Annotated in this window: 53 protein-coding genes and 1 rRNA gene (1 of these 54 running past the window's edge); 22 read left to right on the top strand and 32 right to left on the bottom strand. The window is 71.6% G+C overall.

Going from position 1 to position 56,804, the window contains the following annotated elements:
- Both alc and allB read right to left on the bottom strand, forming a co-directional pair.
- A protein-coding gene (gene alc, locus AC07EG_RS36300) for an allantoicase (protein ID WP_478257819.1) crosses the window boundary here: on the bottom strand, positions 1 to 906 show its 5' portion. 93 nt of this gene lie to the left of the window's left edge; 906 of the gene's 999 nt are visible here — the first part of the coding sequence; it begins with the start codon at positions 904 to 906; its stop codon lies beyond the left edge, outside the window.
- Positions 907 to 918: 12 nt separating this feature from the next.
- Positions 919 to 2,241, bottom strand: a complete 1,323-nt coding sequence (gene allB / locus AC07EG_RS36295; protein WP_478257793.1) for an allantoinase AllB — start codon at positions 2,239 to 2,241, stop codon at positions 919 to 921.
- Positions 2,242 to 2,340: 99 nt separating this feature from the next.
- On the opposite strand from allB, the gene AC07EG_RS36290 reads away from it, so the two are divergent.
- The 7 genes from AC07EG_RS36290 to AC07EG_RS36260 all read left to right on the top strand — a co-directional run bounded on the left by AC07EG_RS36290 (position 2,341) and on the right by AC07EG_RS36260 (position 6,608).
- On the top strand, positions 2,341 to 2,586 hold the full coding sequence (locus AC07EG_RS36290) for a hypothetical protein (protein ID WP_478257792.1): 246 nt from the start codon (positions 2,341 to 2,343) through the stop codon (positions 2,584 to 2,586).
- A complete protein-coding gene (locus tag AC07EG_RS36285) occupies positions 2,587 to 2,970 on the top strand; it encodes a helix-turn-helix domain-containing protein (RefSeq protein ID WP_478257791.1) in 384 nt (127 codons plus the stop codon).
- A 61-nt stretch (positions 2,971 to 3,031) separates the two neighbouring features.
- A complete protein-coding gene (gene uraD, locus AC07EG_RS36280; RefSeq protein WP_478257790.1) occupies positions 3,032 to 3,523 on the top strand; it encodes a 2-oxo-4-hydroxy-4-carboxy-5-ureidoimidazoline decarboxylase in 492 nt (163 codons plus the stop codon).
- Positions 3,520 to 3,834, top strand: a complete 315-nt coding sequence (gene uraH / locus AC07EG_RS36275; protein ID WP_478257789.1) for a hydroxyisourate hydrolase — start codon at positions 3,520 to 3,522, stop codon at positions 3,832 to 3,834. The genes uraD and uraH overlap by 4 nt, the downstream gene beginning before the upstream one ends.
- A gap of 3 nt (positions 3,835 to 3,837) precedes the next feature.
- The gene (gene pucL, locus AC07EG_RS36270; RefSeq protein ID WP_478257788.1) at positions 3,838 to 4,710 is read left to right on the top strand and encodes a factor-independent urate hydroxylase; all 873 of its coding nucleotides are present in this window, start codon (positions 3,838 to 3,840) and stop codon (positions 4,708 to 4,710) included.
- Positions 4,707 to 6,011 carry a nucleobase:cation symporter-2 family protein gene (locus tag AC07EG_RS36265; protein ID WP_478257787.1) on the top strand — a complete coding sequence of 435 codons (1,305 nt, stop codon included), beginning with the start codon at positions 4,707 to 4,709 and terminating at the stop codon, positions 6,009 to 6,011. Before pucL ends, AC07EG_RS36265 begins: the two co-directional genes overlap by 4 nt.
- A 15-nt stretch (positions 6,012 to 6,026) precedes the next feature.
- The gene (locus AC07EG_RS36260) at positions 6,027 to 6,608 is read left to right on the top strand and encodes a TetR/AcrR family transcriptional regulator (RefSeq protein ID WP_478257786.1); all 582 of its coding nucleotides are present in this window, start codon (positions 6,027 to 6,029) and stop codon (positions 6,606 to 6,608) included.
- 226 nt (positions 6,609 to 6,834) lie between these two features.
- On the opposite strand, the gene AC07EG_RS36255 is transcribed toward AC07EG_RS36260, so the two are convergent.
- The 4 genes from AC07EG_RS36255 to AC07EG_RS36240 are packed head-to-tail and all read right to left on the bottom strand — an operon-like array spanning position 6,835 to position 11,748.
- The gene (locus tag AC07EG_RS36255) at positions 6,835 to 9,057 is read right to left on the bottom strand and encodes a xanthine dehydrogenase family protein molybdopterin-binding subunit (RefSeq protein ID WP_478257785.1); all 2,223 of its coding nucleotides are present in this window, start codon (positions 9,055 to 9,057) and stop codon (positions 6,835 to 6,837) included.
- Positions 9,054 to 10,409, bottom strand: a complete 1,356-nt coding sequence (locus AC07EG_RS36250; protein ID WP_478257784.1) for an 8-oxoguanine deaminase — start codon at positions 10,407 to 10,409, stop codon at positions 9,054 to 9,056. The genes AC07EG_RS36255 and AC07EG_RS36250 overlap by 4 nt, the downstream gene beginning before the upstream one ends.
- Complete coding sequence (locus AC07EG_RS36245; protein WP_478257783.1) at positions 10,406 to 10,876, bottom strand: (2Fe-2S)-binding protein; 471 nt, start codon at positions 10,874 to 10,876, stop codon at positions 10,406 to 10,408. The genes AC07EG_RS36250 and AC07EG_RS36245 overlap by 4 nt, the downstream gene beginning before the upstream one ends.
- Complete coding sequence (locus AC07EG_RS36240) at positions 10,861 to 11,748, bottom strand: FAD binding domain-containing protein (protein ID WP_478257782.1); 888 nt, start codon at positions 11,746 to 11,748, stop codon at positions 10,861 to 10,863. Before AC07EG_RS36240 ends, AC07EG_RS36245 begins: the two co-directional genes overlap by 16 nt.
- A gap of 123 nt (positions 11,749 to 11,871) precedes the next feature.
- Here AC07EG_RS36240 and AC07EG_RS36235 point away from each other — a divergent pair, with 123 nt between their 5' ends.
- On the top strand, positions 11,872 to 13,305 hold the full coding sequence (locus AC07EG_RS36235) for a helix-turn-helix domain-containing protein (protein WP_478257781.1): 1,434 nt from the start codon (positions 11,872 to 11,874) through the stop codon (positions 13,303 to 13,305).
- Here AC07EG_RS36235 and AC07EG_RS36230 read toward each other — a convergent pair.
- Both AC07EG_RS36230 and aceB read right to left on the bottom strand, forming a co-directional pair.
- Entirely contained in the window at positions 13,295 to 14,503 is a 1,209-nt protein-coding gene (locus AC07EG_RS36230) for a DUF6986 family protein (protein WP_478257780.1), read from the bottom strand. The genes AC07EG_RS36235 and AC07EG_RS36230 overlap by 11 nt on opposite strands.
- A 4-nt stretch (positions 14,504 to 14,507) precedes the next feature.
- Positions 14,508 to 16,085, bottom strand: a complete 1,578-nt coding sequence (aceB, locus tag AC07EG_RS36225; protein ID WP_478257779.1) for a malate synthase A — start codon at positions 16,083 to 16,085, stop codon at positions 14,508 to 14,510.
- A 54-nt stretch (positions 16,086 to 16,139) separates the two neighbouring features.
- Between aceB and AC07EG_RS36220 the strand changes: the two genes are divergently transcribed.
- Entirely contained in the window at positions 16,140 to 16,901 is a 762-nt protein-coding gene (locus tag AC07EG_RS36220) for an IclR family transcriptional regulator (RefSeq protein WP_478257778.1), read from the top strand.
- Between the two features lie 47 nt (positions 16,902 to 16,948).
- Here the strand turns inward: AC07EG_RS36220 and ftsY are convergent, their stop codons facing one another.
- Positions 16,949 to 18,280, bottom strand: a complete 1,332-nt coding sequence (gene ftsY, locus AC07EG_RS36215; protein WP_478257777.1) for a signal recognition particle-docking protein FtsY — start codon at positions 18,278 to 18,280, stop codon at positions 16,949 to 16,951.
- Between the two features lie 142 nt (positions 18,281 to 18,422).
- On the opposite strand from ftsY, the gene AC07EG_RS36210 reads away from it, so the two are divergent.
- A complete protein-coding gene (locus tag AC07EG_RS36210; protein WP_478257776.1) occupies positions 18,423 to 19,634 on the top strand; it encodes an anhydro-N-acetylmuramic acid kinase in 1,212 nt (403 codons plus the stop codon).
- 9 nt (positions 19,635 to 19,643) lie between these two features.
- Positions 19,644 to 21,209, top strand: a complete 1,566-nt coding sequence (locus tag AC07EG_RS36205) for a sodium:solute symporter (protein WP_478257775.1) — start codon at positions 19,644 to 19,646, stop codon at positions 21,207 to 21,209.
- Positions 21,210 to 21,262: 53 nt separating this feature from the next.
- On the opposite strand, the gene AC07EG_RS36200 is transcribed toward AC07EG_RS36205, so the two are convergent.
- Positions 21,263 to 22,054, bottom strand: coding sequence for a DUF3239 domain-containing protein (locus AC07EG_RS36200; protein WP_478257774.1), 792 nt, complete (start codon positions 22,052 to 22,054; stop codon positions 21,263 to 21,265).
- 146 nt (positions 22,055 to 22,200) lie between these two features.
- Between AC07EG_RS36200 and AC07EG_RS36195 the strand changes: the two genes are divergently transcribed.
- From AC07EG_RS36195 to AC07EG_RS36185, 3 genes are all read left to right on the top strand, one after another.
- Entirely contained in the window at positions 22,201 to 22,512 is a 312-nt protein-coding gene (locus AC07EG_RS36195) for a hypothetical protein (RefSeq protein WP_478257773.1), read from the top strand.
- Positions 22,512 to 24,239, top strand: a complete 1,728-nt coding sequence (locus AC07EG_RS36190) for an alpha/beta hydrolase (RefSeq protein WP_478257772.1) — start codon at positions 22,512 to 22,514, stop codon at positions 24,237 to 24,239. The genes AC07EG_RS36195 and AC07EG_RS36190 overlap by 1 nt, the downstream gene beginning before the upstream one ends.
- An 86-nt stretch (positions 24,240 to 24,325) precedes the next feature.
- Complete coding sequence (locus AC07EG_RS36185) at positions 24,326 to 24,808, top strand: LppA family lipoprotein (protein ID WP_478257771.1); 483 nt, start codon at positions 24,326 to 24,328, stop codon at positions 24,806 to 24,808.
- Here the strand turns inward: AC07EG_RS36185 and AC07EG_RS36180 are convergent.
- The 3 genes from AC07EG_RS36180 to AC07EG_RS36170 form a co-directional block, all read right to left on the bottom strand.
- Positions 24,805 to 25,185: a VOC family protein gene (locus AC07EG_RS36180; protein WP_478257770.1), complete on the bottom strand. Its 381-nt coding sequence runs from the start codon at positions 25,183 to 25,185 to the stop codon at positions 24,805 to 24,807. The two genes, AC07EG_RS36185 and AC07EG_RS36180, sit on opposite strands and share 4 nt — an antisense overlap.
- A 43-nt stretch (positions 25,186 to 25,228) precedes the next feature.
- Entirely contained in the window at positions 25,229 to 28,993 is a 3,765-nt protein-coding gene (smc, locus tag AC07EG_RS36175) for a chromosome segregation protein SMC (RefSeq protein WP_478257769.1), read from the bottom strand.
- A gap of 88 nt (positions 28,994 to 29,081) precedes the next feature.
- A complete protein-coding gene (locus AC07EG_RS36170; protein ID WP_478257768.1) occupies positions 29,082 to 29,369 on the bottom strand; it encodes an acylphosphatase in 288 nt (95 codons plus the stop codon).
- Positions 29,370 to 29,529: 160 nt separating this feature from the next.
- Between AC07EG_RS36170 and AC07EG_RS36165 the strand changes: the two genes are divergently transcribed.
- On the top strand, positions 29,530 to 30,099 hold the full coding sequence (locus AC07EG_RS36165; RefSeq protein ID WP_478257767.1) for a hypothetical protein: 570 nt from the start codon (positions 29,530 to 29,532) through the stop codon (positions 30,097 to 30,099).
- A gap of 403 nt (positions 30,100 to 30,502) precedes the next feature.
- Here the strand turns inward: AC07EG_RS36165 and AC07EG_RS36160 are convergent, their stop codons facing one another.
- The 6 genes from AC07EG_RS36160 to kdpF are packed head-to-tail and all read right to left on the bottom strand — an operon-like array spanning position 30,503 to position 38,050.
- Entirely contained in the window at positions 30,503 to 31,186 is a 684-nt protein-coding gene (locus AC07EG_RS36160) for a response regulator (RefSeq protein ID WP_478257766.1), read from the bottom strand.
- Positions 31,183 to 33,696: a sensor histidine kinase gene (locus AC07EG_RS36155; RefSeq protein ID WP_478257765.1), complete on the bottom strand. Its 2,514-nt coding sequence runs from the start codon at positions 33,694 to 33,696 to the stop codon at positions 31,183 to 31,185. The genes AC07EG_RS36160 and AC07EG_RS36155 overlap by 4 nt, the downstream gene beginning before the upstream one ends.
- Before the next feature lie 16 nt (positions 33,697 to 33,712).
- A complete protein-coding gene (locus AC07EG_RS36150; RefSeq protein ID WP_478257764.1) occupies positions 33,713 to 34,288 on the bottom strand; it encodes a potassium-transporting ATPase subunit C in 576 nt (191 codons plus the stop codon).
- A 5-nt stretch (positions 34,289 to 34,293) separates the two neighbouring features.
- Positions 34,294 to 36,303 (bottom strand): potassium-transporting ATPase subunit KdpB, encoded by a 2,010-nt coding sequence (gene kdpB / locus AC07EG_RS36145; protein ID WP_478257763.1) that lies wholly within the window; start codon positions 36,301 to 36,303, stop codon positions 34,294 to 34,296.
- Positions 36,300 to 37,961: a potassium-transporting ATPase subunit KdpA gene (gene kdpA / locus AC07EG_RS36140; protein ID WP_478257762.1), complete on the bottom strand. Its 1,662-nt coding sequence runs from the start codon at positions 37,959 to 37,961 to the stop codon at positions 36,300 to 36,302. Before kdpA ends, kdpB begins: the two co-directional genes overlap by 4 nt.
- Positions 37,961 to 38,050, bottom strand: a complete 90-nt coding sequence (kdpF, locus tag AC07EG_RS36135) for a K(+)-transporting ATPase subunit F (protein WP_478257761.1) — start codon at positions 38,048 to 38,050, stop codon at positions 37,961 to 37,963. Before kdpF ends, kdpA begins: the two co-directional genes overlap by 1 nt.
- A gap of 342 nt (positions 38,051 to 38,392) precedes the next feature.
- Here kdpF and asnB point away from each other — a divergent pair, with 342 nt between their 5' ends.
- From asnB to AC07EG_RS36120, 3 genes are all read left to right on the top strand, one after another.
- The gene (asnB, locus tag AC07EG_RS36130) at positions 38,393 to 40,231 is read left to right on the top strand and encodes an asparagine synthase (glutamine-hydrolyzing) (RefSeq protein ID WP_478257760.1); all 1,839 of its coding nucleotides are present in this window, start codon (positions 38,393 to 38,395) and stop codon (positions 40,229 to 40,231) included.
- Between the two features lie 95 nt (positions 40,232 to 40,326).
- Positions 40,327 to 41,631: an ROK family protein gene (locus tag AC07EG_RS36125; RefSeq protein WP_478257759.1), complete on the top strand. Its 1,305-nt coding sequence runs from the start codon at positions 40,327 to 40,329 to the stop codon at positions 41,629 to 41,631.
- Between the two features lie 257 nt (positions 41,632 to 41,888).
- Positions 41,889 to 42,404, top strand: coding sequence for a YflT domain-containing protein (locus AC07EG_RS36120; protein WP_478257758.1), 516 nt, complete (start codon positions 41,889 to 41,891; stop codon positions 42,402 to 42,404).
- Between the two features lie 67 nt (positions 42,405 to 42,471).
- Here AC07EG_RS36120 and AC07EG_RS36115 read toward each other — a convergent pair whose 3' ends face one another.
- From AC07EG_RS36115 to rsmD, 10 genes are all read right to left on the bottom strand, one after another.
- Positions 42,472 to 43,659 (bottom strand): DUF1700 domain-containing protein, encoded by a 1,188-nt coding sequence (locus AC07EG_RS36115; protein ID WP_478257757.1) that lies wholly within the window; start codon positions 43,657 to 43,659, stop codon positions 42,472 to 42,474.
- Positions 43,656 to 43,979, bottom strand: coding sequence for a PadR family transcriptional regulator (locus tag AC07EG_RS36110; protein WP_478257756.1), 324 nt, complete (start codon positions 43,977 to 43,979; stop codon positions 43,656 to 43,658). The genes AC07EG_RS36115 and AC07EG_RS36110 overlap by 4 nt, the downstream gene beginning before the upstream one ends.
- A gap of 88 nt (positions 43,980 to 44,067) precedes the next feature.
- Complete coding sequence (gene mutM / locus AC07EG_RS36105; protein ID WP_478257755.1) at positions 44,068 to 44,934, bottom strand: bifunctional DNA-formamidopyrimidine glycosylase/DNA-(apurinic or apyrimidinic site) lyase; 867 nt, start codon at positions 44,932 to 44,934, stop codon at positions 44,068 to 44,070.
- Positions 44,918 to 45,664 (bottom strand): ribonuclease III, encoded by a 747-nt coding sequence (gene rnc / locus AC07EG_RS36100; protein ID WP_478257754.1) that lies wholly within the window; start codon positions 45,662 to 45,664, stop codon positions 44,918 to 44,920. Before rnc ends, mutM begins: the two co-directional genes overlap by 17 nt.
- 16 nt (positions 45,665 to 45,680) lie before the next feature.
- Positions 45,681 to 45,863, bottom strand: a complete 183-nt coding sequence (rpmF, locus tag AC07EG_RS36095) for a 50S ribosomal protein L32 (RefSeq protein ID WP_478257753.1) — start codon at positions 45,861 to 45,863, stop codon at positions 45,681 to 45,683.
- A gap of 69 nt (positions 45,864 to 45,932) precedes the next feature.
- Positions 45,933 to 46,526, bottom strand: coding sequence for a YceD family protein (locus AC07EG_RS36090; protein ID WP_478257752.1), 594 nt, complete (start codon positions 46,524 to 46,526; stop codon positions 45,933 to 45,935).
- Positions 46,527 to 46,612: 86 nt separating this feature from the next.
- Positions 46,613 to 47,329, bottom strand: a complete 717-nt coding sequence (locus AC07EG_RS36085) for a flotillin family protein (RefSeq protein ID WP_478257751.1) — start codon at positions 47,327 to 47,329, stop codon at positions 46,613 to 46,615.
- 123 nt (positions 47,330 to 47,452) lie between these two features.
- A complete protein-coding gene (locus AC07EG_RS36080; protein WP_478257750.1) occupies positions 47,453 to 47,854 on the bottom strand; it encodes a guanyl-specific ribonuclease in 402 nt (133 codons plus the stop codon).
- A 78-nt stretch (positions 47,855 to 47,932) separates the two neighbouring features.
- Positions 47,933 to 48,415 (bottom strand): pantetheine-phosphate adenylyltransferase, encoded by a 483-nt coding sequence (gene coaD / locus AC07EG_RS36075; protein WP_478257749.1) that lies wholly within the window; start codon positions 48,413 to 48,415, stop codon positions 47,933 to 47,935.
- Positions 48,416 to 48,425: 10 nt separating this feature from the next.
- Positions 48,426 to 48,986 (bottom strand): 16S rRNA (guanine(966)-N(2))-methyltransferase RsmD, encoded by a 561-nt coding sequence (gene rsmD / locus AC07EG_RS36070; protein ID WP_478257748.1) that lies wholly within the window; start codon positions 48,984 to 48,986, stop codon positions 48,426 to 48,428.
- 120 nt (positions 48,987 to 49,106) lie between these two features.
- Here rsmD and AC07EG_RS36065 point away from each other — a divergent pair, with 120 nt between their 5' ends.
- Positions 49,107 to 51,236: a HelD family protein gene (locus AC07EG_RS36065; protein ID WP_478257747.1), complete on the top strand. Its 2,130-nt coding sequence runs from the start codon at positions 49,107 to 49,109 to the stop codon at positions 51,234 to 51,236.
- A gap of 36 nt (positions 51,237 to 51,272) precedes the next feature.
- Positions 51,273 to 52,268 carry an LLM class flavin-dependent oxidoreductase gene (locus AC07EG_RS36060; RefSeq protein ID WP_478257746.1) on the top strand — a complete coding sequence of 332 codons (996 nt, stop codon included), beginning with the start codon at positions 51,273 to 51,275 and terminating at the stop codon, positions 52,266 to 52,268.
- Here AC07EG_RS36060 and AC07EG_RS36055 read toward each other — a convergent pair.
- Positions 52,249 to 53,232, bottom strand: a complete 984-nt coding sequence (locus AC07EG_RS36055) for an RCC1 domain-containing protein (RefSeq protein ID WP_478257745.1) — start codon at positions 53,230 to 53,232, stop codon at positions 52,249 to 52,251. The two genes, AC07EG_RS36060 and AC07EG_RS36055, sit on opposite strands and share 20 nt — an antisense overlap.
- Before the next feature lie 412 nt (positions 53,233 to 53,644).
- Between AC07EG_RS36055 and AC07EG_RS36050 the strand changes: the two genes are divergently transcribed.
- Positions 53,645 to 54,274: a DUF6801 domain-containing protein gene (locus AC07EG_RS36050; protein WP_478257744.1), complete on the top strand. Its 630-nt coding sequence runs from the start codon at positions 53,645 to 53,647 to the stop codon at positions 54,272 to 54,274.
- Positions 54,275 to 54,358: 84 nt separating this feature from the next.
- Positions 54,359 to 55,708: a DUF6801 domain-containing protein gene (locus AC07EG_RS36045; RefSeq protein ID WP_478257743.1), complete on the top strand. Its 1,350-nt coding sequence runs from the start codon at positions 54,359 to 54,361 to the stop codon at positions 55,706 to 55,708.
- Positions 55,709 to 55,772: 64 nt separating this feature from the next.
- On the opposite strand, the gene AC07EG_RS36040 is transcribed toward AC07EG_RS36045, so the two are convergent.
- Together AC07EG_RS36040 and rrf are read right to left on the bottom strand one after the other, a co-directional pair.
- Positions 55,773 to 56,405 (bottom strand): hypothetical protein, encoded by a 633-nt coding sequence (locus tag AC07EG_RS36040; RefSeq protein WP_478257742.1) that lies wholly within the window; start codon positions 56,403 to 56,405, stop codon positions 55,773 to 55,775.
- Between the two features lie 307 nt (positions 56,406 to 56,712).
- A 5S ribosomal RNA gene (rrf, locus tag AC07EG_RS36035) occupies positions 56,713 to 56,804 on the bottom strand; the annotation flags it as partial.

Raw genomic sequence — 56,804 nt, 5'->3', positions numbered from 1 at the left:
GTCCAGGCGCAGGTGCGAGATCGCGCGGGCGCCCGGCAGGGGGAAGCGGTGACGCGTGTCCGGCTGCAACCGGGTCTTCGGCAGCACCTCGAACCACTGCTCGCCGTCGGGTGAACCGCTCAGCGACGCCCAGCCGGGAGCGTTGCCCTTGAAGTGGGTGGTGTCCAGCTCCGCCAGCCGCGGCACGCCCTCCCCCGCCAGTTCGAGCGAAACCCAGTCGTTGCCGTCGTCGCGGCGGCGGGCGGTTTCCCAGCCCTCCCCCATCACCGCGGCGAACCCCGGCGCGATCAGGTTGCTCGGCGACGAATAGAACATGTTGCTGCAACCGGTCACCCTGGCGCCGTGCTCCAGCGCCGCCAGGTCCAGCGAACCGGGGTCCAGCAGCGCCGGATCGGCCACCGGCCGCCCGTGCACCCGGAACCGCGCCACCCCGCCGTCGGGGTAGATGGTCAGGCGCGCGTGGGTGTAGCGCTCCCCGGACCCCGATTCGAAGAAGTTCTCCGAATCGCCCTCCAGCGGGGAGCGCGGCACGACGGTGTCCCAGTCCAGCTCCGCCAGTTCCGCCGGGCTCGGATAGCCCTCGACGGCCACCGCCTCCACCGAGGCGAACGGCGGGTAGTTGCCGGTGAAGAACGCGGTGTCCACCACCACGCCGGTGATCCGGCCCGGCAGGCCGAGCCGCACCACGGCCTGGTCGGCCCCGTCCTCCCGGCGCCGCCGGGTCTCCCAGCCGTCGTAGACCTGGCCCTTGTGCCCGAAGCTCCACGGCTGGAACTCCGCGCGCCCCGGCTTGATCAGGTTCTCCCGTTCGGCGAACAGCTCGTCGTTCGCCCACACCACGCCCCCGCCGTGGCGGCGGGACGCCAGATCCGGCTCGGCTGTCCACTCAGGACGGTTGGTCACCAGCTCTCCTCTCGGTCACGGCCGGGTGAGCAGCGCGCCGAGCGGCTGCTCCCCGGTGATCTCCCGGCCCCGCAGCCAGGTGCCGCGCACCACGCCGGCCAGCGGCCGCCCGTGGTAGGCGCTGACCGGGTTGCGGTGCCGGAGCTTCGCCACGTCGACCACGAACGCCTCGTCCGGGGCGAACACGCAGAAGTCGGCGTCCGCACCGACCTCGATGCGGCCCTTGTGCCGCAACCCGGTCAGCTCGGCGGGCCGCGTCGCCATCCAGCGCACCACGTCGGCCAGCGAGAACCCGCGGGTCCGCGCCTGCGTCCAGACCGCGGGCAGGCCGACCTGCAGGCTCGAAATCCCACCCCACGCTTCGCCGAAGTCGCCGCTGTCGAACCGCTTCAGCTCCGGCGTGCACGGTGAGTGGTCGCTGACCACGCAGTCGATCACGCCGTCGGCCAGGCCCTGCCAGAGCAGCTCGCGGTTCGCCGCCTCGCGGATCGGCGGGCAGCACTTGAACTGCGTGGCGCCGTCGACGATCTCCTCGGCGACGAAGCTCAGGTAGTGCGGGCAGGTCTCCACGGTCACCCGGACGCCGTCGCGGCGGGCTTCGGCGAGCATCGGCAGCGCGTCCGAAGAGGACAGGTGCAGGATGTGCACCCGCGCCCCGGTCCGGCGGGCCTCGTCGAGCACGTGCGCGATCGCCAGGTTCTCCGCCCCACGCGGACGCGACCGCAGGAAGTCGGCGTAGTGCCCGCCGGTCACCTCCGGGGCCCGCTCGATCTCCTCGGCATCCTCGGCGTGCACGATCATCATCGCGTCGATGTCGTGGACGGTGCGCAGGCCGTCGGCGAGTCCGGCGGCGTCCAACGGCGGGAACTCGTCGACCCCCGAATGCAGCAGGAAGCACTTGAAGCCGAACACCCCGGCCCCGTGCAACGCGGGCAGCTGGTCCAGCTTGCCGGGGATCGCGCCGCCCCAGAACCCGACGTCGACGTGCACCCGGCCCTCGGCCGCCTTCCGCTTGACCTCGAGCGCGGGCACGTCGACCGTGGGCGGCAGGCTGTTCAGCGGCATGTCGACGATCGTGGTGACCCCGCCGGCCGCCGCGGCGGCGGTGGCCGTCTCGAAGCCCTCCCAGTCGCTGCGGCCGGGATCGTTGACGTGCACGTGGCTGTCCACCAGACCGGGCAGCAGCACCACGTCGCCGTCCAGGTCGATCACCCGGCCGGCGGAGAGCCCGGCGTCCAGCGGCTCGATCGCGGTGATCCGGCCCCCGGTCACCCCGACCGCCCGCGGCACCTCCCCGTCGGCCGTGAGCACCCTAGGTGCTCGGAGAACCAAGTCCACTTCGCCGCTCCCTTCCGCCCGGTACCTTCCGTACGAACAGCACGGCGGGTCAATGTAGGAACCTACAAAATCCGGCGGGAACGGGTTACCGTTCGCGAGGTGGAGCTGGAAGCGGAATTCACCACGGAGCCCTTCCACGGCGAGGGCCCGCCACCCGAACACGCCGAACTGGCCAGGCAGGCGGCACTGGCCGCCGGGCTGGAGACCGACTTCGGGCCGCTCGGCACCGCCGTGCGCGGCGAGGCCGAAGCCGTGCTCGCCGCCCTGCCCAAGATCGCCCGCGCCGCGCTGACCGGCGGGGCCACCCGGCTGACCCTGCAACTGCGTGACACCAGGGACGGCTAGATGCGCGAGCACCCGCTGGTCACCGCGATCGCCCCGCTGCTGGACCGCATCGACGGCACCGTGGTCGCACCCGCCGACCGGCGGCCGGAGGACGTGCCGCTGCACTGGGAGGGCGAGCTCGTCGGCGCGGTCCGGCTGCCCGGTGCCGAGCTGACCGGGGCGCTGGAGCGGCTGGTGCACGAGGTGGAGGCCGAACTCGGCGCCGAACTGCACCGGCTGGACCGGGCCGGGAAGCAGCGGGCCGTGCGGTTGCTGGACGAACGTGGTGCTTTCACCGTGCGGAAGGCGGTGGCCACCGTCGCCGGAGCCCTCGGCGTCACCCGGTTCACCGTCTACAACTACCTGAACCGCGAGCAGCCCGACGGCGATTCAACAAGTTGTTGACGGCCGTGTGACGCTCGACGTACCGTCTCCCAACCACCACGCCCCGACCCGGGAGCCGCCCGTGACTGTCGATCTGGCCGGGTTCAACGAAGCCACCACCACCGAAGCACGAGCACTGCTGCTGACCTGCCTCGCCGTGCCGCGCTGGGCCGACGCCGTGCTGGCCGCGCGACCGTACGCCGACCGCGAAACCCTGCTGGGCACCGCGGCGGAAGCCGCCGGTCCGCTCACCACCGAGGAGATCCGCCTGGCCATCGCGGACCACCCGAGGATCGGCGAAAAGCCGGATGGGCAAGGAAAATCGGCCGACTGGTCCCGTTCGGAACAGTCCGGGGTGGACGATTCGGCGGCGGCGGAGTTCCAGGCCGCGAACGCCGCCTACGAGGACCGCTTCGGCTGGGTGTACCTGGTCTGCGCGAGCGGGCGCGGCGGCGCCGAGCTGCTCGCCGACCTGAAGTCCAGAATGGACAACGACCCGGCGGAGGAGCTCGCCGTCGCCGGTCGCGAACTGAGCAAGATCGCCGTACTGCGCTTGGGAAGGGCCGTCGCATGAGCCTGGTGACCACCCACGTACTCGACACCGCCACCGGCCGCCCGGCCGCCGGGATCGAGGTGTCGCTGGAGGGCGGCGGCAAGGTCGTCGCGAGGGGACGGACCGACGACGACGGCCGGATCCGCGACCTCGGCCCGGAAACCCTGCCCGCCGGGGTCTACCGGCTGACCTTCGACACCGGCGCCCACCTCGGCCCGGATGCCTTCTTCCCGGAGGTGTCGGTGACCTTCCGGATCACCGACCCGGAAGCGCACCACCACGTGCCGCTGCTGCTCAGCCCGTTCGCCTACTCGACCTACCGGGGGAGCTGAGCCGTGGGCGTCCACCTGGGGCCGAACCAGTACGGGAAAGCCGAGATCCGGATGGTCACCGTGCAGCGGTCGGGGCCGGTGCACCACCTCCGGGACCTCACCGTGTCCACCGCGCTGCGGGGGCGGCTCGAACGCACCCACCTCACCGGTGACAACTCCGACGTGGTGGCCACCGACACGCAGAAGAACACCGTCCACGCCTTCGCCAAGCAGCAGCCGGTCGGCGAGATCGAGGACTTCGCGCTGCGCCTCGGCAGGCACTTCACCGGCGAGTTCAGCCACATCACCGGGGCCCGCATCCGCATCGAAGAACACGGCTGGCAACGCATCGCGGTCGACGGTGCACCCCACGACCACTCCTTCAGCCGGTCCGGCGAGGAACGCCGGACCACCGAGGTCACCTTCGACGGCGGCCGCGTCCGGGTGCTCTCCGGGCTGACCGGGTTGACCGTGCTGAAGACCACCGGCTCGGAGTTCCACGGTTTCCCCCGCGACCGGTACACCACGCTGCCCGAAACCGACGACCGCGTCCTGGCGACCGCGGTCACCGCCCGCTGGCGCCACCGCGCCGCCTCCGGTGACTGGGCCGCCTCCTTCGGCGAGATCCGCCGCGCCCTGCTCGAAACCTTCGCCACCAAGCACAGCCTGTCCCTGCAGCAGACGCTCTACGCGATGGGCGAGGCGGCGCTGCTGGCCCGCGACGAGATCGCCGAGATCCGGCTCTCGCTGCCGAACAAGCACCACTTCACGGTCGACCTGAGCCCGTTCGGGTTGACCAACGAGAACGAGGTCTTCTTCGCCGCGGACCGCCCGTACGGGCTGATCGAGGGCACGGTGCTGCGGTCCGGGGAAGTCGCCGAGGTGGACGTCGAATGACTCACCCCGTGGACGCCGTTCCGGCCAAGGGGCAGTTGCTCTTGGGCGGTGTGCAGCACGTCGCGGCGATGTACGCCGGTGTGGTCGCACCGCCGTTGATCATCGGCGCGGCCGTCGGGCTGAGCCCGGGTGAGCTGAGCCTGCTGATCAGCGCCAGCCTGTTCACCGCCGGGCTGGCCACGCTGTTGCAGACGCTCGGCTTCTGGCGGTTCGGCGCGCGGTTGCCGCTGGTCAACGGCGTGACCTTCGCCACCGTCGCGCCGGTGCTGGCGATCGTCAAGCAGCACGGCGGGGAGGACGCGCTCGGCGTGGTCTACGGCGCCACCCTGATCGGCGGCGCGCTGATGGTGCTCGCCGCGCCGTTCTTCTCGCGGCTCACGCGGTTCTTCCCGCCGCTGGTCACCGGCACGGTGATCACGCTGATCGGGGTCTCGCTGCTGCCGGTCGCGGTGGGCTGGATCGCGAACCAGCAGGCCGCGGCCACCCCGACCGGAGTGCTGCTCGCCGGGTTCACCCTGCTCGCGGTGCTGGCGTTCACCCGGTTCCTGCCGGGTTTCTTCAGCCGGATCGCGTTGCTGCTGGGCTTGGTCGCCGGCACGCTGCTGGCCTGGCCGCTCGGCGCGGTGGACACCGCGACGCTGCGGGAGGCACCGGCGTTCGGCGTCGCCGGCCCGTTCCACTTCGGCACCCCCGTCTTCGACGTCGCGGCGGTGGTGTCGATGGCCATCGTGATGGTCGTGATCATGGTGGAGAGCACGGCGGACATGCTGGCGCTCGGGGAGATCGTCGACCGGCCGTCCACCCCGCGCACGATCGCCGACGGCCTGCGTGCCGACGGTTTCGCCACCGCGGTGAGCACCGTCTTCGGCGGGTTCGCCGCGACGGCGTTCGCGCAGAACGTCGGGCTGGTGGCGCTGACCAGGATGTACAGCCGCTACGTGGTCGCGGCGGGTGGCGCGGTGCTGGTGCTGCTCGGGGTGTTCCCGATCGCGGGCGGCATCGTGGCGCTGGTGCCGCAGCCGGTGCTCGGCGGGGCCGGGCTGGTGCTGTTCGGCAGCGTGGCGGTGAGCGGGATCCGGACGCTGTCGAAGGCGTCGTTCGAGCGGCCGGCGCACATCGCGGTGGTGGCCGCGGCGCTGGGCATCGGGCTGGTCCCGATCGCCGCGCCGGGGTTCTACGAGCACTTCCCGGCGGCGGTGCGCACGGTGCTGGACTCGGGCATCAGCGCCGGGTGCGTGGCCGCGGTGCTGCTGAACCTGGTGTTCTGCGGGCGGGAACGGGTTCTGGATAGATCGCTCTAGCGGTATCCTGGGGTCGTGGGAAACACCAAGGAGCGGATCATGACCGCCGGCGCCGAGCTGTTCCGCCGCAACGGCTACACCGGCACCGGCCTGAAGCAGATCGTGGCCGAGGCGAACGCGCCCTTCGGCTCGCTCTACCACTTCTTCCCCGGTGGCAAGGAGCAGCTCGGCGAGGAGGTCATCCGGACCTCGGGCATGGCCTACACCGCCCTGCTGGACGAGCTGATCGCGCCCGCGCCGGACCTGGTCACCGGGCTGGAGACGTTCTTCGGCGCCGCCGCCGAGATGCTGGTGGACACCGGCTACGCCGACGCCTGCCCGATCGCCACGGTGGCGCTGGAGGTGGCGAGCACGAACGAGCAACTGCGCCTCGCCACCGCCGACGTGTTCACCGCCTGGATCGAGGCGGGGACGCGGGGGATCGCCGCCTTCGGCCTCTCGGAAGCCGATGCCCGGAAGCTGACGTTCGCGGTGATCAACGCGTTGGAAGGGGCTTTTGTCCTCTGCCGCGCCATGCGCGACACGGAACCGATGGACGCGGCTTGCGCCTCGTGCGTTGCCTACGCTGAACGCCTTCTGGGAGATCAGCGGTCCTGAGGCGCGACGGCTGAACCCCATGCGGAACCAGGCGAGTGTTGGCGGCGGGCACCCAACACCAGAAATACCCCCGCCACTCCCAGGGGGGCGTTCCCAAGTCCAGCGTACCGCGTGCCCCCGACAGTGGGGGTTGGCTGGTGCTGGTTGTCCACAGGTGGCGGTTCGGGTGGACGGTGTTTGCGCGAACGTGTAGGGCGGCTACGCGGAACCGCACGTCCCCTGCGCCTCAAAAGCCGACGGTCAAGTGCTCCGGCCGCACCGGTACCCGTTCCAGAGCACGCCCCGTGGCTGCCCGGATCGCGGCGACGATCGCCGGAGTCGAGGAGATGGTCGGCGGTTCCCCGACGCCTCGCAGGCCGTAGGGGGCGTGGGGGTCCGCCCGCTCGAGGACGTCGATCGACATCGGGGGCATGTCCAGGACCGTCGGGATGAGGTAGTCGGTGAACGAAGGGTTCCGGATCTTGCCTCCCTCGATCTGGATCTCCTCCATCACCGCCAACCCCAGACCCTGCGCCGAACCGCCCTGGATCTGGCCGAGGACGGCCTGCGGGTTCAGCGCCCGCCCGACGTCCTGCGCGCAGTCGAGCGCCACCACCTTCACCAAACCCAGTTCGGTGTCCACGTCGACGACCGCCCGGTGGGCGGCGAAGCCGTACTGCACGTGCGCGTGGCCCGCACCGGTCTCGGGGTCCAGCGTGGTGGTCGGCCGGTGCCGCCATTCGACGGTCTCCTCGATCACCGTGTCCCCCAGCGCCTGCGCCAGGCTGACGTCGGCGACCAGCGGCGCCGCCACCCGCTCGTGCAGCGAAGCCCGCACCGCCAGGCAGGCCGCCCGCACCGCCCCGCCGGTCACGTAGGTCTGCCGTGAGGCCGAGGTCGACCCCGCGTTGCCGATCGTGGTGTCCATCGGCAGCACGGTCACCTGGTCCACGCCCAGCTCCGTGCGCACGATCTGCTGCAGCACGGTGACCAGCCCCTGCCCCACCTCGCAGGCGGCGGTCTGCACGGTCGCCACGGCCTCCCCGCCGACCACCTCCAGCCGCACCCGCGCCGTCGAGTAGTCGTCGAACCCCTCGGAGAAGCAGATGTTCTTGATGCCGACGCCGTAGCCGACCCCGCGCACCACCCCCTCGCCGTGGGTGGAGTTCGACACCCCGCCGGGCATCCGCCGCAGGTCGAACGCGCTGTCCGGCGGCAACGGCTGGTCCCGCACCCGTTCCAGCAGCTCCGCCACCGGTGCCGCGGAGTCGACCACCTGCCCGGTCGGCATGACCGAGCCCTCGCTCATCGCGTTGCGCAGGCGCACCTCGACCGGGTCCAGCCCGCACGCCTCGGCGAGTTTGTCCATTTGCGACTCGTACCCGAACGCCGCCTGCACCGCGCCGAAACCACGCATGGCCCCGCACGGCGGGTTGTTCGTGTACGCACCCCAGCAGTCGATGGTCACGTTCGGCACGTCGTACGGCCCGACGCCCAGGGTCGCCGCGTTCGCCACCACCGCACCGGTCGACGACGCGTAGGCACCGCCGTCCAGGTACAGCTTCGCCCGGACGTAGACCAGCCTGCCGTCCGGGTCGGCGCCGTGCTCGTAGTACATCCGCGCGGGGTGCCGGTGCACGTGGCCGTGGAACGACTCCTCCCGGTTGTAGACCATCTTCACCGGTTTGCCGGTGTGCAGCGCGAGCAGGCAGGCGTGCACCTGGATCGACAGGTCCTCACGCCCGCCGAAGGCACCGCCGACCCCGCCGAGGGTCAGCCGCACCTTCTCCGGCGGCAGCCCGAGCGCCGCGACGATCTGCTGCTGGTCCACGTGCAGCCACTGGGTGGCCACGAACAGGTCGACGCCGCCGTCCTCGGCGGGCACCGCCAGACCGCTCTCCGGCCCGAGGAACGCCTGGTCCTGCATGCCTACCTCGTAGGTCCCGCGGACCACCACCGCGGCTTCGGCGGCCTGGTCACCACGGCGGATCGGCACGTGGCGCACCACGTTCCCACCGGGGTGCAACCTCGGACCCGCGCCTTCGACGGCGCTTTCGGCGTCGGTGACCGGCTCGAGCACCTGGTAGTCGACCTTGATCCGGTCCATCGCCCGGCGGGCGGTCTCGGGGTGGTCCGCGGCCACCACGGCGACCGGTTCCCCCTGGTAGCGCACCACGTCCACGGCGAGCACCGGCTGGTCGGGGTGCTCCAGGCCGTAGGCGTTGCTGCCCGGCACGTCTTCGTGGGTCAGCACCGCGTACACCCCGGGCACGGCCAGCGCCTCGCCGATGTCGATGCCCCGGATGCGCGCGTACGGGTGCGGGCTGCGCAGGGTGGTGCCCCACAGCATGTCCTCGTGCCACAGGTCCGACGAGTAGGCGAACTCCCCGCGCACCTTGACCGTGCCGTCCGGGCGCTGCGGGCTGCTGCCGATGCCGCCCTCGGTGACCACCTCGGTGGCGGTGCTCATCGCGCCTCCCGCAGCCGGGCGCTCGCCTTGCGCAGGTCGGCGGCGATCGCCGCGGTGTCGGCGGTCTCCAGCGCGCCGCCGGCCACCACGGTGCGGCCGCCGACGAGCACGCGGTGCGGGCGGGGCGCCGAGCCCAGCACCAGCGCCGCCACCGGATCGGTGATGCCAGCGTGGTCGAGTCCGCCGAGGTCCCAGACCACCAGGTCGGCCAGCTTGCCGGGTTCGATCGAGCCGAGTTCCGAGTCCCGGCCGAGGCACCGCGCGCCGCCCATCGTGCCCAGCCACAGCGCCTCGCGCACGGACAGCGCCTTCGGCCCGCCTCGCTGGCGCGCCTGGAGCAACGCCGCGTGCAGTTCCACGCCCAGCCCACCGTCCTCGTTGGACGCCGCACCGTCCGCGCCGAGGCCGACCGGCGCACCGGCGTCGAGCAGGTCGCGCACCGGCGCGATGCCGGTGCCGAGGCGGCCGTTGGAGGTCGGGCAGTGCGCCGAACCGGTCTTCGTGCTGCCCATCCGGCGGATCGCCCCCGGTGCCAGGTGCACGGTGTGCGCGAGCCAGACGTCGTCACCGAGCCAGCCCAGGTCGTCGGCGTACTCGGCCGGGGTGCAGCCCTCCTCGGCCAGGCACTGCTCCTCCTCGTCGAGCGTCTCGGCGAGGTGGGTGTGCAGCCGCACGCCCTTGCGGCGCGCCAGTTCCGCCGCCCCGGTCATCAGCGCCCGGCTGACCGTGAACGGCGAGCACGGCCCGGCGGCGATCCGGACGTGTGCGTTCTCCGAGGTGTCGTGGTACCGGTCGATCGCCTGCTCGGTGCCCAGCAGCGCGGCTTCGGTGTCCTCGACCAGGTTGTCCGGCGGCAACCCGCCATCGGACTTCCCCCGGTCCATCGACCCGCGCACGAGGTGGCTGCGCACCCCGACCCGGCCGGTGGCCGCGACCAGCGCCTCGACCTGGTCACCGGCGTCGGCGGGGAAGACGTAGTGGTGGTCGGCGACCGTGGTGCAGCCCGAGAGCGCGAGCTTGGCCAGCCCGGCGGTGGCGGCGGCGTGGGTGTGGTCGGCGTCGAGGCGGCCCCAGATCGGGTACAGCTCGACCAGCCACTCGAACAGCGTCGAATCGGCGGCGAGGCCGCGGGTGGCCCACTGGTACAGGTGGTGGTGGGTGTTCACCAGGCCCGGCGTGACCAGGCCGAGCCCGCCGAGGTCGAGGCGCTCGTCGTACTCCCCGTCCGGGGCCGCGCCGGGGCCGACGGCGGTGATCAGCTCGTCCTCCACGACCACGTGGCCGTCGAGGTGCTCGGTGCCGTCGGCGTCCACAGTGGACACCGAGACGCCCTGGACGGCGATCCGGCTCATGCGCTCGCCCCCCGCTCCGCCGCCAGCTTCACCGCGTCGAGGATCTTCTCGTACCCGGTGCAGCGGCACAGGTTCCCGGCCAGTGCCTCCCGGATCTCCTCGTCACCGGGGTCGGGCACCCTGGCCAGCAGGTCGTGCGCGGCCACCACCAGGCCGGGGGTGCAGAACCCGCACTGCACCGCTCCGGCGTCCACAAAGGACTGCTGGACCGGGTCGAGGACGTCGCCGTCGGCGAGCCCTTCGACCGTGCGGACCTCGCGGCCGTCCGCCTGCCCGGCGGCGACCAGGCAGGCGCACACCGGCACCGCGTCCAGGTACACCGTGCACGACCCGCATTCACCCTGCTCACAGGCGTTCTTCGAGCCCGGCAGGCCCAGCCGCTCACGCAGCACGTAGAGCAGGCTCTCGCCTGCCCAGACGTCGTCGGCCTGGCGTTGTTCGCCGTTGACGGTCATGTTGACGCGCATGAACGCTCCCCTGCTCGGTACTCCTGCCAGGCCCAGCTCAGCGTGCGGCGCGCGAGCACGGACAGGGCGTGCTTGCGGTAGGCCGCGCTGCCGCGGACGTCGTCGATCGGCTCGGTGCTCCCGGCCACCAGTTCCCCGAACCGGCGGCCCACCGAATCCTTCAGCGGGGCAGGTGATTCCCACATCCCGGCGTCGGTCAGCTCACCGGAAAGGAACTCCTCGGCGGCCCGGCTGCGTCGCGGGGTCGGTGCCGCCGACCCGATCGCCGCGCCCACCCGCCCCTGCTCCGGGTGCAGCGCGAGGCCGAACGAGCACACCGCGATCACCATCGCGTTGCGGGTGCCGATCTTGGAGAACTGCTGCGGTGCCTCGGCCTCGGGGAGGTGGACCGCGGTGATCAGCTCGTCGGGCTCCAGCGCGTTGCGCTTCACCCCGAGGTAGAACTCGTCGGCGGGGATCGTCCGGGAACCGCGCACCGACGCCACTTCGATGGTGGCACCGGTGGCCAGCAGCACCGGGTGGGTGTCCCCGGCGGGCGACGCCGCGCCGAGGTTGCCGCCGACCGTGCCGCGGTTGCGGATCTGCGGTGAGCCGACCGTGCGCGCGGCCATCGCCAGCCCCGGCAGCCGCCCGCCGAGCTGTTCGATCAGCCGCGTGTACGGCACCCCCGCGCCGAGCCGGATGGTGCCGTCGTCCGCACCCCACTCCCCGAGTCCGGCGATCCCGGTCAGGTCGAGCAGCGCTTCGGGCCTGCGGTGGTCGAAGTTCAGCTCGACCATCACGTCCGTGCCCCCGGCGATGGGCACCGCGCCGGGGCGCTCCGCCTTGATCGCGAGCGCCTCCGGCAGCGTGGCCGGGCGCAGGAAGTCCACTTCTACCCCGTCCCTTCTCCGTGGATATCCCAGTAGACAGCGGGGGCACCGGGTCGGCAACGGTGGCCGGACACGAAACTCCGTGAGCGCGGCACCCGCCGCTTGTGGTTTTCTACGAAGCCTATGACCGTGGTGAGGACTCTGCTGGAGCTGCCGGAGCTGCGCCTGCGCCTGCGTGGCGGCGGTGACCTGCTCGACCGGCGGGTCACCCGGGTGTACGGCACCGAGCTGCCGGACCCCAGCCGGTACCTCTCGGCTGGCGAACTGGTGCTCACCGGACTGCTGTGGTGGCGCGGTCCCGGCGACGCCGAACCGTTCGTGGCGGCGCTGGCGCGGGCGGGCACGGCGGCGCTGGCCGCGTCGGGTGCGGACTCCGGCGGCATTCCCGGCGACCTGGTGACCGCCTGCGCCCGCCACCGCATCCCGCTGCTCGAAGTGCCGCCCGACCTGTCGTTCGCGGTGATCGTCGAACGCGTGGTGCTGGCACTGGCCGCCGATCGCGAGTCCCCGCCGAGCCGCCTGCCCGCGCACGCGGCGGACCTGCCGCTGCCGGACCTGCTGCGGCTGGGGGCCGCGGAACTCGGCCGGCCGTGCTGGGTGCTGGCCGGGACCGGCCGCGTGGTGGCGGGCACCGGGCTGCTGCTGCCCGAGGCCGAGCCGCTGGCCGCCGCGTTCAGCGCGGGCACCGAGGTGGACAGCCGGTACACCGTGCTGCCCGCCGGGGACGGCTTCACCGTGCCGTGGGCACTGGTGGTCGGCGGATCCGGCACCGGTCGGCGGCGCGAGGTCGCCGCCGAGGTCGCCGCGTTGCTCGGCAGGCGGCGTGCGCCGGCCCGCCGGACCGAGGCGGAAAGATCACTCTTCCGGGTGCTGACCGGCGGTGGTGATCCCGGCGAGGTCTTCGCCGCGGCGGGCTGGTCGCCGGAGACCCCGGTCCGCGTGGTGCTCGTGCGCGCCGAGGGCGTCGCCGGTGACCTGCTCGACGAACTGCTCGCCGGTCACCCCGTGCGGGTGCTGCGCGGCCGGGTCGGTGCGGACGCCTGCGCCCTGGTCGCCGGGGACTGGCCGGCCGACTGGCCGTCGGCCGCCGCCCGCGCGCTGTCCACAGTGGAACCGGCTTTGCCGGTGGACCGCGTGCTGGTCGGCATCGGCGGCCCGGCGGCGCTGACCGGGGTGCGTGGTGCGCTGGAAGAAGCCGGGCACGCGCTGGAGGTCGGCGCCGGGCGGGACGACCGCGTGGCCGTCGTCCCCGGCGAGGAGATCGGCGTGCACCGGCTGGTGCTCGCCGGGGTGTCCGACGAACTGCGCGCCACCCTGCGGCGGCGGGTGCTCGGCCCGCTGCTGGACTACGACGCCGCGCAGCACAGCGACCTGGTGCACACCGTGCGGGTCTTCCTGGAATCCTCCGGATCACCGGCCGTCGCCGCGAAAGCCCTGCACATCCACGTGAACACGCTGCGGTACCGGATCGGGCGGGCCGGTGAACTGCTCGGCCTCGACCTGACCGAGTTCACCAACCAGGTCGACGTCTACCTGGCCCTGCGCATCACGGGGTGACGCGGCGGACGTACCCGTCCAGCGCCGCCCGGTCCAGGCCGGGCAGGTCGGCTTCGTCCAGCGCGCCGCAGTCCAGGCCCCGGCACAGGTAGGCCGCCAGCGCCTGCGCGGTGGCCGGTTCGTCGAGGAAGCCGCCCCCGGCCTGGGCCGCGTAGGCACGCAGCCGGTCCGCGGCGGCTTCGAAGCCCGTGCGGAAGAAGGCGTAGGTGGCCGCGTACCGGCTCGGCAGCTGGTGCGGGTGCAGGTCCCAGCCCTGGTAGAACCCGCGTTCCAGGGAACGCCGGATCAACCGCAGGTGCTCCCGCCACGCCGCGCGCACGGTCTCGGTGTCCCCCACCGGCAGTTTGTTCGTCGAGCCGTCCGACAGGCGTACCCCGGTTCCGGCGGCGGCGACCTGCATGAAGCCCTTCGCGAAGTCCGCCGCCGGGTGCTCCATGCTCTGGTGCTCGGCGCTGATGCCCAGTCCGGCGCTGTAGTCGTAGGTGCCGTAGTGCAGTCCGCTGATCCGGCCCGCGCCCGCCTCGATGATCCGCGGCACGGCGACGGTGCCGTTCTCGGCCAGGATCGACTGGGCCGTCTCCACCTGCACTTCGAACCGCAGCGAACCGGTGGCCAGGCCGTACGCCGGTTCCAGCCGCCCGAGCACCTCCGCGCAGGCCGCCACCTGCTCGACGGCGGTGACCTTCGGCAGCGTCACCACGAATCCGGCCGGCAGCTCACCCCCGTCGAGCAAACCGCCCAGGAACAGGTCCAGCGTGCGGATGCCGCGACGCCGGGTGGCCTGCTCGAAGCCCTTGAACCGGATGCCGGTGAACGGCGGCGCCTGGCCGTCGCGCACCGCCGCCGCCAGTTCGGCACCCGCGGCCAGCGCGGCGGCGTCCTCGGTGCCGTCGTCCGGGCGGCCGTAGCCGTCCTCGAAGTCGATCCGCAGGTCCTCGATCGGTTCCGCGGCCAGCTTCGCGCGCACGCGGGAATCGTCCGTCTCGAGTGGACCGTGCTCGTCCAGCGCGGCCACGGCCCGCGCACCCCACCGGGCGGGCAGGTCGGCGGTGAACCGGCCGGCGGGCACGTACACCGTGTGCACCGGCTGGCGGCCGGGCGGCTCACCGGGGTAGCGCCCGGCGACCCGGGCGTCCACCTCGGCGAGGCGGGCGTCGACGTGCGCGTAGACGTCCTCGGTGAGCCGCCCGTCCGCCATCGCGCTACTTGATCCGCTCGTAGGCCGGCAGGGTCAGGAAGTCGACGAACTCCTCGGCCAGCGCGACCTCCTCGAACAGCTCGACCGCCTCCTTGAGCAGGTCGTCCTGGACGGTGCCGGTCAGGTCCCGGCGGACCTCGGCGAGCACCTCGCGCACCAGCTCGCGGGTGACCCGCTGCCCGTTGTCCAGTTCGGTGCCGTTGCGCACCCACTGCCAGATCTGCGACCGGGAGATCTCCGCGGTCGCCGCGTCCTCCATCAGGTTGTGGATGGCCGCGGCCCCGTTCCCGCTGAGCCAGGAAGCGATGTAGCGGACGCCGACGTCGACCGCGCCACGCAACCCCGCCTCGGTCGCGCCGCCCTCGGTGGACGCCACGTCGAGCAGCTGCTCGGCGGTCACGCTCACCTCGTCACGGGTGCGGTGGAGCTGGTTCGGCTGGTCGCCGAGCACCTTGTCGAACTCCTCCTTGCACAGCTCGACCATGCCGGGGTGCGCCACCCACGAGCCGTCGAACCCGTCGCCCGCCTCCCGCGCCTTGTCGGCGTGGACCTTCTTCGACGCGTTCTCCGCGACCTCCGGGTCCTTGCTGGGGATGAACGCGGCCATGCCACCGATCGCGAACGCCCCGCGCTTGTGGCAGGTGCGCACCAGCAGTTCGGTGTAGGCCCGCATGAACGGCGCGGTCATGGTGACGGTGTTGCGGTCCGGCAGCACGAACTTCTCACCCGCGTCGCGGAAGTACTTGATCACGCTGAACAGGTAGTCCCAGCGGCCCGCGTTCAGGCCGGAGGCGTGCTCACGCAGCTCGTAGAGGATCTCCTCCATCTCGAACGCCGCCGGGATGGTCTCGATCAGCACGGTGGCGCGGATGGTGCCGTGCGGGATGCCCAGCTCCTTCTGCGCGTGCGTGAACACGTCGTTCCACAGGCGCGCCTCGAGGTGGCTCTCCATCTTCGGCAGGTAGTAGTACGGGCCCTTGTCGACGGCCAGCAGGGCACGCGCGTTGTGGAAGAAGTGCAGGCCGAAGTCGACCAGTGCACCGACGCCCGCCCGGCCGTCGAACTCCAGGTTGCGCTCGTCGAGGTGCCAGCCACGCGGGCGGACCACGATGGTGGCGTGCTCGACGTCGTCGCGCAGCTGGTAGCTCTTGCCCTCCGGGGTGGTCAGCGAGATGTCGCCGCGGATGGCGTCGCGCAGGTTGAGCTGCCCGCCGACCACGTTGCGCCAGTGCGGGGTGTTGGCGTCCTCCAGGTCGGCCAGCCACACCTTGGCGCCGGAGTTGAGCGCGTTGATGGTCATCTTGCGATCGGTCGGCCCGGTGATCTCCACCCGGCGGTCGCGCAGCGCGGGCGGCGCGTCGGCCACCTTCCAGTCGCCCTCGCGCACCTGCGCGGTCTCCGGCAGGAAGTCGAGCTTGCCGGTGCGCGCGGCTTCCTCGCGGCGGGCGCGGCGGGCCTGGAGCAGCTCGTCCCGGCGGGCCGCGAAAGCGGTGTGCAGACCGGCGAGGAACTCCAGCGCTTCGGGCGTGAGGACCTCCTCGCTGCCTTCGACGGAATCTCCGAGGACACGAACTTCAGACATGTGTGAACACCCCAACTTGGAGACGTCTTCTATTTCGCGGACTATAGTTTCTGCATGGCGGAAACTCAACGCAGGCCAGGCAGCGTCCAGTCGCTGCAGCGGGCCTTTGAGCTGCTGGAACGCCTGGCCGACGCCGGGGGTGAGGCAAGTCTCTCCGAACTGGCCGCCGCATCGGGACTCCCGATGCCCACCATCCACCGGCTGATCCGCACCCTGCTCGACCTCGGGTACGTCCGGCAGCAGGCCAATCGCCGGTACGCGCTGGGGGCCCGGCTCATCCGGCTGGGGGAACACGCCGGGGTGCAGTTCGGCACCGCGACCCGGCCGCTGCTCGCGGAACTGGTGGAGGAGACCGGGGAGACGGCGAACCTGGCGATCCTGGAGCGCGACGAGGTGGTCTACGTCGCCCAGGTCCCGTCGAAGCACTCGATGCGCATGTTCACCGAGGTGGGCAGGCGGCTGCTGCCGCACGGCACCGGCGTCGGCAAGGCGATGCTCGCGCGGCTGCCCGCCGACGAGGCCCGCGCGCTGCTGGCCAGGACGGGCACGCCCGCGTACACCGCGCACACCCTCACCGACCCGGACGCGCTGCTCGACCACCTGCGGGAGATCGCCGAGCAGGGGTACGCGCTGGACGAGAGCGAGCAGGAGATCGGGGTGCGCTGCGTGGCGGTCGCCCTCACCGGCACCCCGACCCCGGCGGCGGTCTCGGTTTCGGGGCCGGAGGGCAGGCTCACCAAGGAGGCGGTCACCCGCATCGCCCCGGTGGTCCAGCGGGTGGCGAAGGAGCTGTCCGCGCGGATCACGGAGAGGTGAACCTCCGGGCGGCGAAGCCGGCCGCCCGGATCACCAAGACGTGGAAGTCAGCCCAGCAGGGCGTCGACGAAGGCGCCGGCTTCGAAGGGGGCCAGGTCGTCGGCGCCTTCGCCGAGGCCGACCAGTTTGACCGGTACGCCCAGCTCGCGCTGCACCTGGAAGACGATGCCGCCCTTGGCGGTGCCGTCCAGTTTGGTCAGCACGATCCCGGTCACGTCCACCACCTCGGCGAACACGCGGGCCTGCATCAGCCCGTTCTGCCCGGTGGTGGCGTCGAGCACCAGCAGCACCTCGTCCACCTTGGCCTGCTTCTCCACCACCCGCTTGACCTTGCCGAGCTCGTCCATCAGGCCGGTCTTGGTGTGCAGGCGGCCGGCGGTGTCGATCAGCACGGTGTCCACCCCGGCGTCGGTGCCGCGCTTGACCGCGTCGAAGGCGACCGCGGCCGGGTCGGCGCCCTCCTTGCCGCGGACCACCTCGGCGCCGACGCGGTCGGCCCAGGTCTGCAGCTGGTCGGCGGCGGCGGCGCGGAAGGTGTCGGCGGCGCCCAGCAGCACGTCGCGGCCCTGCGCCACCAGCACCCGCGCCAGCTTGCCGGTGGTGGTGGTCTTCCCGGTGCCGTTCACCCCGGCCACCAGCACCACCGCGGGCTTCTTCTCCTCACCGGTGCCGTGCGGCAGCGCGCGCACCGCGCGGTCGCCCTCGGTCGCCAGCGCGCCGATCAGCACCTCGCGCAGCACACCCCTGGCTTCTTCGGAGGTGCGGACCGCACGCACGGACAGCTCCGAGCGCAGCTTCTCGACGATCTCCGTGGTGGTCGCCGCGCCGAGGTCGGCGATCAGCAGCGTGTCCTCCACGTCCTGCCAGGAGTCCTCGTCCAGGTCACCCGCGCCGAGCAGGCCGAGCAGGCTCTGGCCGAAGGCCGAGCGCGACTTCGACAGCCGTCCGCGCAGCCGCTCGATCCGGCCGCTGGCGGGCGCGATCTCCTCGACCGGCTCGGGTTCGGGCTCCGGTTCGGGCGCGGGCTCCGGTTCCGGCTTGACCTCGGGCTTCTCGGTCTCGTCCGGCAGGACCACGTCGACGATCCCGCGCTTGGGCGCGTCCCGCGGCACGGAGGCGTCGTCCCCGACTCCCGGCTGGCCGTCGACCTCGGTGCGCTCCCCCGCCGGGTGCGGCTCCTTCTCACCGCCGGGCGCCAGCGCGATGCCGCCACCCGCCTGGTAGCCACCGCCCTTGGGCTTGACCTGCTTGGCTGCCTCCGCCGCGTCCTCAGCCAGGCTGATCTTGCGCTTGCGCGCGATGGCCAGCCCGGCGACCAGCGCGACCGCCAGCAGCACGACGACTACGACGATGATCCAGAACCAGAGGTTGCTCGACACGCGGTCATCCTCGCATCCGGCGCCGGTCCGGCCGATCCGCCCCCGCGCCCAGGCCAAGCCTCCACCGAAGTGAACTCGGTTTGGACAAGAAGCAACGATTCCGCTTGCGCCCCGGCCTCGCCGGGGACTAGACCACTCCTCCGTGACCGCTCGTTCTGGCGAGCCCCTCACCGTCGTGGGGCTCCTCTCGGGCACGTCGATCGATGGCATCGACGTGGCCGCCGCCCGGTTGTGCGCCGACGACGGCGAGGTCGAGCTGACCCCGCTGGCCGAGGCGGAGGTCCCATACCCCGGCGAACTCCGCGAACGGCTGCTCGCCGCGCTGCCCCCGAACCCGTGCACCGCCGAGGAACTCACCCGGCTCGACACCCTGGTCGGCCAGGCGTTCGCCGAAGCGGCCGCCACCGGGGTCGAGCTGGCCGGTGGCGCCGGGCTGATCGCCTCGCTCGGGCAGACGGTGTTCCACTGGGTCGAGCACGGCCGCGCCCGCGGCACGCTGCAGCTCGGCCAGCCGGCCTGGATCGCCGAGCGCACCGGGCTGCCGGTGGTCGCGGACCTGCGGGCCCGCGACGTCGCGGCGGGCGGGCACGGCGCCCCGCTGGCCAGCACGCTCGACCAGCTGTGGTTGCGCGGCCTCGCCGAAGACACCGGCAAAGCCGCGGTGGCGCTGAACATCGGCGGCATCGCGAACATCACCGTGGTGCGGAACGGCGAAGGCACGCTGGCCTACGACACCGGACCGGGCAACGCGCTGCTCGACCTCGCCGCCACCACCGTGACCGGAGGCAGGCAGCGCAGCGACCTCGGTGGCCGGCTCGCCGCCGCCGGGACCGTCCACACCGGACTCCTGGAGCGGCTGCTCGCGGACCCGTACTACGCCGCACCCGCGCCGAAGAGCACCGGCAAGGAACACTTCCACCGCGACTACCTGCACGAGCACACCCACGGTCTCGCACTCTCCGGTGAGGACCTGCTCGCCACCCTGACCGAACTGACCGCCGTCACCATCGCCGCCGAATGCGCCCGCCACGACGCGGGCACCGTGGTGGCTTCCGGTGGTGGCGTGGAAAACCCGGCGCTGGTGCACGCGCTCGCGGCGCGGCTGACCGGTGCCGAACTGCGGACCAGTGACGACTTCGGCCTGCCCCGCGCGGCGAAGGAGGCCCACCTGACCGCGTTGCTGGGCTGGCTGACCTGGCACGGGCACCCGGCGAACCTGCCGAGCGCCACCGGCGCCGCCGGTCCGCGCCTGCTCGGCAGCATCACGCCCGGTGCGCACCCGGTGGTGCCGCCGCCCCCCTTGCCCGCGGCCATTACCCGCTTGCGTATAGCGCCGCGGGGCAAAACACGGTAGGAGATGTCAATGCGTGCAGTCGACCTCGCGATCATCGCGATCTTTCTGGTGGGGATGCCGTTGCTCGGCATCGTGATCGGCGGCCGGCAGAAGTCCGGTAACGACTACTTCGTCGGCGAGGGCAAGATCTCGTGGTGGGTGGCGTGCCTTTCGGTGGTGTCGGCGGAAACGTCGACGCTGACCGTGTTGTCCGTGCCCACGGTCGCCTACATCGCCACCCCCGGTGCGGGTGGCATGACCTACTTGTCACTGGCGATCGGGTACATCCTGGGCCGCATCGTGGTTTCGTTCGTGCTGCTGCCCCGGTACGTGGCAGGCAACCTGGTGACCGCGTACGCCTTCCTCGGCAGGCGGTTCGGCAGCGGGCTGCAGGGCACCGCTTCGGTGACCTTCCTGCTGACGCGGACCGCGGCGGACGGCATCCGCCTGTTCGCCACCGCGATCCCGGTCAAGGTGGTGCTCGGCGCGTACGGCCTGAACGTGTCGTACTGGGCGATCGTGATCGCGCTGGGCATCGCGATGGTGGTCTACAGCTTCTTCGGCGGCGTGCGGGCCGTGGTCTGGGTCGACGCCATCCAGATGCTCTGGTACGTGCTCGGCGGCATCGTGGTGATCTGGGTGCTGGCGGCCAACCTGCCCGACGGCTGGTTCTCGAAGGCGGTGGACGCCAACAAGTTCCAGCTGCTCGACTTCTCGTCGAATCCGCTGACCGGGCAGTACGCCGTCATCACCGCGGTGATCGGCGGTGCGGTGCTGTCGATGGCCTCGCACGGTTCGGACCAGCTGATCGTGCAGCGGCTGCAGGCCACCAACGACCTGCGTGCGGCGCAGAAGGCGTTGATCGCCTCCGGGGTGGTGGTGTTCCTGCAGTTCGCCCTGTTCCTGTTCATCGGCGTGATGCTGTGGGCGTTCTACAACGGACTGGACCCGGTCAAGCAACTGGGGCTGAACACCAACGACGAGCTGTTCGCGAACTTCATCGTGACGGAGCTGCCGAGCGGGTTGTCCGGGTTCGTGATCGCCGGGATCCTCGCCGCCGCACTGAGTTCCTCGCTCGGGGCGCTGGCGTCGTCGACGGTGACCGACGTGTACGAGCGGGTGATCGGCAGGCAGCTCTCCGATGAGGACCGGCTCAAGCAGGGTCGCATCTGGACGATCATCTGGGCCGGCATCCTGATCGTCTTCGCCGGTTTCTTCGCCTCGTTCACCTCGACCAGCGACCCGATCGTGGTGCAGGCGCTGGGCATCACCGGTTACACCTACGGCGCGCTGCTCGGCGCGTTCCTCCTGGGGCTGCTGATCAAGAAGGCCCGGCAGCCGGACGCGATCGCCGCGTTCGTGGCGACCGTGGTGGTGATGGCGTTCGTCATCCTCGGCGTGAAGTTCGACAAGGCCAGCGGGGCACTGCTCGGCGTCGACTTCTCGAAGGCGGCGGGGAACAACGTCGCGCTGGCGTTCCCGTGGTACACCCTGGCCGGGGTGATCATCACGCTGGTGGTCGGCGGCCTGCTGTCGCTGCGGCACCGCACCCCGGATCCGAAGGCGGCCGAGGCGACCGCCGCCAAGGCTGCCTGAGCGCGGCAAAAAGGGTGGCTTCCCGCCGGGGAGCCACCCTTTTTCTCGCCCGCTCAGGAAACAGCGGGGTGGATCCGGTCCGAGAGCGAGCCGACGAACCGGGCACGCCCCGATTCCTGCCACTCCACCGGCACCCCGATCCGGCTCGGCGGGCGGCGCAGCACCTCGGGCAGTTCGCTGTCCGGGATCTCGATCAGCCTGCTCACCTTGCGGCGCAGCTCGGTGAGCCGCTCGGCACCGCTGAGCAACTGGTCCCACTCGGCCTCGGGGATCATCCGGTCCGCGTTCTGCAGCACCGACGCGTCGGCGGTGGCCCAGGACACCGGGGACGCCTCGAAGTTCCACCAGGTGTCGCGGCGGCCGGGGCCGACGAACCCGTGCATCACGCACGGCACCCACTGCCCGGGCACGAACTGCGTGCCCTCGCGGGCGCGGAAGGCGATCAGCCGGTAGGCGAAGCGGGGCGGGGACACCGGGTCGCGGGAGATGTCACCGAGCACCAGGATCTCGACCTCGCCGTCGGCCTGCTGCACCACCACACCGGGCACCAGCTGCCCGCCGCGGAACGGCTTGACCGCGTGCTCGGCGCGGAAGCCGCGCACCACCGCGTACAGCCCGGCGAGCACCACCAGCACCCCCAGCACCACCGACCACCACCGCCCGTCGGCGATGGCCCACCAGCCCAGCGCCACCAGCAGCGCCCCGGCCACCAGCCCGGTGGTCAGCGCGATCGCCCTGGCGTGGACGTTGGGGCTGCTCGCGCGCAGCTGCTCGGCGTCGATCGGAGCGTCGAAGAAGCGCCGCGGATCCCCCGCCGGCCACGCTGACTCACTCACCCGGGGCATCCTGCCAGAACGAGGGTGCGAAACGGTCACTTTCCGCCGGACGGGCCCTGGCCGACCGGCCAGTGCACTAGCCGAGACCGGTGAACATAGCTGACAGCACCTGAACGGTGTCCTAGCGTGATGGCCACCGCGACTCAGGAGGTGCCGTGGCTGGATACCAGGCCGTGGTGGCGGCCTTGCGTGAGGCGAGCGTGGCGGCACGGGGTGCCTCGGACGCGATCGCCGGCGTGGCCGCCGCGAACAGCTTGCCCGGCGGCGAGGCCGGGGTGCCCGGCGCGCGGCTGCTCGGCAAGGTCGAAGCGATCCGCACCGCATGGAGTTCCCGGGTGAACGAATTGACCGCCGGCTTCGCCGAAGTCTCCGACGCGTTCGGCGAAGCGGCTCAACGCTACGACTCGAACGAAGCGGCGGCCGAAGCCGAGCTGCGTGAGACCACCGGTGGCCGGAGGCCGGTCTGATGGTCAGCTGGGCCGAAATCCTGCGCTGGGAACCCGGGCCGACCCTGCACGCGGTCGGCGGCATCAACGTCGAATACCTCAAGCTCGTCGCGGCTTCCGACGAACTGCGCACGGTCTCCAGCGTCGAAGGGTGGTCCGGCCAGGCAGCCGACGCCGCGCTCGGCCGCGTCACCGAACTGGTCGACGGCGCCGAGGAACTGGCTGCCGAAATGGGCGCCGCGCGCCGCGCGTTCGGCGACGCGGGCGACGCGATCACCGGGGTGGTGCACGGCCGGGAAGAGGTGCTCGCCTTGGCTCGAGCGCACAACTTCGCCATCGGACCGGACGGCTCGGTGACCGATCTCGGCCTCCCGGCGAACACCCCGCCGGAACCGGCCGAGGCCGTCGCCGCCGAGCGCAAGCGGTTCGCCGTCGAACTCGCCGACCGGGTGGCCCAGGTCATCCGGCAGGCGGAGGACATCGACGCCGATTGCTGCGCCGTGCTGAACGGCATCCTGGCCGGCACCACCATCGACGTCACCGGCAACGACAACGCGCACACCGGCCTGGCCGCCTTCGGCGAAGCGGGGTTCACCGTCGGCGGCTTGTCCATCCTGGCCCCGCCACCGGAGGGCGCCACCGTCACGCAGAACGCCGGCTGGTGGGCGGCCCTGTCCCCGAACCAGCAACGCCGCCTGATCCACGACCTGCCCGAACTCGTCGGCAACCGCGACGGTGTGCAGGCGTGGGCCCGCAGCGAAGCCAACCTCGCACTGGTCGGAAAGCAACGGACGAGCCTGCAGCACGCCCGCGCCGACCTGGAACGCCAACTGGGCGAACTGACCAACGGGCCCGGTCACCAGAACACGCGCAACGTCCTGCGGTCGGAGATCACCAAGATCGACGACAAGCTGGCGGGCCTGGCTTCGGTCGACCGGATGACGCTCGACCCCCGCACCGGAAAACCCCTGCCCGACCGGCAACTCCTCTCGCTCGACCTCAGCGGCGACCGGCCCAAGGCCGCCGTCGCCGCCGGTGACGTGGACAAGGCCGAGCACGTCGGCGTGTTCACCCCGGGCATGAACTCCAACGTGCAGCACAGCATGCCCGGCTACGTCGAGGACATGAACGAGGTCCGCGCCTACGCCAACAGGATGCTCGGTGACAGCCCGACCGGTGACTCCGTGGCCGTGGTGACGTGGCTGGGTTACGAACCGCCGACCACCCGTGCCGAAGACCTCGACGGCCTCCTCACCGGAGCGCCCGCCGAAGCGGGGGCGGCCAAGCTCGCCCGGTTCCACGAGGGGCTCGACGCCGCCCGCCCGGACGACCCGCACCTCACCGCGCTCGGCCACTCGTACGGCTCCACCACCACCGGAATCGCGCTGGGGCAAGGACATGGTGTCGACGACGCGGTCTTCTTCGGCTCACCGGGCCTCTCGCCGGGGCACAACCCGCTGTTCCAGGCCGCGGACCTCAACCTGCCAGAAGGCCACGCGTACAACATGTCCGCGGCCGGTGACGCCGTCGCCGAGGTCGTGCCCCACGGCGGCAGGTACGGCCCGCACGTCAGCGACGTTCCCGGCATCAGCCAGCTGTCCACGGAAGCGGGCACCGGTTCGCTGGGACCGATGTCCGGTTCGTCCGGGCACAGCCAGTACGCCCTGGGCGACGGGCAGCTGGCCACCAGCGAGTACAACCTGGCCGCCATCGTGTCCGGCCACCCCGAAGCGGCAATTTCCCGGTGACCGCACCGAGGGTTCTCGCCCTGCTCCTCGGCGCCGTCCTCCTCGGCGCGTGCAACCCTTCCGGCAACGACAGTTCGCGAGACGACATGAGCCTCGAACAGCAGTGGGCCGAGCTGATGCGACGGCCGGACATCGACGAAGCGGTGGCGCGGTACGAGCAGTTGCAGGACGAGATCGCGGTCGCGCTCACCGCCGAATTCGGCTTGCCGCCGTCGGAACGCGGGGGCGAGAACAGCGTCAACCCGGGCTGCTCCGCCTTCGACGAGGTGGACGGCTGGGACGCGAGGGGCCAGTTGCTGGGGGGCCGCCTGAGCGCGGCGGTGATCCCGGCGGAACACTGGGAACGGGCGGTGGAGACCATCGAACGCGTCGCCGCGCCCCACGGCTTCACCACCCCGGGCCTGACCGTCGACAAACCCGGGATCCGCCTGGTGAACCTGCACGACCCCTACGCCGCGACCCTCACCGTGAGCACCGGCTCCGAGAAGGCCAACACGATCATCGGGGTGATCACCGGCTGCCACCTGCTGCCGGAGGCGAAGCAACGCGGTGTGCCCCGCGCCGGTTAGCCGCCGGCGCGTTCGGCCGCGCTGCGCAGCACGCAGAACTCGTTGCCCTCGGGATCGGCCAGCACGACCCAGCCCGTGCCGTCCGGCTGGCGGCGGTCCGCCACCAGCGTCGCGCCGAGGGCCAGCAGGCGCTCGGTTTCCGCTTCCCGCGTGGTTTCCGGGCGCAGGCACAGGTGGATCCGGTTCTTCTGCGCCGTTTTCGGTTCCGGGACCTGGTTGAAGTGCAGCAGCGGCCCCTCCGGCAGCATCACCTGCGTCTCCTCGTCCCCCGGTTCGTCCTCCGGGTGGAGCGGGAAGCCGGTCACCTCGCTCCAGAAGCGGGCCAGTTCGTAGGCGTCGACCGCATCGATCGCAACGTTCTGCAGCTGGGAAACCATGGGCCGACCGTGCCGCATCGAGCCGGCCACCGCCACCGTTTTTTCAGTCGGCGACGGGCTCGCCTTCGGCCTCGGCTGCCGGTGCGGGCTCGGCTGCCGGTGCGGGCTCGGCCACCGCTGCGGTCTCGGCTTCAGCTGCGGCCTCCGCCGCAGGCGCGGCCCCGGGCACCGGCGCGGGCTCACCTTCCGCCTCCCCCGGGGGTGCCGTGACCCGTGCCGGTGGCGGCTTGGCTTGGGTGCGCAGGCGCTGCGAGATCACCTTCGTGATGCCGTCGCCCTGCATGCTCACGCCGTACAGCGCGTCGGCGATTTCCATGGTCGGTTTCTGGTGGGTGATGATGATCAGCTGCGAACTCTCCCGCAACTGCTCCAGCAACCCGATCAGCCGCCGCATGTTGGTGTCGTCCAGCGCCGCCTCGACCTCGTCCATCACGTAGAACGGCGACGGCCGGGCGCGGAAGATGGCCACCAGCATGGCCACCGCGACCAGCGACTTCTCCCCGCCGGAGAGCAGCGACAGCCGCTTGACCTTCTTGCCGGGCGGCCGGGCCTCCACGTCGACGCCGGTGGTGAGCAGGTCGTCCGGCTCGGTGAGCACCATCCGCCCGTCCCCGCCGGGGAACAGCACCGAGAACACGACCTCGAACTCGCGCGCCACGTCCGTGTAGGCGGTGCTGAACACCTCGAGGATCTTGTCGTCGACCTCCTTGATCACCGTCAGGAGGTCCTTGCGCGTGGCCTTGAGGTCTTCCAGCTGCGTGGACAGGAACTTGTAACGCTCCTCCAGCGCGGCGAACTCCTCCAGCGCCAGCGGGTTGACCTTGCCGAGCAGGGTCAGGTCCCGTTCGGCGCGCTTGGCGCGGCGCTGCTGGGTGGGCCGGTCGAACGGGATCGGCTGCGGGGCGCTGACCTGCTCACCGCGTTCCTTGGCGGCCTCGTACTCGGCGACCTCCCCGGCGCTCGGCGGCACCGGCACCTCGGGACCGTACTCGGCGACGAGGTCGTCGAGGCCGATGCCGAAGTCCTCGGCGATCTTGGTCTCCAGCTGCTCCAGGCGCAGCCGCTGCTCGGCCCGCAGCACCTCGTCGCGGTGCACCGCGTCGGTCAGCTTCTCCAGCTCACCGGCGAACTCCCGGACCTTGCCGCGGACCTGCGCGAGCATGGTTTCCCGGCGCTGCCGCTCGCCCTGGATCTCGTCGCGCTCGGCGGCGGCCCGCTGCACGGACACCTCGATCCGGTCCAGCGCGTACTCACCGGCCTCGACCACGGCCGCCGCGATCTCCGCACCGCGCTCCCGCGCCTCACGCGCCTTCGCCGCGCGCTCACGGGCCTGCCGCTCGTTGAACGCCGCCCGGCGCAGGGATTCGGCCTTGCCTGCCAGCCCGCGTGACCGCTCCTCGGCGGTCCGCAGCGCCAGCCGCGCCTCGACCTCCTCCTGCCGCAGCGCCGCCAGCTCGTCGACGGCCTGGTCGCGCTCGGAGGTGTCGGGGTCCTCGTCGACCGGCTGCTCGGCCACCGCGCTCAGCCGTTCCTCCAGCTCGGCCAGCTGCGCAAGCGCTTGCTCCCGGCTGCGTTCCACCTTGGCGCGCTGCTCGCGCAGGCGGGTCACCTCGGCCTCGGCGGACCGGGCCGCCTGCTGCACGCGGTTGAGCCGCTCGGACGACCGCGCGCGGCGGACCTTCGCCTCGCTCATCGCCTCCTTGGCCTGCCCGACCTCCTCGCGCCGCGCCTGCTGCTCGGCCCGCGCGCCCTCGAGTTCGGCGGCGGTGCGTTCCAGCGAGCGTTCGGCGGCCACCAGGCGGTTCTGCGCCTCGTCGACGGCCGCCTGCACCTCGATCACGCTCTCCTGGCGCGCGGACCCGCCCATCGCCCAGTGCGCGCCGAACACGTCACCGTCGGCGGTGACCGTGCTGACCGACGGGTGCACGGCGACCAGCCCGCGCGCGGTCTCCAGGTTGTCCACGACGGCCACCCGGTCGAGCGCGCGCTCGACCGCCGGGCGCAGCGCCACCGGCGCGGTGACCACCTCGCGCGCCCAGCGCGCCCCCGGCGGCAGGCTGGGCCAGCCCGTGGTGTCCACTGTGTACTCATCGCTGCCGAGCAGGATGCCCGCGCGGCCGGATTCGTTGCTCTTCAGCAGTTTCAGCGCGGCGAGCGCGTCCTCGCCACCGGTCACCGCGATGGCGTCGGCGACCGGGCCGAGCGCGGCGGCCAGTGCCACCTCGTGCCCCGGTTCCACGGTGATCAGCGCGGCCACCGAACCCAGCAGACCGGGCAGCTGGTCGGCGGCGCCGAGCAGCACCCCGGCGCCGTCCTTGCGGCGCAGGCCCATCGACAACGCGTCGACGCGTGCCTTCTCCGAAGCGATCTCCCGCTCGGCGGCGCGCTCGGCCTTGACCAGTTCCTCGACCCGCGCCTTGGCCGCGTTGTTCGCCGCGACGGCGCGGTCGTGACGGCCCTGGAGGTCGGCGTCGTCGGACTCCTCGACCCCGCCCTCGGCCTTCGCCATCTCCAGTTCTTCGGCGGCGATCTCCGCGCGTTCGGCGGCTTCGTCGATCGAGACGCTCAGGCGGTCGATCTCGTCGGAGGTGGCGCCGTTCTTGCTGCGCAACGCCTCCACCTGACCGGTCAGCTTGGCCAGGCCCTCGCGGCGGTCGGCGATCGCGCGGACGGCGGCCATGTGCGCGCGCTCGGCGGCCTGCACCTGGTGTTCGAGCCGCTCACGCCGCTGGATCGTGTCGGAGAGCAGCATGCGGGCCTCCTCGACGGCCTCGGCCAGCTCCTGCTCCCGCTCGGCGACCTGCTCCGCCTCGGCGAGCAGTTCCTCCGGGTCGCGGCCGCCGGAGTGCTGGTCGACCGCGGCGGACAGGTGCCGCTGCCGCTCGACCGCCAGCCGGACCGTGCCGCGCAGGCGCTCGGCCAGCGCGGACAGCTTGTACCAGGTCTCCTGGGCCGCGGTCAGCTTCGGCGCGTCCTCGGCCAGCGAGGACTCCAGCTCGTTCTCCTGCGCGGTGACGATCTCCAGCGCCTGCTCGACCTCGGAGCGGCGGGCGCGGGCGGCGTGCTCGTCGGCCTCCTCCTTGGCCAGCGTGGCGCGCTGGGTGACCAGGTCGTCGGCGAACAACCGCAGCCGCGAATCCCGCAGCTCGGACTGCACGGCCTGCGCCTTGCGCGCGATCTCGGCCTGCTTGCCCAGCGGTTTGAGCTGGCGGCGCAGCTCGGTGGTGAGGTCGCCGAGCCGGTCGAGGTTGGTCTGCATCGCGTTCAGCTTCCGCAGCGCCTTTTCCTTGCGCTTGCGGTGCTTGAGCACGCCGGCGGCCTCTTCGATGAAGGCGCGGCGCTCCTCCGGCTTGGCTTCGAGGATCTGGGCCAGCTGGCCCTGCCCGACGATGACGTGCATCTCGCGGCCGATACCGGAGTCCGAGAGCAGTTCCTGCACGTCCATCAGGCGGCAGGTGCTGCCGTTGATCTCGTACTCGCTGGCGCCGTCGCGGAACATCCGGCGGGTGATCGACACCTCGGTGTAGTCGATCGGCAACGCACCGTCGGAGTTGTCGATGGTCAGGCTGACCTCGGCGCGCCCGAGCGGGGCGCGGCCGGAGGTGCCGGCGAAGATGACGTCCTCCATCTTGCCGCCGCGCAGGTCCTTGGCGCCCTGCGTGCCCATCACCCAGCGCAGCGCGTCGAGCACATTGGACTTGCCGGAGCCGTTGGGGCCGACCACGCAGGTGATCCCGGGTTCGAACCGCAGCGTGGTCGCCGAGGCGAAGGACTTGAAGCCCTTGAGCGTCAGGCTCTTGAGGTGCACGCGGCCATTCCTTCTCGGTCCGGGCGGGGACTCGGTTCAATCGCCCGATGCTACCTGGGTCACCCGGATGGACCGGGGAGGCGGGCCGTCAGCGCTCGACGAAGGTGGTCAGCCCACCACGCGGCTCGCTCCACCGTTCCACCACGTGGTCCACCCGACCGGGTGTCTTCCCCGACCGCAGCGCGGCGAGGAGCTGCGCACAGTTGTTCCGTTCACCCTCAGCAACCACCTCGACCCGGCCGTCCGCCAGGTTCCCGGCGCTGCCGACCAGTCCGAGTTCCAGTGCACGACTGCGCGTCCACCAGCGGAAACCGACCCCCTGGACCTGCCCGTGCACCCATGCGGTGAGACGCGCGGCCTGCTGTTGTTCGCTCACGAACCCATCGTGCCCTACGTCGGCAATTACCCTGCGGCTACCCTGTGTCAGCAGATGCGGACGGTTCGCTCGCACAGGGTCATCCGTCGGTGATACGGTCCCCTGCGGATCCGGCGCTGGAGTGCTCGTCCGGGTCGTCCCCGCACCGCAAGGAGAACCAATGCCCCAGTCGCCGGGGTCTCCCCCGAGCCAGCCGGCCGTGGTCGCCCCGCCCCGTGAGCCGGGTGGACGCCTGCACCGGACCGGGTACGCCATCCTCGCCGCCAGCGGCCTCGCGCTCGCCACCGCGTTCGGCGCGGTCGCGCAGATCTCCAGCCCCACCACCGCCGACGAGGCAGCTCCCGTGCTGCAGGCGGGCCAGGGCGGTGGCCCGGGCGCCCCGGTGACCGGCGCACCGCAGCCCAGCCCGGAGCTGGTCGACGGCGTGCCCGTGCCCGGCACCTCCCCGAGCGCGGCGCCGACCACCATCGTCACCACCGGCCCGGACGGCGTGCCGACCACCACGGTGGTCACCCCGCCGCCCGCGCCCCCGGCCCCCGGCAACCCGCCCGGCCCCGGCAACCCGCCGAAGCCCCCGAGCAGCGACGACCCGCCGTCCAGCGAGCTGCCGCCGAGCACCTCGGATCCCACGGACCCGCCGAGCGAAGACCCGCCCAGCGAGGACCCGCCTGCCAGCGAGCCGAGCAACCCACCGCCGGGCTCCAGCGACCCGGGCAGCACGACCCCGTAGCTCCCCCCGGCTGATGCCCCACCTGCGGCCGCAGGCGGCGACCCACGGGCTCAGCCCCGGCGCCCCACCGGAGCCGGGGCACCCAACGGGAACAGCCCCAGCGAGGCTGGCCCTAACCGCGCCCGGGGCACTTCCGCCCAACGGCCCGGCCGGAGCCGGGCACCTCGCGGAGCAGCCGACCCAATGCCCGATCGCACCCGGGGCACCCGGCGGGAAATAGCCGCCCCCAAAAACCGGAAGCCGGGTGCCCAACAGGAGCACCCGCCCACACCCCCACCCCGTCCCGGTCCACAGCCAGAAACACGGCGAAGACCTCGATGTCAAGGCATCTTTCCCGCCTTGACATCGAGGTCTTCGCCGTAGTCACACTGAAAAACCGGGGGCGGAACCCCTCCGAAACCCCTCAAACCTCGAACCGGTACCCCATCCCCGGCTCCGTCAGCAAGTGCCTCGGCCGAGACGGCTCCCGCTCCAACTTCCGCCGCAACTGAGCCAGGTACACCCGCAGGTAATGCGATTCGGTGTCATACGACGGGCCCCACACCTCGTGCAGCAGCTGCTTCTGCGCCACCAGCCTGCCCCGGTTGCGCACCAGCAGCTCCAGCACCCCCCACTCCGTCTTGGTCAGGTGCACCTCGGCCCCGTCCCGCAGCACCTTCTTCGCCGCCAGGTCGATGGTGAACGCCTCGGTCTCCACCACCGCGCTCCCGTCCTCGGCCCCGCTCACCGCCGACCGCCGGACCGCTGCCCGCAGCCGCGCCAGGAGTTCGTCCATGCCGAACGGCTTGGTGACGTAGTCGTCGGCACCCGCGTCCAGCGCGGCCACCTTGTCGGCCGAGTCGCCCCTGGCGGACAGCACGATGATCGGCACCGTGGTCCAGCCGCGCAGCCCGGCGATCACCTCGCTGCCGTCCATGTCCGGCAGGCCGAGGTCCAGCACCACCACGTCCGGCTTGGTCTCGGCGACCGCCCGCAGCGCGGCGGTGCCGTCGTGCGCGGTGATCACCTTGTACCCCCGCGCGGACAGGTTGATCCGCAGCGCCCGCACGATCTGCGGCTCGTCGTCCACCACCAGCACCGTGCTCATGCCACTCCATTCCACTTCGGCAGCGAGACGACCACGGTCAGCCCGCCGCCCGGGGTGTCCTCCGCCCTGATCGTGCCACCCATCGCCTCGGTGAACCCCTTCGCCACGGACAGGCCGAGGCCGACCCCCGGTGTGGCGTTGCGGTCGCCGAGCCGCTGGAACGGCGCGAACGCCGACTCGGCGGCGCCCTTCTTCAACCCCCGCCCGTGGTCGACGACGCGGAGCTCCACTTCGGACGCGTGCGCGCTGGCCCGCACCGAAACCGGCGCCGCACCGTGCCGCAGCGCGTTGTCCACCACGTTCGCCACCACCCGTTCCAGCAGGCCGGGATCGGCCAGCACCCACGGCACGTCGTCGGGCACCTCGGCCCGCACCGCCGCCGAACCATCCACATTGGACAAAGCCAGCGCGACCACCTCGTCGTAGCCGACCGGGCGCAGGTGCGTGCGCACCGCACCGGTGGCCAGCCGCGAGGAGTCGAGCAGGTTGTCCACCAGCCCGGCCAGCCGGTCGGCGGAGAGCTCGATCGCCTCCAGCAGTTCCCCGGTGTCCTCTTCGGACAGTTGGAGGTCGGCCGCGCGCAGGCTGCCGACCGCCGCCTTGATCGAGGTCAGCGGCGTGCGCAGGTCGTGCCCGACCGCGGACAGCAGCGCGGTGCGCAGTTCGGTGGCCTCGGCCTTGCGCTGCGCCTCGTCCGCCGTGGCGGCCATCCGCTGCTGCCGCAGGGCGAGCAGCGCCTGCCCGGCCGCCGCCTCCAGCACCCCGCGATCGGCCGCGGGCAGCGCCCGGCCCCGCAGCACCAGGTGCACCTCCCCGGTCACCGGGATGTCCACGTCCGCGTCGTCGGGCCCGGTGCACGGATCGGTTCCGGTGTGCGCCACCCGCCGCCAGCTGCCGGACTTCTTCTCCACCAGCGCGACCGAGGTCAGCCCGAAGTTCTCCCGCACCTTCTCCAGCAGCCGGTCGACCGGCTGCTCGTGCGTGAGCACCGTGCGCGCGTACGACGCCAGCAGCGATGCCTCGGTCCGGGCCCGCGCCGCCTGGACCGCCCGCCGCGCCGCCGCGTCGACCACCGCCGCGACCAGGACGGCCACCACGAGCATCGCCACCAGCGTGATCACGTTCCGCGGTTCCTGCACGGTCAGCTGGTACCGCGGTTCGGTGAAGAAGAAGTTCAGCAGCCCACCGGAGAACGCCGCCGCCACCAGTGCCGGGCCGAGGCCGCCGACCAGCGCCACCACCACGGTGGCGAGCACGTAGCCGACCACGTCGGTGGAGAAGTCGACCTGGTCGGCCAGCAGCAGCCCGAACGCGGTGGCCACCCCGGGTGCGGCCAGCGACAGCACCCAGCCCCACAGGCGCCGCGACGGCGTCAGCGGGCTGCGGCTCAGCCGGGCCCGCAGCCGTCCGCCCGCCTCGTCGTGGGTGACCATGTGCACGTCGATCGAACCGGAGCGCTGCACCACGGTCGCGCCGATGCCCTCGTCGAACAGCCGCGCCACCCGCGACCGCCGCGAGGTGCCGACCACCAGCTGCGTCGCGTTCACCCCGCGGGCGAAGTCGAGCAGCGCACTCGGCACGTCGTCGCCGACGACGGTGTGGAAGGTGGCGCCGAGTTCGTCGGCGAGCTTGCGGTACCGGCCGATGGCCGTCGGCCCGAGCCCGGCGAGCCCGTCCCCGCGCAGGATGTGCAGCACCAGCAGTTCCGCACCGGCCCGGTTGGCGATCCGGCTGCCGCGCCGGATCAGCGTCTCGCTCTCCGGCCCGCCGGTGATCGAGACGACCACGCGTTCCCTGGCCTCCCAGGTTTCGGTGATCTTCTGCTCCGCGCGGTACCGCTGCAAGGCCACGTCGACCTGGTCGGCCACCCACAGCAGGGCCAGCTCGCGCAACGCGGTGAGGTTGCCCGGCCGGAAGTAGTTGCCCAGCGCGGCGTCGATCCGGTCGGCCGGGTAGACGTTGCCGTGCGCCAGGCGCCGCCGCAGCGCCTCCGGGGTGATGTCGACCAGTTCCAGCTGCTCGGCGCGGCGCACCACCTCGTCCGGCACGGTCTCGTGCTGGGTGGCGCCGGTGATGCGCTGCACCACGTCGTTGAGGCTCTGCAGGTGCTGGACGTTGACCGTGGACAGCACGTCGATGCCGGCGTCGAGCAGTTCCTCGACGTCCTGCCAGCGCTTCTCGTTGCGCGAACCCGGCACGTTGGTGTGCGCCAGTTCGTCGACCACGGCGACCTCGGGCTTGCGCGCCAGCAGGCCGTCGACGTCCATCTCGGTGAACTCGCGCCCGCGGTGCACGCCGGTGCGCCTCGGCACCACTTCCAGCCCGTCGAGCAGTTCGGCGGTCTTCTTGCGGCCGTGCGTCTCGACCAGCCCGACGACCACGTCCGTGCCCCGCTCCAGCCGCCGCTTCGCCTCCCCGAGCACGGCGAAGGTCTTGCCGACGCCCGGGGCCGCGCCGAGGTAGATGCGCAGCTCACCCCGGCGCGGCGGGGTTTCGGTCTCCGGCTCCACCCGTCCAGTCTCCCGCTCAGCGCCCCGCGGCGTGCCGCACGGCGAGGTTGAGCCGCAGCACGTTCACCCCGGGGAGCAGGCCGGAGGTGTGCTCGCGGACCAGCTCGGCCACCCGATCGGGTGGCACGCCGGTGTTCCTGGCCACCCGCGGCACCTGCAGTTCGGCATAGGCCACGCTGATCGACGGGTCCAGCCCGGAGGCCGAGGCGGTCACCGCGTCCGCGGGCACCGCCGACGGCGCGACGCCCTCGCGGGCGGCGATCGCCGCCTTCCGCGCGCCGACCTCGGCGAGGAGGTCCTCGTTGAACCCCGACTCGTTCGACCCGCCCGAGGTGGACGGGTCGCCGGTGGCCGACGGCCGGGTGTGGAACCACGGGTCGGTGGCCGGATCGGCGGCCACCGGGTCGATGCCGATCAGCGCCGACCCGACCACCCGCCCGTTCTCCGTGAGCAGCGAGCCCTCGGCGTTGGCCTGGAGCCCGGGCAGGCGCGACACCGCCCACACCCCGAGCGGATAGGCCACCCCGAGCAGCACGGTCATCACCAGCAGCACCCGCAGTCCCGCGGCCGCCTGGTTGAACAGGTTCTTCACGATCCTCACCCGATTCCCGGAATCAGCCGGACGAACTGGTCGATCAGCCAGATCCCGGCGAACGGCGTGACCACCCCGCCCACGCCGTAGACCAGCAGGTTCCGCCGCAGCAGCGCCGCGGCGCTGGACGGCCGGTAGCGCACCCCGCGCAGCGCCAGCGGGATCAGCGCCACGATGACCAGCGCGTTGAACACCACCGCGGACAGGATCGCCGACGCCGGGGTGGCCAGCCCCATCACGTTCAGCGCGCCGAGCTGCGGGTGGATCGCCAGGAACATGGCGGGCAGGATGGCGAAGTACTTCGCCAGGTCGTTCGCCACGCTGAAGGTGGTCAGCGCACCCCGGGTGATCAGCAGCTGCTTGCCGATGCCGACGATCTCGATCAGCTTGGTCGGGTCGGAGTCGAGGTCGACCATGTTGCCCGCCTCCTTGGCGGCCGACGTGCCGGTGTTCATCGCCACCCCGACGTCGGAGGCGGCCAGCGCGGGCGCGTCGTTGGTGCCGTCGCCGGTCATCGCGACCAGCCGCCCGCCCTCCTGCTCCCGGTGGATCAACGCCATCTTGTCCTCGGGCTTGGCTTCGGCCAGGTAGTCGTCGACCCCGGCGTCCTCGGCGATCGCCTTCGCGGTGAGCGGGTTGTCCCCGGTGATCATCACCGTCCTGATGCCCATCGAGCGCAGTTCGGCGAACCGCTCGCGCATCCCCGGCTTGACCACGTCGGACAGGCGGATCACCCCGTGCACCACGGCTCTGCCGCCCGCCACGTGTTCGGCCACCACCAGCGGGGTGCCGCCCTGCCTGCTGACTTCGTCGACGATGCACTCGATCTCGTCCGGCACCTCACCACCGCGTTCGCGCACCCACGCGCGCACGGCACTCGCCGCGCCCTTGCGGACCTCACGGCCGCCGAGGTCCAGCCCGCTCATCCGGGTCTGCGCGGTGAACGGCACGAACTCCGCCAGCCGCTCCTCCCCGGTGGGTTCGGCGCTGCCGGTCAGCTCGACGATGCTGCGGCCCTCCGGTGTCCCGTCGGCGAGGCTGGAGAGCCTGGCCACCGTCGCCAGCTCGGCCACCGTGGACCCACCGACCGGGAGCAGCTCGGTCGCCCGGCGGTTGCCGAAGGTGATCGTGCCGGTCTTGTCCAGCAGCAGGGTGGACACGTCACCCGCCGCCTCGACCGCCCGCCCCGACGTCGCCAGCACGTTGCGCCGGACCAGCCGGTCCATCCCGGCGATGCCGATGGCGGACAGCAGCGCGCCGATCGTGGTCGGGATCAGGCAGACCAGCAGCGCGGTGAGCACCACCACCGACTGCTCGCTGCCCGAGTACACCGCCATCGGCTGCAGCGCCACCACCGCGAGCAGGAAGATCACGGTCAGCGTGGACAGCAGGGTGGTCAGCGCGATCTCGTTCGGCGTCTTCTGCCGGGAAGCACCCTCCACCAACGCGATCATCCGATCCACAAAGGACTCGCCGGGTCTGGTGGTGATCTTCACGACGATCCGGTCGGACAGCACGGTGGTGCCGCCGGTGACCGCCGAGCGGTCGCCGCCGGACTCCCGGATGACCGGTGCCGACTCGCCGGTGATGGCCGATTCGTCGACCGTCGCGATGCCCTCGACCACGTCACCGTCGCCGGGGACCACCTCACCCGCCTCGACCACCACCAGGTCGCCGACGCGCAGTTCGGCACCCGGCACCGGCTCCTCGGCACCGTCCGCGGACAGCCGCCGCGCCACGGTCTCCTTCTTGGTGCGCCGCAACGACTCCGCCTGCGCCTTGCCGCGCCCCTCGGCCACCGCTTCGGCCAGGTTCGCGAACAACACGGTGAACCACAGCCACACCGCGATCAAGGCGGTGAACACGCTCGGCTCGGCCACCGCGAACGCGGTGACCAGCACCGAGCCGGTCCAGACCACGAACAGCACCGGGTTCCGCACCTGGTGGCGCGGGTCGAGCTTCCGCACCGCACCGGGCAGCGCGTCCCGCAGCTGCCGCGGACCGAACACGCTCATGCCAGTGCCTCCGCGATGGGTCCGAGGGCGAGTGCCGGGACGAAGGTGAGCGCCGCGACCAGCACCACCGTGCCGGCGAGCAGCGAGCCGAACAGCGGTCCGGTGGTGGGCAGCGTGCCCGCGGTCACCGGCACCTTCCGCTGCGCGGCGAGCGAACCCGCCAGGCACAGCACGGCGAGGATCGGGAGGAACCGGCCGAGCAGCATGGCCACGCCGAGCGAGGACTGGAACCAGCCGCCGGTCACGGTGAGCCCGCCGAACGCGCTGCCGTTGTTGTTGCCGGTGGAGGCGTAGGCGTAGAGGACCTCGGACAGGCCGTGCGGCCCGCTGTTGGCCATCGCGCTCGTGGTGCCCGGCAGCAGCAGCGCCGCGCCGGTGCCGAGCAGCACCACGGCGGGCATGGCCAGCATCGCCACCGCCGCGCAGGTGACCTCGCGGCGGCCGAGCTTCTTGCCGAGGAACTCCGGGGTGCGCCCGACCATCAGCCCGGCCAGGAACATCGCGATGATCGCCAGCACCAGGATGCCGTAGAGGCCGGTGCCCACCCCGCCCGGCGACACCTCGCCGAAGAGCATGTGCAGCAGCGGGGCCCCGCCGCCGAGGCCGGTGAAGCTGTCGTGCATCGCGTTCACCGCGCCGGTGGAGGTGCCGGTGGTGCTGGTGGCGAACAACGCGGACAGGCTGAGCCCGAACCGCTGCTCCTTGCCCTCCGTGGCGGCACCGGCCAGCAGCGCCGCCGGGCCGTTCGGGTGGTTCTCCCCGAGCCACGACACGGTGAGCACGGCGGCCCACAGCGCGCCCATCACCGACAGCAGCACGTACCCCTGCTTGTGGCTGCCGACCAGCCCGCCGAACGCGCGCGGCATGGACACCGGGATGACCAGCAGCAGGAACACCTCCACCAGGTTCGACCACGAGTTCGGGTTCTCGAACGGGTGCGCCGAATTGGCGTTGAAGACGCCGCCGCCGTTCGTGCCCAGTTCCTTGATCGCCTCCTGACTGGCGGCCGGGGCCAGCGCGATGGTCGACGAGGAGCCGTCGGGTCCGGTCACCGCGACCCCCGCCGACAGGCTCTGCACCACCCCGAGCGCCACCAGCACGACGGCGGCGGCGAAGGCGATCGGCAGCAGGACCCGCACGGTGCCGCGGGTCAGGTCCACCCAGAAGTTGCCGAGCCGATCGGTCTTCGCCCGCACGAAACCCCGGGTCAAGGCGACCGCCACGGCCATGCCGACCGCTCCGGACAGGAAGTTCTGCACGGTCAGCCCGAACATCTGCACCCCGTGCCCCAGCACCGCCTCGGGCACGTACGACTGCCAGTTCGTGTTGGTGACGAAGCTGATCGCGGTGTTGAAGGCGGTGCCGGGGTCCACCGAGCCGCGGCCCAGGTCCCACGGCAGCAGCGGTTGCAGGCGCTGGAGCAGGTAGAGGAAAACCACCGAAACCAGCGAGAAGGCCAGCACGCCGAGCGCGTAGGTGGGCCAGCGCTGCTGCGATCCGGGGTTCACCCGGAACAGCCGGTAGAGCACCAGTTCACCGTTGAGGTGCTTCTCGCTGGAATACACCTTGGCGATGTGGTCGCCCAGCGGCCGGTAGGCCAACGCCAGGGCGACGAGCAGCAGGCCGGTCTGCAGCAGACCGGCCGTCGTGTCGGACATCAGAACTTCTCCGGCTTGAGCAGGGCGGCGAACAGGTACACCAGCAGCCCGGCGGCCAGCACCCCGCCGACGGCGTTGGCCAGGCTCACAGCTTCTCCAGCCCGCGCAGGGTGAGCGCCAGCAGCACGAAAACGCCGATGAGCAGCACGGCGTAGAGCAAGTCGGCCAAGGGGCACCTCTCGATCCGGGGTCACCCGATTCGGTGACCAAAGCGAACGATGCGCGGCCGACCGGAACGAATGGATTCCGCCTAACGGGTCCTTGACGGGCTTTTCCCGGGCATTTACGCGCTATTGACGCGTGGTGAGTCCGGCCACAACGGCGGTGACGCTTCGGGCGCAGCAGGCATACCGGGCAGACATTTCCGCCGTGCCGAGTTACAACGGTGTTACGAATATTTCGCATAGCTAAGCAATTGAGGAGGCGGGCTCATGTGCGGTATCACCGGCTGGATCTCCTACGAATCGGACCTGCGCACCAGGGGCGAGGCGGTGGCCGCGATGACGGCCACCATGTCCTGCCGCGGCCCGGACGACTCCGGCACCTGGCTGGGTGCGCACGCGGCGCTCGGGCACCGGCGGCTGGCCATCATCGACCTGCCCGGCGGGCGCCAGCCGATGACCGAGCGCACCCCGTCCGGCGAGGTGGTGCTGGTCTACAGCGGTGAGGCGTACAACTTCACCGAACTGCGAGAAGAACTGGCGGCCAAGGGGCACCGGTTCACCACCAGCAGCGACACCGAGGTCGTGCTGCACGCCTACCTGGAATGGGGTGAAGGCGTGTCCGAGCACCTCAACGGGATGTACGCCTTCGCCGTCTGGGACGAGCGCACCCGCAAACTGCTCCTGGTGCGCGACCGGATGGGCATCAAGCCGCTGTACTACCACCCCACCCGCGACGGCGTGCTCTTCGGCTCCGAGCCGAAGGCGATCCTGGCCAACCCGCTGGCCAAGCGCGAAGTCGACTACGACGGCCTGCGCGGGCTGATGGCGTTCACCAAAACGCCCGGCTGGTCGCTGTGGAAGGACGTGCACGAGGTGGAGCCGGGCACCGCGGTCACCGTCGACGACCGCGGTATCCGCAGCCGCACCTACTGGAAGCTGTCCGCCACCGAGCACACGGATTCGCGGGAAGCCACCGTGGCGAAGGTCCGCGAACTGATGACCGACATCGTGCACCGGCAACTGGTGGCCGACGTGCCGCGGTGCGTGCTGCTCTCCGGCGGGCTGGACTCCAGCGCGGTCACCGGGCTCGCCGCGCCGTACGTGGCGAACGAGGGCGAGCAGCTGCGCACCTTCTCGGTCGATTTCACCGGCCAGGAGGAGAACTTCCAGCCCGACCGCATCCGCGCCACCCCGGATTCGCCCTACATCCGCGACGTGGCGAACCTGGTCGGCTCGGCGCACCAGAACGTGGTGCTCGACTCGTCCACGCTGAGCGATCCCGAGGTGCGGCGGGCGGTGGTGCGGGCCCGCGACCTGCCGGGTGGCATGGGTGACCTGGACACCTCGTTGTACCTGCTGTTCAAGGCCATCCGCGAGCAGTCGACGGTGGCGCTGTCCGGCGAATCGGCGGACGAGGTGTTCGGCGGGTACCTGTGGTTCCACGACCCCGCCGCCCGCGACGCCGACACGTTCCCCTGGCTGGCCTACCAGGAGCTGACCGGCAGCCGGACCGCGATGCTGCGGCCCGAGGTCACCGCCGGCCTGCAGCTGGACGACTACATCGACGACCAGTACCGCACCGCCGTCGCCCAGGTGGACCACCTCGATGGGGAAAGCGGGCTGGAGCGCCGGATGCGCACGATCTGCCACCTGCACCTGACGCGGTTCGTGCGGGCGCTGCTCGACCGGAAGGACCGGGCCTCGATGGCGGTCGGTCTCGAGGTGCGCGTACCGTTCTGCGATCACCGGCTGGTCGAATACGTCTACAACACCCCGTGGTCGCTGAAGACCTTCGACGGCCGGGAGAAGAGCCTGCTGCGGCACGCGACCGAGCACGTGCTGCCGGAGTCGGTGGTCTCCAGGGTGAAGAGCCCGTACCCGTCGACGCAGGACCCGCACTACGCCGAAGCGCTGCAGAAGCAGGCGCGGGAACTGGTGGCCGAGCGCGACGCCGACGTGTTCCAACTGGCGGACCGGGAATGGGTGACCCGGGCGGCGGAGTTGGACTCGGCGGAAGTCACCGCCGAGGTGCGCCACGGCCTGGACCGGGTGCTCGAACTGCAGACTTGGTTCGAGGAATACCGGCCAACTCTTACGCTCGGCTAACCTTTAGCCGTGCCCGTCGGGTGAAATGTCTTTCCCATGCAGAAGTGTGACGGTCGTACGTATATGATGAAAGGAGTCACGCAGAAGGGGATCCCATGGGAGAGCCGCCCGGAGGCGAAACGCCGAACTCCGAGCTGGTCGCGAGTTACGGCAAGCTCCTGCGGCTGGTCCGCAGCGGGCAGGCGCAGACCCGGCCCGCCCTGTCCGAGTGGACGGGCCTGGGCCGCACCGCGGTCACCCAGCGGATCACCACGCTGCTGAACGCCGGGCTGCTGGAGGAGGGGGAGCTCAACCCCTCCACCGGTGGCCGCCAGGCGCGCACGCTCCGGTTCCGGAAGGACGCCGGGCGCATCCTGACCGCCGAGCTGGGTGCCACCAGCTTCATCGCGGGCATCACCGACCTGGCGGGCACCGTGCTCGCCGTCGCGCACTGCGACTGCGACATCGCGGCCGGGCCGGAGGTCGTGCTCGACGAGGTCGAAGCCACGCTCGACAAGCTGTGGGCCGAGCACGGCTCGGCGGACCTCGGCATCTGGGGCGTCGGCCTCGGCCTGCCGGGCCCGGTCGAGTTCGCCACCGGGCGGCCGTCCGAGCCGCCGATCATGCCCGGCTGGAACAACTACCCGGTGCGCGACCGGCTCGGCACCAAGTACCGCGCGCCGGTGTGGGTGGACAACGAGGTGAACCTGCTCTGCCTCGGCGAGCTGCGCGACCCGGCCGCCCGCGGGCACGAGCACGGCGGTGACCTGCTCTACGTCAAGATCGGCACCGGCATCGGCGCGGGCATCAGCAACGGCGGCTCGCTGCACCGCGGCGCGCAGGGCTGCGCCGGCGACATCGGCCACGCCGCCGTCGCCGACGAGGGCCCGGCCGGTGAGGTCGTCTGCCGCTGCGGGAAAACCGGTTGCCTGGAAGCTCTGGCGGGCGGTTCGGCACTGGCCAGGGACGGCGAGGAACTGGCACGCACCGGCCAGAGCGAAACCCTGGCGCGGGTACTGGCCGAAACGGGCCGCATCACCGCCGCCGACGTCACCGCCGCCGCGCGCTCGGGCGACCACCAGGCCGTGCGCCTGCTGGTCGCGGCCGGCAAGCGGATCGGCTCGATGCTGGCCACCATGGTCAACTTCTACAACCCGTCCACCATCCTGCTGGGCGGCAAGATCGCCGGCGCCGGTGACCTCTTCCTGGCCACCATCCGGGAAACCATCTACCGCCGCTCGCTCCCACTGTCCACAAGGGAGCTACGCATCGACAAGGCACGCCTGGGCGAGGAAGGCGGCCTGATCGGCGCGGCGCACATGGTCCTGGACGAGTTGTTCGACCCGGACTTCTTCGCCCGCTGGCTCCCGGACGGCTCGCCCGCCGGCCGGCCCGAACTCCTCCTCCCCACCGCCGTCTGACCCCACGTTCGGGCAGTCCAGCCGCCCGCATTCGCGCCCACGCAAAGACAACTCCGGCGGCAAAGCCGCCAGCACACCGGGCGGGCGCCCATGCGACCAGCGATCTTCGAAACCCGCGCAAGAGAAGGAAAACCCGGGGTGGCCCCGCCCAGAACGCCGGGCGACCCCCGTCACACCCTGAGAAGTGCCTGTGAACCCCCGTTTCCGGGCATGTCGAGGCGGGTAAGTGCGTTGTGAGGAGCAGAGAGGTGAGAACAATGACCACAGCTTTCTCGCAGACCGCGTTCAGCAAGACGCCGGCCACGCCGCAGCTGCCGACCCTGCCCAGCGGCTGGCCGATCGGTTCCTACGACTCCTACGAGGGCGCGCAGCGCGCCGTCGACTACCTCGCCGACAACAAGTTCCCGGTGGAGGACGTGACCATCGTCGGTGTGGAGCCGATGCTGGTCGAGCGCGTCGCCGGGCGGTTGAGCTGGGGGAAGGTGCTGACCAGCGGGGCGCTCTCGGGTGCCTGGTTCGGTCTGTTCGTCGGCCTGCTGCTGAGCATGTTCACCGCGGGCGCGGGGTTCGCGCCGATCCTGATCGGCCTGGTCTCCGGTGTCGGCTTCGGCATGGTGTTCTCGGCGATCGGCTACGGCGCCACGCGCGGCAAGCGCGACTTCGTCTCCAGCAGCCAGCTGGTGGCCCGCCGCTACGACGTGCTTTCCCAGCCGCGCAACGCCGAGCAGGGTCGCGAACTGCTCAGCAAGCTCGCGTTCAACCACTTCGGATAGTCCCGACAGGACAAGGTGAGGCGAGGAGCGGGCCCCGACCCCCGCTCCTCGCCTCGCGCGCGCACCCTCAGCCGGTCGGCGTCGGTGCGGTGCTCGAAGGAACCGCCGGAACCACCGGAGCCGCCGGCGGCACCCGCTTCGGGATCGCCGCGGTGAACGGCACCCCGGGCACCTCCCGGCACCCCGGCCGGTAGGCGTTGTACCCGTTGGGGATCCCCCGGTCGTCGTAGCCGTACTGGTCGATCTGCGGCCGCGGGAACTGGTTGTCCGCCCCCACGCGCTGCCGGGAAGCGGTACCGGGCTCACAGCCGTACCGCGGCAGCGTGATCGGCTTCCCGTCCTGGTCGAACAGGTACACGTCGGTCAGCGGCTCCCCCTGGGCGTCGAACGCGTAGACGTTGTCCACCTGCGTGTCGCCGTAGCTCAGCACCGGCAGCCCGTCGACGGTGCTCGACGTCCGGTACGAGTCCCCGCGGTAGCCCCCGTACCGCCCGTTCGCCACCTTGAACAGCCCCTCGGACACCAGGCCCAGCGAAACCCCCAGCACCAGCGCCGAAACCGGCAGGCTCAGCCACAACCACTTCCGGTCGGTCACCGACTTCGGCCCGAACCAGACGACCACCCCGGCGAGCACGGCCAGCGCCACCAGCGCCAGCATGCCCTCGCGGCCCTCGTCCACGAACAGCAGCAGGCCGAACACCACCAGCACCGCCGCGCACAGCAGCCACCACGCCGGGCGCAGCGACTTCAGGTACGCCAGCGCCTTCGAGTCCCGTCCCGCCGCGGTGCGCACCACCTTCAGCTCCGGCAACCGGCTGAGCGCACCGTCGCCGTGCCGGGCCAGGTACCAGCCACCCGCGATCAGCACCGCGGCCGTCGGCACCAGGAACAACATCCCGTCCGCGGACAGGCTCGCCGCCGTCACCGCGCCGAACGGCACCAGGATGACGAGCATCGCGGCCAGGCTCCACACCGCCAGCCGGGCACCGAGGTGGGTGCTGCCCGGGCTCCCTGGCTGGTCCGGCGACGGGTAGTCGCCGGCCGCCCGGAGTTCCGCGGCGTAGCTCTCCGGCGAACCGAGCCGCTCGGTCAGCGCCGCGAGCGTGCCCCCCTCCCCCAGTTCGGCGCCGATCTCCAGCAGGTGCGGGCGGACGTCCTCGAGGATCTCGTCCACCTCGGCGGGCGGCAGGTCCGCCAGCGCGGTCCGGACCCTCGCCAGGTAGTCCCGCACGACGGCGGGAGTCTGGGTACTCATGCTGCCTCTCCCAACAGGCTCTCCATCGTCTTGGCGAAGGTGGTCCAGGTCTTCCCCGACTCCGCCAGCCGCTGGCGCCCCGACTCGTTCAAGCTGTAGTACTTGCGGTGGGGTCCCTCTTCGCTCGGCACGACGTACGAAGTCAGCAGTCCCGCTTTGTACAGCCGCCGCAGCGTGCCGTACACCGACGCGTCGCCGACCTCCTCCAGCCCGGCCTGTCTCAACCGGCGGAGGACGTCGTAGCCGTAACCGTCGTGCCCGCGAAGCACCGCGAGCACCGCGAGATCGAGCACCCCCTTGAGCAGCTGACTGATCTCCACCGGTTACCTCCACTCCTGTGCCGCGAACACTAGCACGCATTGCGCAGTAGTGTGCACAAGAGGGCGCCATCCGGTGGTACAGCGGGGATCAGGCCCTGGTCAGCCGCGGTTTCGGCTGGCAGCGCGGGCAGGAGAACGACGAGCGGTTCATGAACGGGTCACGCCGGATCGGCGTACCGCAGCGGCGGCAGGCCCGGCCCTCCTGGCCGTAGGCGTCCAGCGACCGGTCGAAGTACCCGGACTCGCCGTTGACGTTGACGTACAACGCGTCGAACGAAGTGCCACCGGCCACCAGTGCCTCGTTCATCACGTCGGTGGCGGCCTGCAGCAGGGCCGCGCCCTGCTTGGTGGTGAGCTTGTCGGCCGGGCGCGCCCAGTGCAGGCGGGCCCGCCAGAGCGCCTCGTCGGCGTAGATGTTGCCGACCCCGGAAACCAGGGTCTGGTCCAGCAGCGCACGCTTGACCTCGGTGCGCCGGGAGCGCAGCGCCTTCACCGCGCGCACCGGGTCGAACTCCGGGTCCATCGGATCACGCGCGATGTGCGCGATCGTGCTGGGCAGCAGGGCGCCCTCGGTGTCGACGAGATCGGCCAGCGCCAGGCCGCCGAACGTGCGCTGGTCGACGAACCGCAGTTCCGGGCCGTCGTCGTCGAACCGCACCCGGACCCGTAGGTGCTTCTCGTCCGGGGTGCCGGTGGGCTGCACCAGCATCTGCCCGCTCATGCCGAGGTGGGCGAGCACGGCGTCGCGACCGGACAGCTCCAGCCACAGGTACTTGCCCCGGCGGCGGGCGGCGAGCACGCGCTCCCCCGCGAGCCTGCCGGAAAAGTCCTCCGCGCCGGCCACGTGCCGCCGGATCGCGCGCGGGTGCAGCACGGTCACCTCGGCGACGGTGCGCCCGGCGACGTGCTTCTCCAGCCCGGCGCGGACCACCTCGACCTCAGGCAGTTCCGGCATCGCCCTGCTGGGTGAGTTCCTCGTTGAGCGTGCGCCAGGCCGCCTCGGCGGCCTTCTGCTCGGCTTCCTTCTTCGTGCTGCCGACCCCGTGCCCCAGGGTGCGCCCGGCGACGATCACCTTGGCGCTGAACTCCTTGCGGTGGTCCGGGCCGGTGTCCTCGACCTGGTACTCGGGCACGCCGAGGCCGGCCGACGCGGTCTGCTCCTGCAGGCTGGTCTTCCAGTCCAGGCCGGCGCCGCGCAGCGGCACCTCGGCGAGCAGGTTGTCGAACAGGTGGTGCACCAGCTTGCGCGCGGTCTCGATGCCGTGCGCGAGGTAGGTGGCACCGATGACGGCTTCCAAGCCGTCGGCGAGGATGCTCGCCTTGTCCCGCCCGCCGGTCAGCTCCTCGCCCTTGCCCAGCAGCAGGTGGGCGCCGAGCCCGCCCTCGCCGAGGCCGCGGGCGACCCCGGCCAGCGCGTGCATGTTCACCACGCTCGCGCGCAGCTTCGCCAGCTGGCCTTCGGGCAGGTCCGGGTGCTCATTGTAGAGGTGGTCGGTGACGACCAGGCCGAGCACCGCGTCGCCGAGGAACTCCAGGCGCTCGTTCGGGAGCAGCCCGCCGTTCTCGTACGCGTAGGACCGGTGGGTCAGGGACAGCCGGAGCAGCTCGGCGTCCAGGTTGACGCCGAGCGCCTCGAGCAGGGGCGTCGGATCGCTAGCCGGACCGGTGGGTGACTTTCCCCCCATGTCTTGGCTACCTCGATCAGGCTGGCTCGACGACCTGACGACCGTCGTACTGGCCGCAGGTCGGGCAGGCGATGTGCTGCGGCTTCGGGGCCTTGCAGGCACGGTTCTGGCAGGGCACCAGCTGCACCGGGGCGGCCTTCCACTGGGCGCGGCGCGAGCGGGTGTTGGAACGCGACATCTTCCGCTTGGGGACGGCCACGACTGGTTCTCCTCAATCACGATCTGCCCGCGTGCGCGAGCATGCTTGCGGTCTACGAGCTGGCGCTCGTCAGGCTTGCTTGTCCGGGCCGGACGCCGGGTCCTCGTCGAAACGCTCGACCAGCGCGGCCCACCGAGGGTCTATGGTCTCATGCCCGTGTCCGGGCTCGAGATCGGCCCACTTCACCCCGCACCCGCTGCACAGACCAGCGCAGTCCTCGGTGCACAGCGGGGCCAGCGGCAGCGCGAGCACCACCGCGTCGCGGACCGCCGGTTCCAGGTCGATCCGGTCGTCGACCAGGCGCATGACCTCGTCCTCGTCGGTGGTCGCCTCGGTGGTCGAGTCGGGGTAGGCGTACAGCTCGGTCAGGTCGACCTCGACCTCGTCTTCGATGGGGTCGAGGCAGCGCGAGCAGTGGCCGGACAGCGGGGCCACCGCGGTGCCGGTCACCAGCACGCCCTCGACCACGGACTCGAGCAGCAGGTCCAGCTCCACCTTCGCGCCCTCGGGCACCACGATCACGTCGGGCACGCCGAGCGGCTTGGTGACCTCGACCTCGCGCTGCACGGAGCGGCTGAGCCCGGCCCGGCGGCCGAGTTCACGGGTGTCGAGCACCCAGGGACTGCGCGCGTCGACGTGCGGCGCGCTCTTGTCTTCAGACATGACTCTCTCTGCTACGAGGTTCTACTGGGCAGCACTCGAACCGGAGTGCGCAACCTCAACACTGTACGCGACGCGGGCGGCCGGTATCACGCCTGGTAGTCGTAGACGGTGTTGCGGCCGAGGCCGCTCGGGGCACGCAGGTGGTTGCGGCCGGAGTCGACGGTGCGGAGCGTGGTGGCGAGCAGTTCGGAGAACTCGGCGAGCTTGCCGTCGACGTAGGCGTCGCAGTCGGCGCGCTGGCGGTCGGCCTCGCCGTGCGCCTCGTCGACGATGCGGGCGGCCTCGGCGTGCGCGGCCTGCACCACCTCGGTCTGCGCGACCAGCCGCGCCTGCTCGGCCCGGCCCTCGTCGATCGCCCGGTCGTAGGCGTCGCGGCCGGCCTGGATCATCCGCTCGGACTCGGCGCGGGAACGGTCGGTCAGGTTCTGGTACTCGGCCTGCCCGGCGGCCACCGTGCGGTCGGCTTCGGCGTGCGCGTCGGCGACCAGCTGCTCGGCGCGGGCCCTGGCCTCGGCGAGCATCCGGTCGGCTTCGGCGGTGGCGTCGGCGATGGTGCGCTCGGCCTCGGCGTTGGCCCCGCTGACCGTGGTCTCCGCCTCGTGCCGGGCCTTGTCGATCAGCTCGTCGCGCTTGTCCAGCACGTCCTGGGCGTCGTCGACCTCACCGGGCAGCGCGTCCCGGACGTCGTCGAGCAGTTCGAGGACGTCACCGCGCGGGACCACGCAGCTGGCGGTCATCGGCACGCCGCGTGCCTCTTCCACGATGGTGACCAGTTCGTCTAGGGCCTCGAACACCCGGTACACGGCAACTCCCTCACGGCAGAACGTCCCACTTCGCCGCGTCACAGTCTGCCCCGCCACCGGGTAGAACGGCGTGAAGGAGGGTCACCCGGCGTGTCAGGGGCCCGCCGGGTGACCCGCGCCGGTTCAGGCGGTGACCAGCACGAAGCTCTCGTAGTGGTCCGCGGTGTAGAAGTACTCGTCACCCTCGCCCCTGACGATGCGGCGGGCACCGCGGTCGGAGCTGCCGGGCGTCTCCACGGTGTACTCGCGGTAGTAACCGGGGTCGCACAGCGGGAGCAGCCGCTCGCGGTTCTGGAAGACGGTGTCGTCCTGCGGGTACGGGTACGGCCCGCCCCGCTGGATCAGGGCGTGGGTCTCCCCCGCCTCGGCGGGCAGGGAGCCCAGCGGGACCCGCTCGAACCCGGCGGTGTCCCCGCACTCGGCCTGCACGGTGACCGGGGCCGCCGAAACGGCGGCCGCCCCGCCGAAGAGGGCGACCAGGACGGCCAGGAGAACACCGGCGAGACGCGACTTTTGGTTAATCATTCACGAACCGTAGCCCGATCACGTGAGCGCCGGGAGACACGCGGGTGAACTCGGTCCGTGCGGCCGGAGCCGAACGGCCTAACGCTGCTCGGCGAGCCGTTCCAGCAGCTTGGTGTGCACCACCTCGGGCAGCAGGTGCGAGACGTCACCGCCGTAGGCAGCCACCTCCTTGACCAGCGAGCTGGACAGGAAGCTGTACTCCGGGTTCGTCGGCATGAACAGCGTCTCGACCCCGGTCAGGCGGTGGTTCATCTGCGCCATCTGCAGCTCGTAGTCGAAGTCGCTGACCGCGCGCAGGCCCTTGGTGATGGCCACGATGTCGTGCTCCCGGCAGTAGTCGACCAGCAGGCCCTGCCAGGAGTCCACCCGCACGTTGGGCATGCCGGTGACCGCCGAGGTGATCAGCTCCATCCGCTCCCCGATGGAGAACAGGCCGTGCTTCTTCGGGTTCACCATCACCGTGACCACGACCTCGTCGAACAGCTTGGCCGCCCGCTCGAAGACGTCGATGTGCCCGAGGGTGACCGGGTCGTAGGAGCCGGGACAGACCGCGCGCCGCATGACGCGGACGCTACCAACTCCCGGTGAATTCGGCCCAGTGCAGCGCCGTGTCGCCGTAGCGCTTGGTGCGCAACGGCTCCAGGCCGTCCGGCCAGGACGGTTCCCCGTCGCGCAGCGCCCGCTCGACGATCACCAGCCCGCCCCCGGCCACCCAGCCCCCGTCGACCAGTGCGCCGAGCACCGCCGCCAGCTGCGCCGCGCCCAGGTCGTACGGCGGATCGGCGAGCACCAGGTCGAACGGCGCGTCGGCACCGGCGGCGAGCACCGTCTCGGCCTTGCCGTGGCGCACCCCGCCACCCAGTGCGAGGGTGGTCACATTGCCGCGGAGCACGTCGGCGGCGCGCCGGTCCGCTTCGACGAACACCGCTTCGCGGGCACCCCGCGAAAGGGCCTCCAGCCCCAGCGCCCCGGTGCCGGCGTAGAGGTCGAGCACACGGGCTCCCGCCAGCTCACCGGCCACTTCCAGGGCGTTGAACAGGGCTTCGCGCACCCGCTCGGAGGTCGGCCGGGTCCCCTTCGGCGGCACCTTCAGCTTCCGGCCACCGGCGGTGCCCGCCACGATCCTGGTCACCCCGGAATGGTCGCACCGGGTTTCCGGGCGGTGTTTTCGGGCAGCACCGGCTGTACCCCGCGACGGGGACGCGTATTGTCGTTCTTCCCCTTCCCGGCGAGTGAGCTGTAGGAGCGCTGCGTGTCGGAACCTCGGGTCAGACGGGCCGAGATCGCCATCGAACAGACCCACGTCGATCGGGTCTACACCCGTCTCGCGGAACTTCGGCGCCAAGCCGAGGCCATGCGCGCCAAGGGCTACGAACTCGGCCACGGCGCCCAGCGCGAAGCCGTGTTCGAGCAGGCGTCCATGCTCTTCGAGCGGGACATGATGGTCTACCACGCCAACCAGACCCTGCAGACGCTCGACGCGGAGTACGAGGGCCTGGTCTTCGGCAGGCTCGACCACGCCTCGGACGACGAGCCGGTCTACGTCGGCCGCCTCGGCATCCGCGACGCCGAGTTCGACAACCTGGTCACCGACTGGCGCGCGCCGGCCGCCGCCGCGTTCTACCAGGCCACCGCCGAGGAACCGATGGACGTGGTGCGCCGCCGGGTGATCCGCTGCTCCGGGCAGACCGTGCTCGACGTGGACGACGACGTGCTGATGGCCGAAGCCGTGCCGGAGCACATGCAGATCGTCGGCGAGGGCGCGCTGATGGCCGCGCTCGGCCGGTCCCGCGGCGAGAAGATGCGCGACATCGTCGCCACCATCCAGCGCGAGCAGGACGAGGTCATCCGCGCGCCGTGGCGCGGGGTCACCGAGATCACCGGCGGTCCCGGCACCGGCAAGACCGCGGTCGCCCTGCACCGCGCCGCCTACCTGCTCTACCGCCACCGCCGCCAGCTCGGCGGCGCCGGGGTGCTGGTGGTCGGCCCGTCCGGGGTGTTCACCAACTACATCTCGCGGGTGCTGCCCGCGATGGGTGAGACGAACGTGGAGCTGCGGGCGCTCGGCGAGCTGCTCGACGGCGCCACCGGCACCCACCAGGACCCCGCCCGGCTCGCCGCGGTCAAGGGCTCGTCGCGGATGCGCAAGCTGCTCGCGCGCGCCATGCGGGAAACCCCGCCGGACGCGCAGACCGAGATGCGCATCGTCTACAAGGGCGAGGTGCTCAAGCTCGACGCGAAGGAGCTGGAGAAGGTCCGCCGCAAGGTGCACACCCAGGGCGGGCCGCCGAACCGGTCCCGGGTGCGGGCCGCGGAGACCCTGCTCGAAGCGCTCGCCGACAAGGCCGACGAGCACGCCAAGGCCGACGGCCGCACCGCCGACCGGGCCGAGCTGATCACCGAACTGGGCGAGCGCATCGACTTCCACCGGTTCCTGGTGGTCTGGTGGCCGATCCTGCACCCGGCCGAGGTGCTCGGCTGGCTCGGTGACGAGAAGCGCCTGGCCAGGGTGGGCAAGGGGCTGCTCAACCGCGAGGAGATCACCCTGCTGGCCGGTTCGCTGGCCGACCGCAGCACGGGCTGGTCGGTGGCCGACATCGCGCTGCTCGACGAGCTGCGCGTGCTGCTCGGCCCGCCGCCGAAGCGCCGCCGCCGCGCCCAGCCGGTCGAGCTGGACGCCGCGCCGGTCGCCCGCGGCAGCACCGGCAGCGGCCCGCAGCGGCCGGAGCACTACGACGAGTACTCGCACATCGTGGTCGACGAGTCGCAGGACCTCTCGCCGATGCAGTGGCGCATGGTCGGGCGGCGCGGCAAGTACGCGAGCTGGACCGTGGTCGGCGACCCGGTGCAGAGTTCGTGGCCGGACCCGCCGGAGGCCGCGCAGGCGCGGGAGCAGGCGTTCGGCCGGGGCACCGCGCACCGGCGGTTCACCCTGCGCACGAACTACCGGAACTCGGCGGAGATCTTCGACCTGGCGGCGAAGGTGGTGGCGAACCAGGCCGAGGCCGGCGAACTGCCGAAGGCCGTGCGCACCACCGGGCTGGAGCCCGAGGTCCGCCCGGTCGACCCGGCCGCGTGGGAGAGTTCGGTGCAGGCGGCGGCCAAGGAGCTGATGGGCGCGGTCGAGGGCACGGTCGGCGTGATCTGCGCCATGGACCGGGTGCCCGAGGTGGAGCGGTGGCTCGCCGGGCAGGCCGACGAACGGCTCAAGGTGGTCGGCAGCCTCGACTCGAAGGGCCTGGAGTACGACGCGGTGGTGCTGGTGGAACCGGCCGAACTGATCACCGAGTCGTCCACCGGGCGGCGGGTGCTGTACGTGGCGCTGACCCGCGCCACCCAGCAGCTGACCGTGCTCGCGTCCGACCCCTCGTGGTTGCCGTAGGGAAGCTTTCGCGGTCCGGGTGCGTTGACCACGGACGTGAGTTCCCTGTCTGAAGTGCCCCTGTCCGTGCTCGACCTGGCGCCGATCGTCGACGGATCGGACGCGCGGGCCGCGCTGCTGAGCAGCGTCGAGCTGGCCAAGCACACCGAGCGCCTCGGTTACCACCGCTACTGGGTGGCCGAGCACCACAACATGCCGGGCATCGCCAGCTCCGCCACCTCGGTGCTGATGAGCCACATCGCCACGGCCACCGAGCGCATCCGCGTCGGCTCCGGCGGCGTCATGCTGCCCAACCACGCACCGCTGGTGATCGCCGAGCAGTTCGGCATGCTCGAGGCGTTCCACCCCGGGCGCATCGACCTCGGCATCGGCCGCGCGCCGGGCACCGACCAGCGCACCGCGCTCGCCCTGCGCGGCCCGGCCGGGTTGTCCGCCGACGACTTCCCGCAGAAGCTGCAGGAACTGCGCACCTACTTCGAGCCGGGTGAGGGCCGTGCCGTGCGCGCCTTCCCCGCCGAGGGGTACCGGGTGCCGGTGTGGCTGCTCGGCTCGAGCGGGTTCAGCGCCCAGCTCGCCGGGGCGCTCGGCCTGCCGTTCAGCTTCGCGCACCACTTCAGCGCCGAGAACACCATTCCCGCGGTGCGGTTGTACCGCGAGTCGTTCCGGCCGTCCGAAGTGCTCGACAAGCCCTACGTGATGCTCGGTGTCTCGGTGCTGGCCGCCGACACCGACGAGCACGCCCGCTACCTGGCCGGCCCGAGCGCGCTGACCTTCCTCAGCCTGCGCCGCGGCAGGCCGATCCCGCTGCCCACGCCCGAGGAAGCCGCGGCCTACCCGTACACCGAGATCGACACGATGTTCGTCGAGGAACGCCTCGGCACCACCGTGCTCGGTTCACCGGAGACCGTGCGCAAGGGCCTGGAGGCGCTGCTCGAGGACACCGACGCCGACGAGCTGATGATCACCACCATGGTGCACGGCGACGAGGACCGGAAGCGCTCCTACGAACTGGTCACTTCAGTACGAGGCTGAACCGGTCGGCGGCGGCGAGCGCGAACACCCCCGAGCCCGCCGTCGCGGGCACGGCGAGCGAGCTGCTGTTGTTGTGCCCCCAGGCGACGACCTTGCCACCCGGCAGCAGCGCGACGTTGTGCGTCCAGCCCGCCGCGATGGCGAGCACCCCGGTGGCGGCGGTGGGTGGCACGGTCAGCTGCTTGTACTCGTCGTTGCCCCACGCGACGACCGTGCCGTCGGACTTCAGCGCGAGGCTGTGCTCCCAGCCCGCGGAGATCGCGGTGACCCCGGACTTCGCCGCGGCGGGCACGTCGGTCTGCCCCCACTCGTTGCCGCCCCAGGCGATGACCCCGCCGTTCTTCAGCGCCAGGTTGTGGTCACCGCCCGCGGCGATCGCGGTCACCCCGGACTGCGCGGCCGGCGGCACGTCGTCGCGCAACCCCCAGCTGATCACCTGCCCGCCCTGCTTGAGGGCGAGGTTGTGGAAGCCCTTCGAGGAGATGTCGGTGACCCCGGACTTGGCCGCCTCGGGCACCTCCAGCTGGCCGAACCAGTCGTTGCCCCAGCCGAACACCCCGCCGTTCTTCAGCACCAGGCTGTGACCCCAGCCCGCGGCGAGGGCGGACGCGCCGTTCGCGGCCGCGGGCACCGCGGTCTGCCCGTAGGTGTTGTTGCCCCAGGCGACGACCGTGCCGTCCGCCTTGCGCGCGAGCGCGTGCACCCCGCCCACCTCGACCTCGGCCACCCCGGCGGTCAGCCCGGCCGGTACCGGCCGCTGCTGCCAGAGGCCGTTGCCCCAGCCGATCACCCCGCCCGTGCCGTCCGCCGCCGCGGCGGCCTGGACCGGGGGTGCGGACGAGGGCGGCGGCGTGGCCGGGGGCGGCGCGGTGCCGGTGGGTTCCACCGACACCGCGGTCAGCGCACCGGCCAGCAGCAGCCCCGCCCCCAGCGCGCCCACCACGAGCGAAGCCGATTTCCGCATTGTTCCTCCGGACCATCACCTGCGGCCGTTCGGCCCAGCGCCGCTTGGGTAGAAGACCACCCGACTTTACGGCAGAGCCCGGCCGAACACGGACGGTCGCGGTCGCGGAGGCCGTTTTTCATACGCTGGTGACAAAGCCTGGATTGCGGATCCGGCGCGGGTGACAAATTCACCGATACAGCAGCCGAGTTTGCCCTGGATTCTTGGCCAGCCCTTGATTCACCAGGACACACGCTCGTAATCTACTAGCGGGTAACCCGAGAACGGACGGTAAAAAAGGGGGACTCTGCCGTCCGGCATCAGCTCTACCCGGGATCGATCTCCACTTTACTCGGCCGCCGAAGAATCGGCGAGCGCCCGCCGTGTCCGCGTTTGACGCGGAACAGCAGAACGATTGAGGAGATTATCGCAAATGTCACGACGATTCAGCAGACTCTTCGCCGGTACGGCGACCGTGAGCATGGCTCTGGCCCTGACCGTGGCCGGTGCCGGGACCGCACTGGCGGACCAGGCGTACAGCAGCGCGACGCTGACCTACACCTGCAACTACCCGCTGATCGGTGAGAACCTCCTCGAGGTGCAGGCCACCTTCCAGGGCCCGAGCTCGATCTCCGGCGGCGGCACCTTCCAGGCCTACGGCGTGACGGCGGTGGCCACCGTGCCGGCCGACGTGGTCAGCGCGCTGTACTACCTCGGTGGCATCGACGGTGTCCGCGGCAGCGCGGACGCCAGCGTCGGCGTGACCAACGGGTCCCCGAGCACGGTCAACGTGACCGACCTCGGGGTGGCCGAGCAGTTCGTCGCCGACCCGGACGCGGCGTTCCCGGTCAACGCGGCCCAGACCGCCAGCTCGACCGTGCCCGCCATCACCGCGGGCTCGACCGGCCAGGTGCTGACCGCCGCGCTCGGCGAAACCTTCTCGGCGTCGCTGGACTTCCACTACACCAACGCCACCCCCGAGTGGCAGGGTCCGGAAGCCTTCGACTGCACGCTCAACGACGGGCAGAACGCGGCGTTCACGCCGTCGCTGACCATCGGCTGAGCCAACGGCAAGAATCTCCCCCGGTGCTCCGGTCACGCCCCCGACGCGTGACCGGAGTTTCCGGCTTTCCGGCGAAGGAACGCGATGGCGCGGAAGTCACAGAAAGAACTCCGGGAACGGCTCGGCACCGGAGCAGCCGTCGCGCTGCTCGCGGCCGGGCTGACCAGCGGGCTGACCGGAGCCGGCTCGGCCGCTCCCGAGGCACCCGAAGCACCGGCGGAGAGCACGCCGGTGTCGCTGGCGCTCACCTACGACTGCACCTTCGGGGCGAGCGAACCGCAGGCGGTGAACCTCACCATCGACACCACGCTGCCCAGCTCGGTGCTCGTCGGTGAGCCGATCACGCCGGGCCCGCTCAACGCGGAGCTGGTGCTGCCCGAGACGCTGTGGCCCGTGCTGGGCGGACCGGCCTCGATCGACGGCACCGTCACCGCCAACCTGCTCGGGGTGCAGGACGAGAAGTCCGAGGTGGCGAGCGCGGAGCTGCCGGTGGCCGCGACCCCGGTCCCGGAGACCGGCGCGCTGACGGTGAAGACCACCGGCACGGTCACCCCGTGGCAGACCTCCGCGGCCGGTTCGCTGATCGTCTCGGCGGGCCCGCCGTCGATCGTGCTGACCCCCCACGCGGCCGACGGCACCCCGCTCGGCGAGGCACCGGTGGAATCGCTGTGCGAACCCGCCCCCGAGCAGGACTTCCTGCTGGGCGCGGTGGCGGTCCTGCTGCCCGGCGAGCCCGTGCCACCACCGGGAACGGCACCCCTGCCGGGTCAGCCCTCCCCCGAAGACGTGCTGCCGGGCCTGCCGTCCGCTCCGGGTGCGCAGGCCGCCGAGGCCGGTCCGGGCATCATGGCCGCGCCGAACTTCCCGCTGACCGCGCAGTACATCAACGGTGAGTCGACCGTGGCGAAGACCGGGGCCAAGGTGGTCATCGGGCCGGGGCTGATGGTCAACGGCGGGTCCTACATCAACCCGGCGGGCATCCGCGGTGACGTGGCCCTCCCGCCCGCGAAGACCCCGTTCTACGCCTTCGACTTCCTGCCGGTGACCGGCCTGGCGGAGTTCCTGCCCGCCAACGACCCGGAGGGCAAGCTCACCTTCACCGAGGGCACCTACCCGAAGCCGGACAGCATGCTGTTCGCGAAGACCGAGGTCTACCTGCGGGTGAGCAACGTGGAGATGAACGGCAAGCCGTACGACGTCGGCCCGGACTGCCGCAGCGGCAAGATCACCCTGCACCTGTGGGGCCAGTACCTGGTGACCTCTGGTGGCACCATCGGCACCAACCCGGACGCGCCGCTGCCGGAGCAGCGGGGCTTCACCATCCCGCCGTTCACCGGCTGCGGGGTGGTCGAGGACATGTCGCCGATCATCACCGGGCTGATCTCCGGTGACGGCAACCAGGTGACCCTGGTGCTCAAGACCGTCGGCAAGTAGGCGCACGGCAGAAGGCCCGCCGTCCCGGTTCCGGGAGGGCGGGCCTTCTGGCCGTGCGGGTGGATCAGGGCAGGCTGGTCGCCTTGCCCAGCTTCAGCTTGATGGTGTTGTCCGGTCCGGAGACCAGCGAGCTGAGCAACGGGGCGAAAACGGTGCAGTTCTTGAATTCGGGAATGGTGTATGTCCCGGAAACCGTGCCGCCGTTGAAAATGGTGAAGTCGCCCTCGGACTTGAGGTCCATGCCGACCGGGGTCTGCGTTTTGCACTCGTTGCCGACCGGGGTGTAGAAGATGCCGGCGATCCAGATGTCGCTGAGCTGGATGTAGGCGTCGGCGTGCGTGGTGACCACGCCCTGGATGAGCTCACCGGAGACCGGGCCGGTCGGGATGATGGTGACCGTGGCCTTGACCGGGATGAAGCCCAGGACGTGGAACGAGGCCTTGGCGGGCGGGATGTTCAGCACGCCGGTGAGGTCACCGCCACCCGGCTTGGTGGTCACGGTGGTGTCCAGGGTGCCGGGGCCCAGCGGCAGCGCGCTGCCGGTCTTCTTCACCACCGACTCGCCGGAGACCGGGTACTGGACCTTGAACGTCGCCGCCGAGGCGGGCGCCGCCGCCAGCACACCGGCGCCGAACACGGCGGCCGTCATCGCCATCACCGCGGCGGGTCTGCGCAACCTGGACAACAGTTTCGACATCGCAATTCCTCTGTTCGGGGGTCGGCGGAAGTGCAACTTACTGACGAGTATGCTAGTTCTGCCAGCGCCCGCAATACAAGACACCACAATTGCGACGACTATTCTTTGCTCAATTTTGCACAAATGCCGGAGCCGGAATTGTCACGGCGGTTCAAGGGTGCGCCCGCCGGGGTGGCCCCGCTGGGGCCCGGTCGGCCGCACGGCGGGGCGTCCAACACGAGCCGCCGGCTCCTCGGACCCCGGACAGCAAGAAGCGGGGCTCCGGACCATCACTGGTCCGAAGCCCCGCTCCTGTACTGCACGCTGAGTTCGGCGGCGTCCTACTCTCCCACACCCCTTCGAGTGCAGTACCATCGGCGCTGGCAGGCTTAGCTTCCGGGTTCGGAATGGGACCGGGCG

Source organism: Amycolatopsis sp. NPDC045836 (genome assembly GCF_056431745.1).
The sequence above is the reverse complement of the archived record's forward strand: the minus strand, read 5'-3'. Positions and strand labels throughout refer to the sequence as shown.

Coding starts and splice junctions, on each gene's coding strand:
- AC07EG_RS36285 (WP_478257791.1), top strand. CDS start 2,587: ATGCGCGAGCACCCGCTGGTCACCGCGATCGCCCCGCTGCTGGACCGC.
- uraH (WP_478257789.1), top strand. CDS start 3,520: ATGAGCCTGGTGACCACCCACGTACTCGACACCGCCACCGGCCGCCCG.
- AC07EG_RS36265 (WP_478257787.1), top strand. CDS start 4,707: ATGACTCACCCCGTGGACGCCGTTCCGGCCAAGGGGCAGTTGCTCTTG.
- AC07EG_RS36255 (WP_478257785.1), bottom strand. CDS start 9,057: ATGAGCACCGCCACCGAGGTGGTCACCGAGGGCGGCATCGGCAGCAGC.
- AC07EG_RS36250 (WP_478257784.1), bottom strand. CDS start 10,409: ATGAGCCGGATCGCCGTCCAGGGCGTCTCGGTGTCCACTGTGGACGCC.
- AC07EG_RS36245 (WP_478257783.1), bottom strand. CDS start 10,876: ATGCGCGTCAACATGACCGTCAACGGCGAACAACGCCAGGCCGACGAC.
- AC07EG_RS36235 (WP_478257781.1), top strand. CDS start 11,872: ATGACCGTGGTGAGGACTCTGCTGGAGCTGCCGGAGCTGCGCCTGCGC.
- AC07EG_RS36230 (WP_478257780.1), bottom strand. CDS start 14,503: ATGGCGGACGGGCGGCTCACCGAGGACGTCTACGCGCACGTCGACGCC.
- aceB (WP_478257779.1), bottom strand. CDS start 16,085: ATGTCTGAAGTTCGTGTCCTCGGAGATTCCGTCGAAGGCAGCGAGGAG.
- AC07EG_RS36220 (WP_478257778.1), top strand. CDS start 16,140: ATGGCGGAAACTCAACGCAGGCCAGGCAGCGTCCAGTCGCTGCAGCGG.
- AC07EG_RS36205 (WP_478257775.1), top strand. CDS start 19,644: ATGCGTGCAGTCGACCTCGCGATCATCGCGATCTTTCTGGTGGGGATG.
- AC07EG_RS36200 (WP_478257774.1), bottom strand. CDS start 22,054: ATGCCCCGGGTGAGTGAGTCAGCGTGGCCGGCGGGGGATCCGCGGCGC.
- AC07EG_RS36190 (WP_478257772.1), top strand. CDS start 22,512: ATGGTCAGCTGGGCCGAAATCCTGCGCTGGGAACCCGGGCCGACCCTG.
- AC07EG_RS36185 (WP_478257771.1), top strand. CDS start 24,326: ATGAGCCTCGAACAGCAGTGGGCCGAGCTGATGCGACGGCCGGACATC.
- AC07EG_RS36180 (WP_478257770.1), bottom strand. CDS start 25,185: ATGGTTTCCCAGCTGCAGAACGTTGCGATCGATGCGGTCGACGCCTAC.
- AC07EG_RS36165 (WP_478257767.1), top strand. CDS start 29,530: ATGCCCCAGTCGCCGGGGTCTCCCCCGAGCCAGCCGGCCGTGGTCGCC.
- AC07EG_RS36160 (WP_478257766.1), bottom strand. CDS start 31,186: ATGAGCACGGTGCTGGTGGTGGACGACGAGCCGCAGATCGTGCGGGCG.
- kdpB (WP_478257763.1), bottom strand. CDS start 36,303: ATGAGCGTGTTCGGTCCGCGGCAGCTGCGGGACGCGCTGCCCGGTGCG.
- kdpA (WP_478257762.1), bottom strand. CDS start 37,961: ATGTCCGACACGACGGCCGGTCTGCTGCAGACCGGCCTGCTGCTCGTC.
- asnB (WP_478257760.1), top strand. CDS start 38,393: ATGTGCGGTATCACCGGCTGGATCTCCTACGAATCGGACCTGCGCACC.
- AC07EG_RS36125 (WP_478257759.1), top strand. CDS start 40,327: ATGGGAGAGCCGCCCGGAGGCGAAACGCCGAACTCCGAGCTGGTCGCG.
- AC07EG_RS36120 (WP_478257758.1), top strand. CDS start 41,889: ATGACCACAGCTTTCTCGCAGACCGCGTTCAGCAAGACGCCGGCCACG.
- AC07EG_RS36115 (WP_478257757.1), bottom strand. CDS start 43,659: ATGAGTACCCAGACTCCCGCCGTCGTGCGGGACTACCTGGCGAGGGTC.
- mutM (WP_478257755.1), bottom strand. CDS start 44,934: ATGCCGGAACTGCCTGAGGTCGAGGTGGTCCGCGCCGGGCTGGAGAAG.
- rnc (WP_478257754.1), bottom strand. CDS start 45,664: ATGGGGGGAAAGTCACCCACCGGTCCGGCTAGCGATCCGACGCCCCTG.
- AC07EG_RS36090 (WP_478257752.1), bottom strand. CDS start 46,526: ATGTCTGAAGACAAGAGCGCGCCGCACGTCGACGCGCGCAGTCCCTGG.
- AC07EG_RS36080 (WP_478257750.1), bottom strand. CDS start 47,854: ATGATTAACCAAAAGTCGCGTCTCGCCGGTGTTCTCCTGGCCGTCCTG.
- coaD (WP_478257749.1), bottom strand. CDS start 48,415: ATGCGGCGCGCGGTCTGTCCCGGCTCCTACGACCCGGTCACCCTCGGG.
- AC07EG_RS36055 (WP_478257745.1), bottom strand. CDS start 53,232: ATGCGGAAATCGGCTTCGCTCGTGGTGGGCGCGCTGGGGGCGGGGCTG.
- AC07EG_RS36050 (WP_478257744.1), top strand. CDS start 53,645: ATGTCACGACGATTCAGCAGACTCTTCGCCGGTACGGCGACCGTGAGC.
- AC07EG_RS36045 (WP_478257743.1), top strand. CDS start 54,359: ATGGCGCGGAAGTCACAGAAAGAACTCCGGGAACGGCTCGGCACCGGA.
- AC07EG_RS36040 (WP_478257742.1), bottom strand. CDS start 56,405: ATGTCGAAACTGTTGTCCAGGTTGCGCAGACCCGCCGCGGTGATGGCG.